The 57671-nt window shown below is 63.6% G+C and carries 48 protein-coding genes and 1 pseudogene (1 of these 49 only partly in view); 23 read left to right on the forward strand and 26 right to left on the reverse strand.

The window, feature by feature from the left end:
* Positions 1–147: 147 nt before the first annotated feature.
* The 4 genes from WH265_RS09805 to WH265_RS09820 all read right to left on the reverse strand — a co-directional run bounded on the left by WH265_RS09805 (position 148) and on the right by WH265_RS09820 (position 3961).
* Entirely contained in the window at positions 148–888 is a 741-nt protein-coding gene (locus WH265_RS09805; protein WP_021026216.1) for a transporter substrate-binding domain-containing protein, read from the reverse strand.
* 44 nt (positions 889–932) lie between these two features.
* Positions 933–1712 (reverse strand): IclR family transcriptional regulator, encoded by a 780-nt coding sequence (locus WH265_RS09810; protein ID WP_339558150.1) that lies wholly within the window; start codon positions 1710–1712, stop codon positions 933–935.
* A gap of 315 nt (positions 1713–2027) precedes the next feature.
* A complete protein-coding gene (locus tag WH265_RS09815) occupies positions 2028–2762 on the reverse strand; it encodes a 16S rRNA (uracil(1498)-N(3))-methyltransferase (protein WP_339558151.1) in 735 nt (244 codons plus the stop codon).
* A 53-nt stretch (positions 2763–2815) separates the two neighbouring features.
* Positions 2816–3961: an aminoglycoside phosphotransferase family protein gene (locus WH265_RS09820; RefSeq protein WP_339558152.1), complete on the reverse strand. Its 1146-nt coding sequence runs from the start codon at positions 3959–3961 to the stop codon at positions 2816–2818.
* 123 nt (positions 3962–4084) lie between these two features.
* Between WH265_RS09820 and WH265_RS09825 the strand changes: the two genes are divergently transcribed.
* The 3 genes from WH265_RS09825 (at position 4085) to rsmA (ending at position 8892) form a co-directional block, all read left to right on the forward strand.
* On the forward strand, positions 4085–6550 hold the full coding sequence (locus WH265_RS09825; protein WP_021026220.1) for an LPS assembly protein LptD: 2466 nt from the start codon (positions 4085–4087) through the stop codon (positions 6548–6550).
* A 14-nt stretch (positions 6551–6564) separates the two neighbouring features.
* Positions 6565–7992, forward strand: a complete 1428-nt coding sequence (locus WH265_RS09830) for a peptidylprolyl isomerase (protein WP_312987992.1) — start codon at positions 6565–6567, stop codon at positions 7990–7992.
* A gap of 120 nt (positions 7993–8112) precedes the next feature.
* Positions 8113–8892, forward strand: a complete 780-nt coding sequence (rsmA, locus tag WH265_RS09835; protein WP_021026222.1) for a 16S rRNA (adenine(1518)-N(6)/adenine(1519)-N(6))-dimethyltransferase RsmA — start codon at positions 8113–8115, stop codon at positions 8890–8892.
* 84 nt (positions 8893–8976) lie between these two features.
* On the opposite strand, the gene WH265_RS09840 is transcribed toward rsmA, so the two are convergent.
* The 3 genes from WH265_RS09840 to WH265_RS09850 all read right to left on the reverse strand — a co-directional run bounded on the left by WH265_RS09840 (position 8977) and on the right by WH265_RS09850 (position 12427).
* Positions 8977–9402, reverse strand: coding sequence for a barstar family protein (locus WH265_RS09840; protein WP_027010748.1), 426 nt, complete (start codon positions 9400–9402; stop codon positions 8977–8979).
* 135 nt (positions 9403–9537) lie between these two features.
* On the reverse strand, positions 9538–9948 hold the full coding sequence (locus WH265_RS09845) for a ribonuclease domain-containing protein (RefSeq protein WP_084635744.1): 411 nt from the start codon (positions 9946–9948) through the stop codon (positions 9538–9540).
* 166 nt (positions 9949–10114) lie between these two features.
* The gene (locus WH265_RS09850) at positions 10115–12427 is read right to left on the reverse strand and encodes an NADP-dependent malic enzyme (RefSeq protein WP_339517019.1); all 2313 of its coding nucleotides are present in this window, start codon (positions 12425–12427) and stop codon (positions 10115–10117) included.
* A 321-nt stretch (positions 12428–12748) separates the two neighbouring features.
* Here WH265_RS09850 and WH265_RS09855 point away from each other — a divergent pair, with 321 nt between their 5' ends.
* The 3 genes from WH265_RS09855 to WH265_RS09865 all read left to right on the forward strand — a co-directional run bounded on the left by WH265_RS09855 (position 12749) and on the right by WH265_RS09865 (position 14432).
* Positions 12749–13381: a hypothetical protein gene (locus WH265_RS09855; RefSeq protein ID WP_021026225.1), complete on the forward strand. Its 633-nt coding sequence runs from the start codon at positions 12749–12751 to the stop codon at positions 13379–13381.
* Positions 13382–13462: 81 nt separating this feature from the next.
* Positions 13463–13834, forward strand: a complete 372-nt coding sequence (locus WH265_RS09860) for a hypothetical protein (RefSeq protein WP_021026226.1) — start codon at positions 13463–13465, stop codon at positions 13832–13834.
* Between the two features lie 61 nt (positions 13835–13895).
* Positions 13896–14432, forward strand: a complete 537-nt coding sequence (locus tag WH265_RS09865) for an ureidoglycolate lyase (protein WP_339558153.1) — start codon at positions 13896–13898, stop codon at positions 14430–14432.
* A gap of 4 nt (positions 14433–14436) precedes the next feature.
* Here WH265_RS09865 and WH265_RS09870 read toward each other — a convergent pair whose 3' ends face one another.
* From WH265_RS09870 to WH265_RS09895, 6 genes are all read right to left on the reverse strand, one after another.
* Positions 14437–15621, reverse strand: a complete 1185-nt coding sequence (locus WH265_RS09870) for an amidase (protein WP_339558154.1) — start codon at positions 15619–15621, stop codon at positions 14437–14439.
* Between the two features lie 55 nt (positions 15622–15676).
* Entirely contained in the window at positions 15677–16693 is a 1017-nt protein-coding gene (locus WH265_RS09875) for an ABC transporter ATP-binding protein (RefSeq protein WP_339558155.1), read from the reverse strand.
* 15 nt (positions 16694–16708) lie between these two features.
* Entirely contained in the window at positions 16709–17758 is a 1050-nt protein-coding gene (locus WH265_RS09880) for an ABC transporter ATP-binding protein (RefSeq protein ID WP_339558156.1), read from the reverse strand.
* A 3-nt stretch (positions 17759–17761) separates the two neighbouring features.
* A complete protein-coding gene (locus WH265_RS09885) occupies positions 17762–18664 on the reverse strand; it encodes an ABC transporter permease (protein WP_116925396.1) in 903 nt (300 codons plus the stop codon).
* Positions 18665–18691: 27 nt separating this feature from the next.
* The gene (locus tag WH265_RS09890; RefSeq protein ID WP_339536744.1) at positions 18692–19642 is read right to left on the reverse strand and encodes an ABC transporter permease; all 951 of its coding nucleotides are present in this window, start codon (positions 19640–19642) and stop codon (positions 18692–18694) included.
* Positions 19643–19768: 126 nt separating this feature from the next.
* A complete protein-coding gene (locus WH265_RS09895; RefSeq protein WP_339558157.1) occupies positions 19769–21439 on the reverse strand; it encodes an ABC transporter substrate-binding protein in 1671 nt (556 codons plus the stop codon).
* Positions 21440–21600: 161 nt separating this feature from the next.
* Between WH265_RS09895 and WH265_RS09900 the strand changes: the two genes are divergently transcribed.
* Entirely contained in the window at positions 21601–22854 is a 1254-nt protein-coding gene (locus WH265_RS09900) for a Zn-dependent hydrolase (RefSeq protein ID WP_339558158.1), read from the forward strand.
* Between the two features lie 62 nt (positions 22855–22916).
* Here the strand turns inward: WH265_RS09900 and WH265_RS09905 are convergent, their stop codons facing one another.
* The 3 genes from WH265_RS09905 to WH265_RS09915 form a co-directional block, all read right to left on the reverse strand.
* Positions 22917–23849 (reverse strand): IclR family transcriptional regulator, encoded by a 933-nt coding sequence (locus WH265_RS09905; protein WP_339558159.1) that lies wholly within the window; start codon positions 23847–23849, stop codon positions 22917–22919.
* An 89-nt stretch (positions 23850–23938) separates the two neighbouring features.
* On the reverse strand, positions 23939–25456 hold the full coding sequence (locus WH265_RS09910) for a CoA-acylating methylmalonate-semialdehyde dehydrogenase (RefSeq protein ID WP_339517011.1): 1518 nt from the start codon (positions 25454–25456) through the stop codon (positions 23939–23941).
* A gap of 242 nt (positions 25457–25698) precedes the next feature.
* Positions 25699–27060 carry an aspartate aminotransferase family protein gene (locus WH265_RS09915; RefSeq protein ID WP_339517010.1) on the reverse strand — a complete coding sequence of 454 codons (1362 nt, stop codon included), beginning with the start codon at positions 27058–27060 and terminating at the stop codon, positions 25699–25701.
* A 306-nt stretch (positions 27061–27366) separates the two neighbouring features.
* Between WH265_RS09915 and WH265_RS09920 the strand changes: the two genes are divergently transcribed.
* Both WH265_RS09920 and WH265_RS09925 read left to right on the forward strand, forming a co-directional pair.
* Positions 27367–28974 (forward strand): alkaline phosphatase D family protein, encoded by a 1608-nt coding sequence (locus WH265_RS09920; RefSeq protein WP_339558160.1) that lies wholly within the window; start codon positions 27367–27369, stop codon positions 28972–28974.
* Between the two features lie 150 nt (positions 28975–29124).
* Positions 29125–29523 (forward strand): VOC family protein, encoded by a 399-nt coding sequence (locus WH265_RS09925; RefSeq protein ID WP_339558161.1) that lies wholly within the window; start codon positions 29125–29127, stop codon positions 29521–29523.
* Between the two features lie 19 nt (positions 29524–29542).
* On the opposite strand, the gene WH265_RS09930 is transcribed toward WH265_RS09925, so the two are convergent.
* The 9 genes and pseudogenes from WH265_RS09930 to WH265_RS24235 all read right to left on the reverse strand — a co-directional run.
* On the reverse strand, positions 29543–30406 hold the full coding sequence (locus WH265_RS09930) for a methylglyoxal synthase (RefSeq protein ID WP_339558162.1): 864 nt from the start codon (positions 30404–30406) through the stop codon (positions 29543–29545).
* Between the two features lie 169 nt (positions 30407–30575).
* Entirely contained in the window at positions 30576–31856 is a 1281-nt protein-coding gene (locus WH265_RS09935; protein WP_339558163.1) for a YeeE/YedE family protein, read from the reverse strand.
* Positions 31857–31947: 91 nt separating this feature from the next.
* A complete protein-coding gene (locus WH265_RS09940; RefSeq protein WP_339558164.1) occupies positions 31948–32904 on the reverse strand; it encodes a sulfurtransferase in 957 nt (318 codons plus the stop codon).
* Between the two features lie 249 nt (positions 32905–33153).
* On the reverse strand, positions 33154–33696 hold the full coding sequence (locus WH265_RS09945; protein WP_339558165.1) for an isochorismatase family protein: 543 nt from the start codon (positions 33694–33696) through the stop codon (positions 33154–33156).
* Between the two features lie 248 nt (positions 33697–33944).
* A complete protein-coding gene (locus WH265_RS09950) occupies positions 33945–36059 on the reverse strand; it encodes a UvrD-helicase domain-containing protein (protein WP_339558166.1) in 2115 nt (704 codons plus the stop codon).
* Between the two features lie 259 nt (positions 36060–36318).
* Entirely contained in the window at positions 36319–39138 is a 2820-nt protein-coding gene (locus tag WH265_RS09955) for a site-specific DNA-methyltransferase (protein ID WP_339558167.1), read from the reverse strand.
* A 1-nt stretch (position 39139) separates the two neighbouring features.
* Complete coding sequence (locus WH265_RS09960; RefSeq protein ID WP_339558168.1) at positions 39140–42229, reverse strand: BPTD_3080 family restriction endonuclease; 3090 nt, start codon at positions 42227–42229, stop codon at positions 39140–39142.
* Between the two features lie 200 nt (positions 42230–42429).
* Positions 42430–42648 carry a LysR substrate-binding domain-containing protein gene (locus tag WH265_RS24230; protein WP_445228507.1) on the reverse strand — a complete coding sequence of 73 codons (219 nt, stop codon included), beginning with the start codon at positions 42646–42648 and terminating at the stop codon, positions 42430–42432.
* Positions 42649–42662: 14 nt separating this feature from the next.
* Positions 42663–42902: pseudogene (locus WH265_RS24235) on the reverse strand (LysR substrate-binding domain-containing protein); the annotation flags it as partial.
* A 161-nt stretch (positions 42903–43063) separates the two neighbouring features.
* On the opposite strand from WH265_RS24235, the gene WH265_RS09965 reads away from it, so the two are divergent.
* The 11 genes from WH265_RS09965 (at position 43064) to WH265_RS10015 (ending at position 53900) form a co-directional block, all read left to right on the forward strand.
* A complete protein-coding gene (locus WH265_RS09965) occupies positions 43064–44236 on the forward strand; it encodes an NADH:flavin oxidoreductase/NADH oxidase (protein WP_339558169.1) in 1173 nt (390 codons plus the stop codon).
* Between the two features lie 48 nt (positions 44237–44284).
* Positions 44285–45271 carry a LysR family transcriptional regulator gene (locus WH265_RS09970; protein ID WP_445228508.1) on the forward strand — a complete coding sequence of 329 codons (987 nt, stop codon included), beginning with the start codon at positions 44285–44287 and terminating at the stop codon, positions 45269–45271.
* Positions 45272–45584: 313 nt separating this feature from the next.
* Complete coding sequence (locus WH265_RS09975; protein WP_339558170.1) at positions 45585–46703, forward strand: LacI family DNA-binding transcriptional regulator; 1119 nt, start codon at positions 45585–45587, stop codon at positions 46701–46703.
* A gap of 118 nt (positions 46704–46821) precedes the next feature.
* Positions 46822–47493, forward strand: coding sequence for an amino acid ABC transporter permease (locus WH265_RS09980; RefSeq protein ID WP_116925379.1), 672 nt, complete (start codon positions 46822–46824; stop codon positions 47491–47493).
* Between the two features lie 16 nt (positions 47494–47509).
* On the forward strand, positions 47510–48151 hold the full coding sequence (locus tag WH265_RS09985; protein WP_116925378.1) for an amino acid ABC transporter permease: 642 nt from the start codon (positions 47510–47512) through the stop codon (positions 48149–48151).
* Between the two features lie 181 nt (positions 48152–48332).
* Positions 48333–49124 carry a transporter substrate-binding domain-containing protein gene (locus tag WH265_RS09990; RefSeq protein ID WP_373604931.1) on the forward strand — a complete coding sequence of 264 codons (792 nt, stop codon included), beginning with the start codon at positions 48333–48335 and terminating at the stop codon, positions 49122–49124.
* A 142-nt stretch (positions 49125–49266) separates the two neighbouring features.
* Positions 49267–50022 carry an amino acid ABC transporter ATP-binding protein gene (locus tag WH265_RS09995; protein WP_021027999.1) on the forward strand — a complete coding sequence of 252 codons (756 nt, stop codon included), beginning with the start codon at positions 49267–49269 and terminating at the stop codon, positions 50020–50022.
* Between the two features lie 191 nt (positions 50023–50213).
* The gene (locus WH265_RS10000) at positions 50214–51026 is read left to right on the forward strand and encodes a sugar phosphate isomerase/epimerase family protein (protein ID WP_339558171.1); all 813 of its coding nucleotides are present in this window, start codon (positions 50214–50216) and stop codon (positions 51024–51026) included.
* Positions 51027–51075: 49 nt separating this feature from the next.
* Complete coding sequence (locus WH265_RS10005) at positions 51076–52026, forward strand: sugar kinase (RefSeq protein ID WP_339558173.1); 951 nt, start codon at positions 51076–51078, stop codon at positions 52024–52026.
* A gap of 23 nt (positions 52027–52049) precedes the next feature.
* Positions 52050–53039, forward strand: coding sequence for a 2-hydroxyacid dehydrogenase (locus tag WH265_RS10010; protein WP_339558174.1), 990 nt, complete (start codon positions 52050–52052; stop codon positions 53037–53039).
* A 114-nt stretch (positions 53040–53153) separates the two neighbouring features.
* The gene (locus WH265_RS10015; protein ID WP_339558175.1) at positions 53154–53900 is read left to right on the forward strand and encodes a siderophore-interacting protein; all 747 of its coding nucleotides are present in this window, start codon (positions 53154–53156) and stop codon (positions 53898–53900) included.
* Positions 53901–53909: 9 nt separating this feature from the next.
* Here the strand turns inward: WH265_RS10015 and WH265_RS10020 are convergent, their stop codons facing one another.
* Positions 53910–54785, reverse strand: coding sequence for a GntR family transcriptional regulator (locus tag WH265_RS10020; RefSeq protein ID WP_339536726.1), 876 nt, complete (start codon positions 54783–54785; stop codon positions 53910–53912).
* Positions 54786–55027: 242 nt separating this feature from the next.
* On the opposite strand from WH265_RS10020, the gene WH265_RS10025 reads away from it, so the two are divergent.
* The 3 genes in view from WH265_RS10025 to WH265_RS10035 are tightly spaced (at most 5 nt apart) and all read left to right on the forward strand, a layout consistent with a single transcriptional unit that may run on beyond the window.
* The gene (locus tag WH265_RS10025) at positions 55028–56179 is read left to right on the forward strand and encodes a C45 family autoproteolytic acyltransferase/hydolase (protein WP_116925372.1); all 1152 of its coding nucleotides are present in this window, start codon (positions 55028–55030) and stop codon (positions 56177–56179) included.
* Positions 56180–56184: 5 nt separating this feature from the next.
* Positions 56185–57129 carry an ABC transporter permease gene (locus WH265_RS10030; RefSeq protein ID WP_339558176.1) on the forward strand — a complete coding sequence of 315 codons (945 nt, stop codon included), beginning with the start codon at positions 56185–56187 and terminating at the stop codon, positions 57127–57129.
* Positions 57126–57671: the 5' portion of an ABC transporter permease gene (locus WH265_RS10035; protein ID WP_021027991.1), read on the forward strand. The gene runs 273 nt beyond the window's last position; 546 of the gene's 819 nt are visible here — the first part of the coding sequence; its start codon is at positions 57126–57128; the stop codon falls past the right edge of the window. The genes WH265_RS10030 and WH265_RS10035 overlap by 4 nt, the downstream gene beginning before the upstream one ends.

Raw genomic sequence — 57671 nt, forward strand, 5'->3', positions numbered from 1 at the left:
AGCCCCCCCCCCCCCCCCCCCCCCCCCCCCCCCCCCCCCCCCCCCCCCCCCCCCCCCCCCCCCCCAAAAAAAAAAAAAAAAAACCCCCACCCCCCCCCCCCCCCCCCCCCCCCCCCCCCCCCCCCCCCGCTGCGGCACCCTTGCCTATTACTTGCTGCTGGGGAACCACTTGTCCACGATGGCCTTGTAGCCACCGTCGGCCTTGAGCTGCTCGAGCGCCTTGTTCACGGCCACCGTCAACTCGGGCGTGTCCTTGCGGATGGCCATGCCGTATTCCTCGGTGGTGATCTGCTCGGCCAGCACCTTCATGCCGCCGCGCGTGCGGTTGTACTGGAACGCAGCGGGCTTGCCGGTCACGGCGGCATCGGCGCGGCCGATATCGACCAGGTTGAACATTTCCTGGTTCTTTTCGACCTCCACGCGCTGCACCTTGGGGAAGTGCTCGGTGAGGTAACCCACCGACTTGGTGCCCACCTGCACCGAGACCTTCTTGCCGTCCAGATCGCTCAGCTTGGTGATGGGGCTGCCTTCCTTGACCATGGCCACCAGGCCACCGGCGTAGTAAGGCTGGGTGAAGTCCACCACCTTCTTGCGCTCATCGGTGATGTAGATGGCCGAGACGGCCATGTCGTAGCGCTTGGCGATCAGACCGGGCACTAGGCCCTTGAAGTCGATGTCGACCCATTCGACCTTCTTGCCCATCTTGGCCGCGACGGCCTCGACGAGTTCGACGTCAAAACCGGTCTTCTTGCCGTTTTCGACAAATTCCATCGGCGGGAAAGTGGCATCGGTGGCCACGCGCAGCACATTGTTCTGGGCAAAGGCAGCGCCTGCACCACAGGCCAGGGCGATCAAAGAGGTCTTCAAGACCAGGCGACGGAAGTTCATGGGAGAGTCCTTTTTCAATTCAAGTACCAAGCAAAATCGCAATGTCATCCAGCCAGACTGCGGGAGATGCGGGCCGCCGCTGCCAAGGTCGCCTGCACCAGCTGGGCTTGCTGGTGCTGCACACGCTGCTGCGGCGCCATCAGGCTGAGCGCAGCGACCGCGCGGCGGCCGCTGGCAAACACCGGCACGCTGCAACCCCAGACACCCGCATCGACCTGGCCTACCGTGGTGATGTAGCCCTGTGTGCGCAGCTCCTGCAGCTCGGCAGCGGCTTCGGCGCGGGCGGGGCTGCCTTCGCCGTAGTGCTGGTTGAGCAGCGCTTCGCGTTGCACGGCAGGCAGGTAGGCCAGCACGCACTTGGCCGACGCCCCGACCTTCAGCGGCACGCTGCTGCCCTTGTCGAAGGAGCAGCGCAGCGACAGCGGGCTTTCCACCATGTCCAGGCACACGGCCTGGCCATTGGCAGCCACCAAGAGGCCTGCGCTCTCCTGGGTCTGCTGCGACAGCTGCACCAGCACAGGGCGGGCCACATGCACCAAATGGGAGCCATCGTCAAAGCCACGCGCCAGCTGCAGGCCCAGCGGCCCGGGCGCATACAGCGCGCCGCTGTCGGCCACAAAGCCAAAGCGCTTGAGGCGCGCGAGCTGCCGGTACAGGCTGCTGCGGGGCAAGCCGGTGCCCTGCATCAGCTCGCTGGCCGACAGCGGCCGCCCGGCGCAGGCCAATACCGCCAACACCTGCAGCACCCGGTCGGCCGCCGACACCTCGGAGCCCGGGGTATCCGCTGCCGCACGCTCGCTGACCAACAACTCTGTAGCATCCATTCGCAATTCCCATTCCTCGGGACTAGTGACAATGAAGATCTTGCAAGATCAATGCCAGAATTGTCGAATTGCTCTCTGTATTGCACCCTAGCGCAAACCCTAGGTCGGAATTGAATCGCCCATTCAATTCCCATTTATTGGGAATTTGAAATGTAAAAATCCCCGGTGTGGTGCGGCGCTTGGCGCGCAGGCCAGCGCCGCCGGGCACATGCAGGGCGGGTGAACGGAAGAGAGGGGGAGTGTTTGGGAGGGCCCGTGGTGGGGGCGCCGCTCCATCAGCGTTGAGTCAGCGCTTCGTCAGCGCACAGGCTGCTGTCAAAGGGCCGCCAGATAGCCCAAAGCCGCGAGCGGCGCGGTCTCAGCGCGCAGCACACGTGGGCCCAGGGTGACGGGCGCAAAGCCGTTGCCGCGCGCCAGCGCTTCTTCGGCGGGCGACAAGCCGCCTTCGGGGCCAGAGAGGAAAACCAGGGGCTGGGTGCCCGCCTGCTGCACGGCCTGGGCCAGCGGCTGGGTGCCGTCTGCCAGCGACAGCACCAGGCGCTGCGCATCAGCCAGGCCGCCGGCCTTGATCCACTGCGCCAGGTCCATCGGCGCATGGATGCGTGGTACCTGGTTGCGGCCGCACTGCTCGCAGGCGCTGGCGGCAATCGCTTGCCAGCGCTCCTGGCGCTTGGTGGCGCGGTCGCCCTTGAGGCGGGTGACCGAGCGCTCGGCCTCCAGCGGGGTGATGCTGGCCACGCCCAGCTCGGTCGCCTTCTCCACCAGCCATTCCATGCGCTCGCCAGCGGTAATGCCGGCCAGCAGGTGCACGGCGCGCGCGGCTTCGCGCTCGATCGCCGTGTGGCCCTCGATCTGCACGGTCACATGGCTGCGGCCCATCTGCACAATGCTGGCGCCATATTCACCTGCGGGGCTACCGGCCTCGCCGTTGAACAGGGTGATGTGGTCACCGGGCTGCATGCGAAACACCTGCACATGGCGCGCAGCCTCAGGCGGCAGATCCAGTGCAGCGCCTACGCGCAACTCAACGGGGCAGTAAAAACGGGGCATGGTGCTGGGTCAAAGTGGATGGCAGGAAAGGGCAGAGATTGAAGCAACGAGGTTCAACCCCGGCCCATCATCCAGCCGCCTTGCTCCTCGATGCCCTCGACCTCATGGATCAGGCGCATCAGCGGCACCAGCTCGCGGTAGCGCGATGCGGTTGAGCGAATGTAGTGCAAAAAGCGCGGTGCATCGGCCAGGTAGCGCGGCTTGCCGTCGCGCAGGGTCAGGCGGGCAAAGATGCCGGCCACCTTCAGGTGGCGCTGGATGCCCATCCATTCGACTGCGCGGTAGAAGTCACCAAAATCCGCACCAAAGCCCGAGGGGCTGTCAGCGCCCAGCAGGCCGGCCTTGCGCGCTTTCTCCCAGTAGCGGATGGTGATGTCCACCACAAAATCCTCTTCCCAGCTGATGAAGGCATCGCGCATCAGGCTGGCAATGTCATAGGTGATGGGGCCGTAGAGCGCATCCTGGAAATCGAGCACGCCCAGCGGCGCGCCGGCAGTGGGCGGCACCATCAGGTTGCGCATCATGAAGTCGCGGTGCACAAACACGCGGGGCACCGACAGGTTCTGCGCCACGATGGCGTCAAAGGCGTTTTGGAGCACGGCCTGCTGCTTGTCGTTCAGCTGCACCTGGCGGTGCTGGGCGATGTACCAGTCAGGGAACAGCTGCAGCTCGCGGCGCAGCACGGCCTCGTCATAGACAGGCAGCACGCCTTCGCGCGATGCCTTTTGCCAGTCCACCAAGATATCGACCGCCTGCATATACCACTGGTAGGCGGCCTGCGAATCGGGCGGCTGGAGCTTTTCGATCACCGTCTGCGTGCCCAAGTCGGACAGCAGCATGAAGCCGTGGGCGGCATCCCAGTCCAGCACCTGGGGGGCATTCAGGCCGGCCTCGGCCAGCAGCGCTTGCACCTGTACAAAGGGTTCGCTGTTTTCCTTGTCCGGCGGCGCATCCATGATGATGCGCGTGCCGCCCTGCAGGTCGTCCACCCGCAAATAGCGGCGAAAGCTCGCATCGGCAGACGCCAGGCGAACGCTCTCGGGCCGCAGACCATGGCGGGCCGCTACCGCTGCCAGCCAGGGGGCAAACTGCGCGGCGCGGGTGGCATCGGCCCACACGACGGGGGTAACGCCCTGTAAAGATTGCTTGGCGCTGTCAGGCTGGGGTGCTACAGAAGATGCAGCAATAGGGTCAGACATGGGGGAAATAGATTGGCTCATGGATAATGCAGATTCTACAAAGCCCTGCCGCCCGGCTGGGCCCCAGATCCAGATCCGTGTGCATGTATGCACCGCAGATGCACAGGCCAGTGGCTATTTCCCATGGATATTCACGCTTTCACCGATGTGGCGCCAGCCTCGCCCCGCCCTGCAGGCGCCGCCGCAGGGCTGCGCGCGCGCGCAAACACCAACACATCGCCCCGCACCTTGTCCCGCACCCCCCTTAGCTTCTCCCCCACCACCATCGCCCGGCTGTGCATGGCCATGCTCTGGGCCTCGCCCGCGCTGGTACTGGCCCAGGCGCCCGCTGGCAACGACGACGCCGGCCTGGTGCTGCGCACCAGCCCCCGCCTGCAAGAGAGCCTGAGCTCCGAGCAGCGCGGCAAGATGCCGGTCTACCTCGAGGGCGACGAGCTCACCGGCCAGACGGCGGACATGACCACCGTCACCGGCAATGCCAGCCTGCGCCGCGCCGACACGATGATCCGCGCCGACCGCCTGCGCTTTTACGAGCCCAGCAACACGGCCTATGCCGATGGCAATGTGCACATCAACCGCGCCGGCAGCGTGTTTGACGGCACCGAGCTGCAGATGCAGCTCGATTCGAACGAGGGTTTCTTCAAGGACGCCAACTACCGCCTGCTGCCCAACAACGGCTATGGCGTGGCCTCGCGCGTGGATTTCATCGACCGCGAGCGCTCGGTCGTGCATGACGGCACCTACACCACCTGCCAGCGCGACGACGAGGCCAGCTGGCAGCCGGACTGGATCATCCGTGCTGAAAAAATCAGCATTGACAACCTCGAAGAGGTCGGTGTGGCCGAGAACGGCGTGCTTGAATTCAAGGGCGTGCCGATCATCCCCATCCCCAAGATGAGCTTTCCGCTGTCGGAAAAGCGCAAATCGGGCCTGCTGCCGCCCACCATGTCGCTCGACAGTGACAGCGGCTTCACCTACGCCCAGCCCTACTACTGGAACATTGCGCCCAACCGCGACGCCACCATCACGCCAACGGCCATGGTCAAGCGCGGCCTGGCGCTGGGCGGCGAGTTCCGCTACCTGGAGCCCACCTACAGCGGCACCCTGGCGGGCCTGTACATGCCCGGCGACCGCCTGCGCGACCGCGACCGCTGGTCCTGGCTGTGGATGCACAACGGCAGCTTGGATACGCCCATTGGCGGCCTGGGGCTGAACATCAACGCCAAGCGCGTGAGCGATTCGGACTACTGGCGCGACTTCCAGGGCAACAGCTACAAGCTCAACGAGCGCCTGCTCAACAGCGAAGCGTCGGCCAGCTGGTCGCGCGATGACCACAGCCTGCTGCTGCGCGCGCAGAAGTGGCAGACCCTGCAGGACCCGCTCTCGCCGATCGTGCCGCCGTATGACCGCATGCCCCAGCTGCAGTACCGCTACACGCCGCAGAACCTGCCGCTGGGCCTGGAAGGCTCGATCGAGGCCGATGCCACGCGCTTCCGTGCCGACACCAGCCTGCTCAACCAGCCCAATGCCGACCGCGGCTATATCCAGGCAGAGCTCAGCCGCCCCTTCATTGCGCCGCAGGGCTACATCACGCCCAAGCTGATGCTCAACACCCGGCACTACAACTTTGACAACTCGGGCCTGGCCACCGTCAGCAGCGCCAGCATCACCGTGCCCACCGTCAGCCTCGACAGCGGCCTGACCTTTGAGCGCTCGACGCGCCTGTTTGGCCGCAACCTGATCCAGACGCTGGAGCCGCGCGCCTTCTACACCTACACGCCCTACCGCGACCAGAGCATGATTCCGGTCTACGACACGGCGCCGTATGACTTCAGCTTTGCGACCATCTTCAGCTCGAACTCGTTCAGCGGCTATGACCGCATTGCCGACAACAACATGCTGACCGTGGGCGCCACCACGCGCTTTCTCGATGCCGAGACCGGCGCCGAGGCGGCGCGCTTTGGCATCGCCCAGCGCCTGCGCTTCTCGGACCAGCAGGTCGTCATGCCCAATGCCAGCTCGGTCAACGAGCGCTGGTCGGACATCATGCTGGGCGCGGGCATCAACTGGACGCCCAAGTGGGGCTTTGACACCACGGTGCAGTTCAACCCGGACAGCGGCCGCTCGGTGCGCTCGACCATGCAGGCGCGCTACAAGCCCGGCGACTACAAGACGCTGGCGCTGGCCTACCGCTACCAGGCACAGAACAGCGAGCAGATGGACCTGGGCTGGCAGTGGCCGGTCAATGAGATCTTTGGCTCCGGGGGCAAAAAAGCCAAGGGCGAAGGCCGCTGGTACACTGTGGGCCGCCTGAACTACAGCATGCGCGACAAGAAACTGGTGGATTCGGTCATTGGCTTGGAATACAGCGGCTGCTGCTGGAGCAGCCGTGTGGTGCTGCAGCGTTTGCAGAACTCGCTGGTACAGGCGAACACCAAGCTGCTGTTCCAGATGGAATTCACTGGCCTGACCAAACTCACCCTGGGCGCTGACCCGCTGGCCAGCATGCGCGAAAACGTGCCCGGCTACCAGTCTCTGCCCAGCGGCAACGGCTCTGCAGCGCCCAGCCGTTTCAGCAATTACGATTGAAGCATTCCCTGACCATGAAACAACGCATTCTCTCTTTGAGCGTGGCCTGCAGCCTGGCTTTGCTCGCTGGTGCCAGCGCAGCGCAAGGCTTCAAGGCTAGCAACGACAACGCATCCGCCGGCATGCGGGCCCCGGGCGCCGGCATCGGCACGCCAACGGCCGTGCCGTCGGTGGCGATCCCCGCTGCCTCGCTGGCCCAGCGCAGCAGCAATGCCCCGCGCTCTGCGGACTTCATCGTCGCGGTCGTCAATTCCGAGCCGGTCACCAATGTCGAAGTGCAGCAGCAGTACGACCGCCTGCGTGCCCAGGCCGAGGCCAACAACATCCCCGCCGAGACGGCGCGCCGCCAGGCGCTGGAGATGCTGATCGGCCAGAAGATCCAGCTGCAGATGGCTGCCGAGCGCAACATCCAGGTGGACAACTTTGCCGTGCAGCAGGCCGAAGAGTCGGTCGCGCGCCAGAACAGCATGACCATGCCCGAGCTGCGCCGCCGCCTGGCCAGCGAAGGCATTCCAGAGGAGCAGTTCCGCGCCGATCTGAAAAAGCAGCTGGTGATCCAGAAGCTGCGCGAGGCCGAGGTCGATTCCAAGGTGCGCGTGAGCGACCTCGACATCGACCAGTACCTGCGCGAGCAAAAGGCCAAGGCCGGCATGGCCAGTGCCGCCACCCAGCTCAACCTGGGCCACATCCTGATCACCGTGCCGGAAAACGCCAGCGAAGACCAGGTCAAGCAGCTGCAGGCCAAGGCCCAGCAGGCAGCCGACAAGATCCGCGCCGGTGAAGACTTTGGTGCCGCCGTGGCCGAGTTCTCCGATGTGCCCGACGGCAAGGGCGGCGGCGCCATGGGCCTGCGCCCGGCCGACCGCTACCCCGAGCTGTTCGTCAGGGCGACGCAGTCCACGCCGCAGGGCGCCATTGCCGGCCCGGTGCGCTCGCCTGCGGGCTTCCACATCCTGAAGGTGCTGGAGAAGACGAGCGGTGAGGTGCCGGCCATCGTCACCCAAAGCCATGCCCGCCACATTCTGCTGCGCCCCGGCCCCCAGCTGAGCGAAGCCCAGGCGGTGGAGCGCCTCGAAGACTACCGCCGCCGTGTGCTGGCCAAGCAGGACACGTTTGAAGACCTGGCCAAGCGCTACTCGGAAGACGGCAGCGCCAAGGAAGGCGGCGATCTGGGCTGGGCCAGCCCACGCAAGTTCGTGCCGGAGTTCGAAGAAGCGCTCAACGCGCTGCAGCCCGGCGAGATCAGCCAGCCCATTGCCAGCCGCTTCGGTATCCACCTGATCCAGCTGCTCGAGCGCCGCGAGGCCAAGCTCAACCAGCGCGAGCAGCGTGACATGGTGCGCTCCATCGTGCGCGAGAACAAGCTCGAGCAGGCCTTCAGCACCTGGGCGCAGGAAGCCCGTGCGCGGGCCTATGTCGAATACCGCGACCCGCCCCAGTAACAGCCCAGCCGCCTGAGGCGCGCGATGACCCTGCCCGGCGCTGTGGCGCTGCGGCGGTGTCATCATCGGCCCCAAGCCTGCCAACCCAAGAGCGGTGCTTTCGCACCGCTTTGTCATTGCATGAAACATATTCCCCGCAAGCGCTTTGGCCAGAACTTTCTGACCGATCGCGCCGTCATCGACGCGATTGTCGACGCCATCCACCCACTGCCCGGCCAGACGGTGGTGGAGATCGGCCCCGGTCTGATGGCGTTGACCCAGCCGCTGGTCGAGCGCCTGGGCAAGCTCAGCGTCATTGAGCTGGACCGCGATCTGGCCCTGCGCCTGCGCACGCACCCGCAGCTCGATGTGGTCGAGTCCGATGTGCTGAAGGTCGATTTCCGCGCCCTCGCCCAGCGCCTGGGCGTGGCCAAGCTGCGCGTGGCCGGCAACCTGCCCTACAACATCTCCAGCCCCATCCTGTTTCACCTGCTCGACCAGGTCGATGTGGTCGAAGACCAGCACTTCATGCTGCAAAAAGAGGTGATCGACCGCATGGTGGCCGCACCCGCCACCTCGGACTACGGCCGCCTCACCGTCATGCTGCAGTGGCGCTATGCGATGGAGAACGTGCTCTTTGTGCCGCCCGAGAGCTTTGACCCGCCCCCCAAGGTCGACAGCGCCGTCGTGCGCATGGTCCCGCGCGCCGAGCCCGCCCAGCTCGATGCCAAGCTGCTCGAAGACCTGGTGCGCGTGGCCTTCAGCCAGCGCCGCAAGATCTTGCGCAACACCTTGGGCAAATGGCTGGAGGAAAAAGGCTACAGCGGCAACTTCGATCTGCAGCGCCGCGCCGAAGAAGTGCCGGTGGCCGAATACGAACAGGCCGCTGCCAGCCTCTCGGCAGCTCCCAAGGCGGCCTGAGCGGTCAGGGATTGAAGCGGCCCATCCCACAAGCAAAACGCCCGGCGCAAGCCGGGCGTGTTTTTTTTGTGATCAGCAAGCCGATCAGAGGAAAGAGTAAAAGCAGCGAAAAGGCACCTTGCGCTCGGCCCAGTACTCGGCCGCATCGCGAAACACATCGAGCAGCTGCTCGCGCGCTTCGCGGTCAAACTTCATCGCAGTCGGGATCTGGTCCAGCACCACGACAAAACCGGGCTGCGGGCCACTCTTGTGCAAAGGGTCGGTCAGGCAGTCGAACAGCGCATCGAAGTTCTTGCCGTAGTGCGACGGAAAATAAAACTGCATGCCAATCAACTCGAGCACATCGGCCTTGGACAGGGCGTGCGCCAGATTGGCGTACAAAAAGTGCTGCCCCAGGTTCTGGGCTGCGTCGCGCAGGTCCTCCAACCGGTAGGCCCGAATGGCCTGCACGATGTTGGGACGCACGAAACGCAGCGATGTATCTTGTACCTGACGAAGTGGAGTGTCCATCTCCGTTGCTCTTTCCATTAGCATTTTTTAAAAACCACACCCCATCCCTGGGGCTCATTGGGCATTGTTGACTTAGCACATCACTCTGCGCAAGACATCTCTTGCGGAAAAGCGACATAGGAGGAATCTGACTGGCTAATTCACAATACGCCGAAAGCTGCTGTAGTGATCCTGGGTGTAGTAGCAAGTATCGGGCATTGTGGCGACCTGACCGCCACAAATAATGCGACGCGCCCCGCGATCGCGGGAACCGGGTGTCTTGACGGTGTATTCCCGGTAGTAACCACGCGGGTGCCTGGGCAGTATGCGCTCACGGTTACCAAATACCGAGCCGTCCTTGTCATAGGGAAAGGGGCCGCCTTCGTAGATCAATGCATAGGTTTTGCGGCCTTGCGGCGGCAATTCGGCCACCGCCACGACCGGCCCATCGAATGCGGAAGGCCCGCTGCCACGGGCCTGGACCCCTGGCGGCAGCGCAGCCATGACCACAGCGAGCACGCCAGCCTTCACAGACGAGCGGGCCAGAAAACCCCATGCTTTGAGCATCAACAACACCTTTCAGAACCGCGGACTTCACCGCAAGTTCAGCCAGTCAGTGTGACGGATTGCCCCCCAAAATGCAAGAAGCCTGCCCAAAATTTGAGCAGGCTTCTCAGTATTTTACAGCGGCAGGTGTGGCAGATTCAAGCCAACTGCACTGAAAACATCTTTATCAGCGCGCAAAATTCGCGTCCGCAACAGCAACGGCCGTCATGTTGACAATGCGGCGCACCGTGGCGCTGGGGGTCAAAATATGCACCGGTTGGGCGGCACCCAGCAGGATCGGGCCAATGGCGATATTGCCGCCCGCTGCCGTTTTAAGCAGGTTGTAGCTGATATTGGCCGCATCGATGTTGGGCAGCACCAGCAGATTGGCGTTACCGACCAGGGGGCTCTCAGGCATGATGCTGGCGCGCTGCTTCTGGTCCAGGGCCACATCGCCGTGCATCTCGCCGTCCACTTCGAGCCAGGGCGCCTGGATGCGCAGCAGCTCCAGGGTCTGGCGCATCTTGACGGCGCTGGGCTGGTTGCTGGAGCCAAAGTTCGAGTGCGACAGCAGCGCGGCCTTGGGCTTGATACCAAAGCGCATCATCTCCTCGGCCGCCATGATCGTGATCTCGGCGAGCTGCTCGGCCGTCGGGTCGTAGTTCACATGGGTGTCGACCAGGAAGACCTGGCGCTCAGGCAGCAGCAGGCCGTTCATGCAGGCGTAGGTGGCGGTGCCGGCGCGCTTGCCAATCACCTGGTCGATGTAGTGCAGGTGGATGGCGGTGTTGTTCCAGGTGCCGCAGATCAGGCCATCGACCTCGCCCTTGTGCAGCAGCATGCAGCCGATCAGGGTCAGGCGGCGGCGCATTTCGATCTTGGCGATCGGCACTGTCACGCCCTTGCGCTCGGCCATGCGGTGGTAGGACTGCCAGAAATCGCGGTAGCGGTCGTCATGCTCGACGTTGACCACATCGTAGTCCGTGCCTTCCTTGAGGCGCAGGCCGAACTTCTCGATGCGCTGGGCAATGATAGCGGGGCGGCCGATCAAGGTGGGGCGCGCCACGCGCTCGTCGACCACGATCTGGGCCGCACGCAGAATGCGCTCTTCCTCGCCTTCGGCGTAGGCAATGCGCTTTTTCGCCGCGCGCTTGGCCGCCATGAAGATGGGCTTCATCGCGGTGCCGGAGGCGTAGACAAAGGTCTGCAGGTGCTCGCGGTAGGCATCCATGTCCTGGATCGGACGCTCGGCCACGCCGCATTCCGCTGCCGCCTGCGCCACGGCCGGCGCAATCTTCATCATCAGGCGCGGGTCAAACGGCTTGGGGATCAGGTACTCGGGGCCGAAGGACAGGTCCTGGCCGGCATAGGCATTGGCGACCTCTTCGGTCTGCTCGGCCTGGGCCAGGTCGGCAATCGCGTGCACCGTGGCGATTTCCATCTCGGTGGTGATCGTCGTCGCGCCGCAATCGAGCGCCCCCCGGAAGATATAGGGGAAGCACAGCACGTTGTTGACCTGGTTCGGGTAGTCCGAACGACCGGTCGCCATGATGATGTCGTCGCGCACCGCCTTGGCGTCTTCGGGCGAGATCTCGGGGTTGGGGTTGGCCAGCGCGAAGATGATGGGGCGCGCTGCCATGCGCTGCACCATGTCGGGCTTGAGCACACCGCCTGCCGACAGGCCCAGGAACACATCGGCGCCGTCAATCACCTGGGACAAGGTGCGTTTGTCGGTTTCTTGCGCGAAAAGCTCCTTATCTTCGTCCATCAGCTCGGTACGGCCTTTGTAGACCACGCCGACGATGTCGGTCACCATCACGTTTTCGCGCTTCAGACCAATCTCCAGCAGCAGGTTCAGGCAGGCCAGCGCCGCAGCGCCCGCGCCCGATGCCACGAGCTTGACCTCTTCAATCTTCTTGCCTGCGACCTTGAGTGCATTGACCATGGCCGCGGCCACGGTGATCGCGGTGCCGTGCTGGTCGTCGTGGAAGACCGGGATCTTCATGCGCTTGCGCAGTTCACGCTCTACATAGAAGCACTCGGGCGCCTTGATGTCTTCCAGATTCACGGCGCCAAAGGTCGGCTCCAGCGCGGCGATCACTTCCACCAGCTTCTGGGGGTCTTTTTCGTTGATTTCGATGTCAAACACATCGACACCGGCAAACTTTTTGAACAGAACGCCCTTGCCCTCCATCACCGGCTTGGAGGCCAGCGCGCCAATATCGCCCAGGCCCAGCACGGCCGTGCCGTTGGAGATTACCGCCACCAGGTTGCCACGGCTGGTGTACTTGAAGGCAGCTGCCGGGTCCTTGACGATCTCTTCGCAAGGCGCGGCCACGCCGGGCGAATAGGCCAGCGCCAGGTCATGCTGGTTGGCCATGGGCTTGGTCGCGGCAATCGCCACCTTGCCGGGGCGGGGAAACTGGTGGTACTCCAGTGCGGACTGGCGCAGCAGCGCACGCTTGTCCACCGCAGTGGGGGTTGAATTCTTCTCAGTCATGGCGGTCTCCGGCATCACGCAGCATTCACTACGAAAAACAGCTGGAACATGCTGCCATCTGCATGCATGTCTCAACAGTATGTCCAAGGGCCCAGAACGATTGGCCCACGGCCAAAAGCTGTGGATCGTATACAAGGCACTCACCATTCTAGGCGCAGGCTAAAAATCAAGTATTCCAGTCGCCGACTAGAACTATGAAAAAGATGTATAGCTTTTTCCAGTTTGTGCATACATTGCGTAAAGCCCGCCCCTCTTGGTGGAAGCCAAGGTCTACAATGACAAACGTTTGCGCTTTATAGGCTGTGCAAGGCCTCATTTGTCATGGATTTAATGCTGCTGGTCGTTCTCATCCTGGGCGTGAGCTATGTGCTGCGCGCCAAGGCCCAAAAGCAGCGCATCGCCTTGCTGGCCCAATATTTGCGTAATTACGACATCGAAAAGCTGATGGAGCGCCTGGTCAGCAGCTATATGCGGGCGCTGGACGAGAAAGACAGCAACCGCCAGCAGCAAATCTGGGAGCTGCAGGCATCGGTGGAAAACAGCCTGGCCAGCCAGTTCAGCAGCTTTGCCGACACGCTGGCCAAGGCGCCCGAGCCGGCCAATGGCGCCACGTTCAAGATCAGCACCCAGGCGTTTTACTTCCCCTTCTCGCAGCTGATCGACAAGCTCCAGGGCGGCAGCAAATCCTTTGACCTGCGCACCGCCATCCGCCTGCATGCCGATGGCATTGCCCGCGTCGTGGCCAACACCGCCGGCCGCAGCCCCAAGGACCGCGCCTTTACGCTGCTGGCCGAGATGTATCTGATGCAGCACACCTGCCACTGGTACTGCAAATCCAAGGCCGTGGCCTCGGCGCGCATGCAGCTGCGCAACCAGACCACCTATGAGCAGGTCATCCAGAGCGTGTCGCCCGAGACGCGCCACGCCTACCTGGCGCTGCTGGGCGCGCGCTGATTGCCGTGATTGGCTGACATCTGGGCGCCCGGCCTGCGGCGACAATGGCTGGGTTACCAGTACCACTACAGGGAAAAGCCCATGCCAGCCATTCCAACCCGACTTGCCGCCCTGGCAGCCGTCGTTGCCACTGCCAGCCTGCTGAGCGCCTGTGACGAACGCCCCGGGCCGATGAAACCCATCTCCGGCACGGTAGCGGCATCGCGCCAGCCCTTGCCCGACAAGCCGCTGTTCAACGCGCCCATCATCGACAGCCACTCGGTCCTGCCCCATGCCAAGGCCGACAAACACGATCCCCTGCCCCCTGCCGTGCCGCTAGCCTCTGCCGATGACCCCAAGGCTTCCAACGGCGGCACCACGGCCGAAGGCGGCAGCGTGAACCCCTCGGCCGGCATGGGCGCGGTCATCACCGACAGCAAGGGCGCGCAGCACGAAGCCGATGGCAAGCCTTGACCGGGCTGCGGCGCGGGTGCCGTATCGCCAATCAGGCACCGTCCTTGCTAGCTAGCTGGCCATGACGACCCCCAACACCCACCCCGCGGCGCTGGCTCTGGAGGCGCGGCCTCTGACTGCGCACAACTTCTCGGCCTTTGGCACCGTGATTGGCCTGGCCGACCCCAGCCTGCCCAGCCAGTTCATCAACCAGGGCAATGCGCTGCGCTATGACCTGCTGCCCGATCTGCAGCTGACGGCGCAAGGCGGCTGGCCGATGCTGGCGCTCTTTCGCGCGCAGGCGCGGCAGTTTCCGCTGGACGTTACCGAGGTCGAATGCCATGCACTGGGCAGCCAGAGCTTTGTGCCACTGGGCACCCAGCGCTTTGTTGTGGTCGTGGCCGCTGCCGGCCGGGCCCCCCAAGCGGAGGATCTGCAGGCCTTTGTGACCGATGGCCGCCAGGGCATCGTGCTCGCACCCGGCACCTGGCACCATGCCTTGCTCGCCGTCGAGGGCGGTGATTTCGCCGTCATCGAGCGGCGCGCAGATGCGCTGGATTGCCGCTGCGAAGCGATCAGCGCGCCGCTGCAGGTTAGCCTGCCCGCTGATCTCGCTTAGTCACTTACACCGCAGCTGCCAGTTGCTGCGCAATCGCGATCAAACTGCGGTCCGTGCCTGCCGGGCCCAGCAGCGAGATGCCCAAGGGCGCGCCGTCGCGGCTGGCCAGCGGCAGCGAGATCTGCGGAAAGCCCGCCAAGCCCGCCAGGCACAGCATCTGCACGGCCTGGTTGCGGTAGGCCTCCAGCGATGCCTCATCGGCGCTGCGAAGCGGCGCAATATCGGGCATGGTCGGCATCACCAGCACGCCATCGCTGCCCAACAGATCAGCCAAATGCTGGCGGAAGCGCGCACGGAACTGCTCGGCCTCCTGCACCTGCGCATCCGTCACCTTGCTCGACCAGTCAAAGCGCTCCTTCACGCCCGGGCCCAGCACCGGTGCATAGCGGCTGATAAAGGCGCCATCGGTCATCCAGGCTTCGCGCCCCTGGATATAGCGAAAACTCCAGTACATCGCGTCAAAGGAATCGAGCACCGCTTTGCAATCCTGCGCGCTGCCCAGCAGCTGCGTGATCTGCTGCAGCGCCCCATCCCAGGCCGGGCGCACAGCGCTGTCCACCAGGCCCCAGACATCGCTGGGCATCAGCAGGCGTGGGCGGGCCGGCAGCGGCGTCGTGTCGGGCGCCAGCAGCACATCGGCCACGCGGGCAAAGGTATGGGCATCGCGGGCAAACCAGCCGCAGGTGTCAAAACTGTGGCACAGCGCCAGGGCTGACTCCAGGCTCACCCGGCCATGCGTGGGCCGTATGCCATACAGGCCGCAGTGGCTGGCCGGCGCACGCACCGAGCCGCCCGTGTCCGTGCCCAGCGCAAAGTCGCACAGCCGGCTCGATACCGCCGATGCCGAGCCCGACGACGAACCACCGGTGATGCGCGCGGGCGCGTTGCCGTTGATCGGCGCGCCAAAGTGGGCGTTGTTGCCATTCATCGAGAAGGCCAGCTCATCGGTCACCGTCTTGCCCGCCAGCGCCGCGCCCGCATCCAGCAGCTTTTGCACCGTGGGCGCCGTCTGCGTCTTGATGCCGGACAGGGCCAGCAGCAGCGGGTTGCCGCCCCCCGTGGGATAGCCGGCAATGTCGAACAAGTCCTTCACCCCAAAGTACAGGCCGCTGAGCGGGCCGGTGGCCGCATGGCGCACAGGCACATCGGGGTAGGGAACAAAGGCGTGGGCAGGGTCGTGCAAGGGCATGGTGGGTTCAGTCCTGGGCAAAAAAGATAGAAACGCAGGGGCGTTAAAACGCGCTCTAAGCAGCGGCTAGCACGTTGGGGGCAAAGGCAGCCGCCGTTGCAGTGTGCACGCAGCGCGCCATATGGCCAGGCGCCAGCGTGACGGGCTCCGGCACCGCTTGCAGGCAGGCGGCCGTGGCCAGCTTGCAGCGCGGCGCAAAGGCGCAGCCCGGTGGGATGGCGGTCAGATCGGGCGGCGCGCCAGCAATGGTCTGCAGCGGCTGGCCGCGCTCCATCGCGCCATGGGATCGGCTTTGCAGCAAGGCCATGGTGTAGGGGTGGCGCGGGCTGCGGATCAGCTGCTCGGCCGTGCCCTCTTCCACAATGCGGCCCGCATACATCACCGCAATGCGGTCGGCCACTTCCACCGCCGCGCCAATGTCGTGGGTCACAAACACAATGCCCAGGCCCAGCTCACGCTGCAGCTCGCGCAGCAGCAGCAGGATCTGGATCTGCACCGTGGCATCCAACGCGGTGGTGGGTTCATCGGCCAGCAGCACCTGCGGGTTGCAGGCCAGGGCCAGCGCAATCATGGCCCGCTGGCGCATGCCGCCCGACATCTCATGCGGGTAGGCCTTGAGGCGCTGCTCGGGGCTGGGAATGCGCACCCGCTCAAACAGCGCCAGCGCGCGCTGCTGCGCCTCGCTGTGGCTCACGCGCTCGTGCCGGCGTATCGCTTCGACAATCTGCGCGCCCACCGGGTAGACCGGGTCCAGCGCCAGCAAGGGGTCCTGAAAAATCATCGCGCAGGTCTTGCCGCGAAAGTCGTTGAGCGCGCCGCCGCGCAGCGCCAGCACATCCTGGCCCGCGACCCGGATCTGGCCTTTCATCGTGGTCTTGCGCTCGGGGTGCAGGCGCAGCAGGCTGCGCAGGGTCACGCTCTTGCCCGATCCCGATTCGCCAATCAGCGCCACCGCTTCGCCCTTGGCGACCGACAGGCTCACGCCACTGACTGCCTGGACCACTTTCTTGCCGCTGGCAAACTGCACATTCAGGTCCTGGATCTGGACCAGGGGAAGAGAGGCTGTGTTCATCGTGGTGCTCCGGGTTCAGGCGGCCAGCGCAGCAGCGGCGGCCAGGGGATGGCCACTGCCGGGCTCATGCACCAGGCAGCGCGCGGCATGGTGCAGCTGCACCGGGGTAACGGCCGGCGCGGCCTGGGCGCAGACCGGCGCCGCCTGCGGGCAGCGCGGGTGAAAGCGGCAGCCCGTGGGCGGGTTGATGGGGTTGGGCGGGTCACCGGCCAGCGGGGCCACCAGGGTGCGGTTGCTCGGGTCCATCGACGGCACCGACGACAGCAAGGCCTTGGTGTAGGGGTGGGCCGGCGCGGCAAACAGCGCATCCGAGGGGCCAATCTCGGCCACCTGGCCCAGGTACATCACCATCACCCGGTCGCTGATGTAGTGCACCACGCCCAGGTCATGGCTGATGAAGACATAGGTCAGGCCAAACTCGCGCTTCAGATCGGCCAGCAGGTTCAGCACCTGGGCCTCGACCGATTTGTCGAGCGCAGAGACGGCTTCATCCAGGATCACCATGCGCGGCTGCAAGGCCAGCGCGCGCGCAATGTTGATGCGCTGGCGCTGACCGCCCGAGAGCTCATGCGGGTAGCGCTCGGCAAAGCGGGCCGGCGCCAGGCCCACCCGGTCCATCAGGTGGTGGGCGCGGGCCACCGACTCCTTGCGCGAGACGCCATGCACCTGCGGGCCAAAGGCGATCGAGTCCTCGATCGTCAGGCGCGGGTTGAGCGAGGCATAGCTGTCCTGGAACACCATCTGCACCTGGCGGCGAAACTCCTTGAGGCTCAGGTCGCGCGATCCCACCGTGCGGCCGTCAAACACCAGCTCGCCGGCGGTCGGGTCCATCAGGTGCATCAACAGGCGCGCCGTGGTCGACTTGCCGCAACCGGACTCGCCCACCACGCCCAGGGTCTCGCCCTTGAGCACCTCGAAATCGACGCCATCGACAGCGCGCACCAGCTTGCCTTGCTTGAGCGGGAAATGCTTGGTCAAACCGCGCACCGTCAGCAGCGGCTGGGCCGGGCCACCCACATCGGCGGCCAGGGTGGCGGCCGGGGCTAAAGAAGAAGGCTGGAGCATGGCTTACCCCTTGTTGTCCATGGCCGTGCGCAGGCCATCGGAGAGCAGATTGAAGGAGATGGAGGTGATGAAGATCATCAGCCCCGGCAAGGCCGCCACCCAGGGCTGGGTGTAGATCGCCGTGCGCAAGGTGTTGAGCATCAGGCCCCATTCGGGCTCGGGCGGCTTCACACCCAGGCCCAGAAACGACAGGCCCGAGGCCAGGATCATCGACACCGCAATCAGGCTGGTGGCGTAGACAAAGATGGGGCCCAGCACATTGCCCAGCACATGCACCCGCACGATGGTGAAGGCGCTGGCCCCGGTGGCACGCGCGGCCTCCACATAGTCGCGGTTGCGGGCCTGGGCCGTCACGCTCTCGGCCACGCGGGCGATCTGCGGGATGAAAACAATCGTCAGCGACACCAGCGAGTTGAAGATGCCCGCGCCCAGTGCACCCGACAGCGCAATGGCCAGCAGCACCGAGGGGAAGGCGTAGAACACATCGATGGTGCGCATGATCACCGTGTTGGTGCGGCCACCGGCGTAGCCGGCCACAATGCCGATGCCCGTGCCGATCACAAAGGCCAGCAGCACCGGGGTGATGCCCATGAACAGCGACAGGCGCGCGCCCATCATCAGGCGCGAGAGCATGTCGCGGCCCAGCTCATCACTGCCCAGCGGCAGGCCCGCGGTGCCAATAGGCTTGAGCCGCTTGAGCATCGAGGCCAGGTAGGGGTCGGACGGCGTGATCCAGGGCGCCAGCGCCGCCACCACAATCAGCAGCACAATGACGGCGGCCGCGCCCATGGCCACCGGGTCGCGCAGCAGGCGCTGCAGCACCGAGGACCAATAGCCGCGTGAGCGCTGGGCCGGCAGCGGCTGCACCTGGGCCGCTGCTGCATCGGGAAGGGAAAGACTGGTCATGGGGACGGAACCTCCAGAAATCTGCGCTCAGCGGGCGATGCGGGGATCGAGCAGGGTCTGCACCACATCGATGATGAGGTTGAGCAGCACAAAGAAAACGGCCAGCACCAGGATGGAGCCCTGCAGCAGCGGCAGATCGCGCTGGAAGATGGCCTGGTTGAGCAAAAAGCCGGTGCCTGGCCAGGAGAACACGGTCTCGATCAGGATGGAGCCGCCCAGCAGGTAGCCCAGCTGCAGGCCCATCACCGCCAGCGCCGTGGGCGCTGCATTTTTGAGCACATGGCGGAAGATGCCCAGATGGCCCAGGCCCTTGGCCTTGAGGCCGAGGATGAACTCCTGGTCCAGCAGCTCAGCTACCAGCGCCCGCACGGTGCGCGCAATGATGCCCATGGGGATCACCGACATCGTGATGGCCGGCAGGACCATGAACTGCACATGCGCCCAGTCCCAGGCCCAGTCGCCCGAGCCACCTGGCCCCGCGCCCGTCGCTGGCAGCCACATCAGCTGCGACGAGAAGACGATCACCATCACCATGCCCAGCCAGTAGTGCGGCACGCTGACGCCCAGCATCGACAGCATCGAGCAGCTGCGGTCCACCCAGGAGTTGCGGAAATACCCCGCCACAAAACCAAACAGGCTGCCCAGCACAAAGCCGATCAAGGTCGCCACCACGGCCAGGCGCAAGGTGTTGACCACGGCGGCCATCACCTCGGTGGTCACCGGCCGGCTGGTGGCAATCGACTGGCCCAGATCGCCCTGCAGCGCGCGCCAGACCCAGCGCAGAAACTGCTCGGGCAGCGGCCGGTTAAAGCCGTAGAGCTCGCGCATCTGGGCCTGCAGCTCGGCTGATGCATCGGCGGGCAAGACCGACACCAGAGGGTCGCCGGGCGCGATATGCACCAGGGCAAAGCACAGCAGGGCCACGCCCAGCATGATGGGCAGGGTGTAGACAATGCGTCTGAACAGGTAGGCAAGCATGGCGGATCAGAGGTTCGTGGGGGAGAAGCGGACCATGCGGGGTCGCACTGGCGGTTTGGGCCATCGGCCTGCGCCCGGCATGCAGCGGTGTCTCAGCACCGGTCTGCATGCCCGGGGACGCCCGGCTTACTTCATCGTCATCGTCGCGATATCGATGAACCAGCTTTGCGGCTGCACCACATGGCCGACCTTGGCCGACATGGCGCGTGGGCCCACATCGTGTGCCACAAAGAGGAAGGGCGACTCATCGACCACCAGGGTGTGCAGCTCGGCCAGGGCCTTGTCGCGCTCCTTGGCATCAAAGGTGGTGCGGGCCTTGTCCACCACCGCATCGACCTGCTTGTTGCTGTAGAAGCCCCAGTTGTTGGACAGCGGCGGGAAGGACTTGGTGCTGACAAAGCGCACCATCGCAAAGAAGGGGTCCATGGTGGCCGCCGTCACATTGGTGGCGCTGGCCTTGTTGGCACCCGGGTCCTTGGCGCCCAGGCGCCAGCCGGAGAACAGCGTGTTCCACTCCACCACATCAAACTCGACATCAAAGAAGCATTCCTTGAGGTTCTGCTGGATGAACTCGTTCATCGGCAACGGTTGCATCTGGCCCGAGCCCGAGGCGGAGGTCTGGATCTTCACCTTGATCGGCTTGCTGGCGCTGAAACCGGCCTGCGTCATCAGCGCCTGGGCGGCCTTCACGTCGTACTTGATCTGGAAGCTGGGGCTACCGCGCCAGGGGTGGCCGGGCTCGAAGATGCCGGTGGCCGGCTCCATCTGGCCATTCAAGAGCTGCTTCATGCTGGCGCGGTCCACGCAGAGGTTGGCGGCATGGCGCACGCGCTTGTCCAGCCAGGGCGAGCCTTCAACAAAGGAAAACTGCCAAGGCCAGATGTGCGGCTGCAGGTTGGAATACACCTTGAAGCCGCGTGCCTTGATGGCATCGAGCGCATCGGGCGCCGGTGCCTCGATCCAGTCCACCTGGCCGCTCATCAGCGCAGCGGTGCGCGAGTTGGCCTCGGGCAGCGGCAGCAGCACCACCTTGTCGATGGTCGGCGTGCGCTTGGGGTCCCAGTAGCTGGCATTCTTCACCATCTCAAAGCGCTCACGCGGCACCAGGCGTGCGCCCTTGAAGGGGCCGGTGCCCGATGGGTCGGCGGCAAACGCCGTCCAGGCGGCCTTGCTGCGCTCGGCCTTGCCGCTGACGGAGGCCGGCACTGCAGCCAGCTTCTTGGCCCAGTGCGCGGGCGAGGCCATGAACAGATTGCTCAAGTTGATCGGCAGGAAGGAATCGGGCTCAGTGGTGGTCAGCTCGACGGTCAGGTCATCGATCTTCTTGGCGGACTTGAGCGTAGGCATGCGCGATGCGGTCACGCCCACCTGGGCCGGGTCAAACTGCTCGGCCTCCTTGTCCAGCACCTTGTTCACGTTCCAGACCACGGCATCGGCCGTGAAGGCGCTGCCATCGTGGAACTTCACGCCGGGGCGCAGCTTGAACAGCCACTTGGTCTTGTCCTTGGCATCCACCTCCCAGGACAGCGCCAGGCCCGGCACCAGCTCGCTGGGCTTGTCGGCCTTGCTCAGGTCCCACTGGGTCAGCGCGTCATACATCGGGATGCCGGTAAAACGGTTGCCCTCAAAACCCTGGTCGGGCTGGCCCGAGGTGCGCGGGATATCGCCCGCAGTCATTGCAATGCGCAGCACCTTTTCCTGGGCCATGGCAGCACCAGCGCCCAGCGCCAGGGTGACAGCCAGAGCCAGGCTTTTGAGCGCGGGACGGGAGACGGAGAAACCGGAAGACGCTTGCATCACAGGACCTTTCCAAGGAGTGGGGGATGACAAGTCCAAAGCAATCTGCGTGCCACATCACGCATATCGATAATCGATACAAGTGTTTGATTCATCGATATTTTTGGCATGCTTTATGCGAACGCTCTGCGCATTGATCGCCTCAACCCAGGAGTACCCGCATGACCCCCATAGACAGCCTGCGCATTGATGAAAACCGCCTCTGGCAATCGCTGATGGATCTCGCCCAGATAGGGGCCACGCCCAAGGGCGGTGTCTGCCGCATTGCCTTGACCGACGAGGACAAGGCCGGCCGTGACCAGGTCGTGCAATGGTTCCGCGACGCAGGCCTGCAGGTGCGCGTGGACGAAGTGGGCAATGTGTTTGGCCGCCGCCCCGGCACCGATCCGCAGGCACGCGCCGTGGCCACCGGCAGCCATATCGACACCCAGCCCACCGGCGGCAAGTTCGATGGCAACTACGGCGTGCTCGCCGGCCTGGAGGTGGTGCGTACGCTCAACAGCCATGGCATCCAGACCCGCGCGCCGCTGGAAGTGGCCTTCTGGATGAACGAGGAAGGCACGCGCTTCACGCCGGTGATGATGGGCTCTGGTGCATTTGCGGGAATTTTTGGTGCAGACCACATCCGCTCGCAACAAGATGGTGCAGGCATTACCGTGGGCGCTGAGCTGGCCCGCATCGGCTACCTGGGCGATGTGGCCTGCGGCGATGTGCCCGGGGGTGCCTTTGGCGCTTACTTTGAAGCGCATATCGAACAGGGCCCAGTGCTGGAAGCCTATGACAAGCCGATTGGCATCGTCAGCGGCGCGCTGGGCCAGCAGTGGTATGACGTGACCGTCACCGGCATGGACGCCCATGCCGGCCCCACACCGATGGACCTGCGCCATGACGCGATGCTCGCCGCCGCCCGCATGGTCGATGCCGTCAACCGCATTGCGCTGGACCAGGCACCGCACGGGCGCGGCACCGTCGGCCATCTGCAGGTGCTGCCCAACTCCCGCAATGTGATCCCCGGCCAGGTGAAGTTCAGCGTCGACTTTCGCAACCTTTCACAGACCGGGCTGGATGCGATGGACGCCGCCATGCGCGCCGAGTTTGCGCGGCTGGCCGCCCAGTGCCAATGCCAGGTGGAGATCACGCAGGTGGTGCGCTTTGCGCCCTGCATCTTCCACCCCGACTGCGTGGCCAGCGTGCGCGGCGCGGCCGATACCTTGGGCTACGACCACATGGAGGTCGTCAGCGGCGCCGGGCATGACGCCGTCTATGTGCACAGCGTGGCACCCACCGCGATGATCTTTGTGCCCTGCAAGGATGGCATTAGCCACAACGAGATCGAGGACGCCAAATCCGAGCACCTGGCCGCTGGCTGCAATGTGCTGCTGCATGCGATGCTGGCGCATGCCGGTGTAGCCTGATACGGCGCAGAAAGGCCATCAAAGCGGTAGAAGAACGTGGAGCGCTCGGGCTCCGCGTTTTTTTAGTCAGCCGGCAATAGCTGCGACACTGCCCGCGCACATTCAATCACCAGCGGCGCCAGCGCCTGCTGGGCATCGGCCATGTTCCAGCGACTGGTGGGGGGCGCCAGGTGGATGGCGCCCACCACCACGCCGCGTGCATTGAACACCGGCGCGGCAATGCCCATGTCGCCCAAAAACAGCTCTTCGCAGTTGGTGGCATAGCCCGTTTGCTGGCACTGCGCCAGGCGCTCCATGACGGCATCCACCGTCGTCAAGGTGGCGCGGGTGCGCGCGGGCATCGGGGCCTGTTGCAGCAGCGCGCGCGCCTCTGGCGCAGGCAGCTGGCTCAGGTAGGCGCGGCCGCAGCTGCTGGCATACAGCGGCACCTGGGTGCCCACCGGTGTCAGCACGGGGATGTGCTGGGTCGTCAGCACCTGGGCCAGGTAGACCATGTGCGTGCCCGCCGGCTCGGACAGGGTCGCCGTCTCGCCGCTTTGCCGCGCCAGCTGCGCCAGATAGGTGTGGGCGGCGCTGATCATCGGGTGCGCCTCCAGGTAGTTGAAGCCCAGCTCCACCACACGCGGCAGCAGCACAAAGCGCCGCGTGCTCGGGTGCTTGCCGATATAGCCCAGCGCCTGCAAGGTATGCACCGAGCGCTGGGCCGAAGCCTTGGTCATGCCTGCGGCCTGCGCAATCTCGGCCAGCGTCATGCTGCGGTGCGCGGCGTTGAAGGCACACAGCACCTGCAGGCCCTTGGCCAGCGAGAGGTTGAACAGGCTGTCGGATGGGAGATCGGACGTGGGCACCGGCGTGGGATTCGGTGCGGGCACAGCCGCAGACAAAGCCGCCACCGGTGGGTATGCCGGTGGCGTGCTGGGGGAGGTGCTGCGGGCTGCGGCTTCAGCTGAAGCGGCGGTGTCCGGCGATCGGCGGTGGGCGGTGCTGGTGCGCATGGTGCAAAGGCTGGGGGCAATGCCTCAGCCTTCGCAAGAAACGCACCAACTTGCAGCCTGGCCCTTCGCGGGGCGGCTGCATCCAGGTCTTAGCGGCTGCTGGGGAAGCTGAACACCGCGCCATCGCGCACACCGGCGCTGGGCCAGCGCTGGGTGATGGTCTTGCGCTTGGTGTAGAAGCGCACAGCATCAGGCCCGTAGGCGTGCAGGTCACCAAACAGGCTGCGCTTCCAGCCGCCGAACGAGTGGTAGGCGACGGGAACGGGCAGCGGCACATTGATGCCGACCATGCCCACCAGAATATGGTCGCTGAAGTAGCGGGCTGCTTCGCCATCGCGGGTGAAGATGCAGGTGCCGTTGCCGTACTCGTGCGCGTTGATCAGGTCCATCGCCTCCTGCAAGGTCTTGACGCGCACAATGCCCAGCACCGGGCCAAAGATCTCCTCCTGGTAGATCTTCATGCCGGGGCGCACGTTGTCGAAGAGGCACGGGCCCAGGAAGTAGCCTTCCTCGTGACCTGCCACCTGCAGGCTGCGGCCGTCGATCAGCAGCTTGGCGCCCTCTTGCACACCGCTGTCCACATAGGCCTTGACCTTCTCGAAATGCGGCTTGGTGATCAGCGGCCCCATGTCATTGCCGTTGTCGGTGCCCGGGCCCACCTTCATCTTGGCGATCTCGGCGCTGAGGCCCGCAATCATCTGCTCGGCCACCTCGTCGCCCACGGCCACCACCAGCGGCACGGCCATGCAGCGCTCGCCGCAGCTGCCGTAAGCGGCGCCCATCATCGCGGTCACCGCGTTGCTGATGTCGGCATCGGGCATCACCACCGCATGGTTCTTGGCACCGCCCAGCGCCTGCACGCGCTTGCCGCTCTTGCAGCCTTCGCCGTAGATGTACTCGGCAATCGGGGTCGATCCGACAAAGCTCACCGCCTTGACGCGCGGATCATGCAGCAGGGTGTCGACCGCTTCCTTGTCGCCATTGACGACGTTGAGCACGCCCGGTGGCAGGCCGGCTTCTTGCGCCAGCTGGGCAATGTACAGCGCGCTGGTCGGGTCGCGCTCGGAGGGCTTGAGCACAAAGGTATTGCCGCAGGCCACGGCCATGGGCCACATCCACAAAGGCACCATCGCGGGGAAGTTGAAGGGCGTGATGCCCGCCGTCACACCCAGCGCCTGGAACTCGCTCCAGCTGTCGATATTGGGGCCTACATTGCGGCTGTGCTCACCCTTGAGCAGCTCGGGCGCGTAGCTGGCGAACTCGACGTTCTCGATACCGCGTTGCAGCTCGCCATGCGCATCGGCCAGCACCTTGCCATGCTCGGCGGTGATCATCGCGGCGATCTTGTCGGCGTTCTGCTCCAGCAGCACCTTGAGCTGGCCCATGATGCGCGCGCGCTTGAGCGGCGGCGTATTGCGCCAGGCGGGGAAGGCCTTTTCGCCAGAGGCAATCGCGGCCTCCACCGTGGCCTTGCTGGCCAGCTCCACGCTCACCGTCGATTGGCCCGTTGCCGGGTTGAACACCGGCTGCGTGCGGCCGCCATCGTGCACGATCTTGCCGTCGATCAAATGGCCTACCGTGGCCGTCACATTCTTGTCGTGGTTCATGTCAGTCTCTCTTGGATGCAATTCAAAAACAGCACCGGCGCCACGAGGGGCCCTTTGCAAAACTCCCTGCCTTGGTCTGAACACGGACTCGGGCGATCCGCTGCGTTGTCTTCCTTGTCAATAGCTCGCTATTGACTGCGAAAGACGCCTTGCGTCTCATCCCGATCCGCGTCCATCCCATTGGGCGAGGGTTCTGCAAAGGGCCCCATAGGACGCCAGATAGCAAATAGCTCTTACACGTGTCAGTTGGTCTCAGCCAGCGCGTCACCCAGCGCATTGATCAGGCGGTCGATCTCGGCCTTTTCGCTGATAAAGGGCGGCGCCAGCTGGATGGTGTCGCCACCATAGCGCACGTAGAAGCCTTTTTCCCAGCACTTCATCGCGATCTCATAGGGGCGCTTGGCCGGCTCGCCGGGCAGCGCGGCAATCGTAAAGCCAGCAGCCAGGCCGTAGTTGCGGATGTCGGCGATGTGCTTGGCGCCCTTCAAGCTGTGCACCGCGTTTTCAAAGTACGGCGCCAGCGCCTTGACGCGGCCGGGCATGTCTTCTTTTTCCAGAATGTCCATAACCGCCACGCCAGCCGCGCAGGCCACCGGGTGGGCCGAGTAGGTGTAGCCGTGGGCAAACTCCAGCATGTACTCGGGGCCGCCTGCGGCCATGAAGGTGTCGTAGATGTCCTTGGTGACCACGCAGCCGCCCAGCGGCTGGGCGCCATTGGTCACCTGCTTGGCAAAGTTCATGATGTCGGGCACGACGCCAAAGGCTTCGGCGCCGGTCCAGGCACCGCAGCGGCCAAAGCCGGTGATGACTTCATCAAAAATCAGCAGAATGCCGTTTTGCGTGCAGATCTCGCGGATGCGCTCCAGGTAGCCCTTGGGCGGGATCACCACGCCAGCCGAGCCCGAGAACGGCTCGACGATCACCGCCGCGATATTGCTCGCGTCATGCAGCGCGATCACATCGAGCAGCTTGTCGGCCAGCGCGCGGCCGCCTTCATCGGACATGCCCTTCTGGAAGGTGCCGGCCGGTGGCTGGGTGTGGGGCAGGTGGTCGGCCACAATGCCCTGGCCAAACATCTTGCGGTTGCCGGCAATGCCGCCCACCGAGATGCCGCCGTAGTTCACGCCGTGGTAGCCTTTCTCGCGGCCCACCAGCACCGTCTTGCCGGCCTGGCCCTTCAAGCGCCAGTAGGCGCGCACCATCTTGAGCGAGGTGTCGGCCGCTTCCGAGCCGGAGCCGGTGAAGAACACATGGTCCAGGCCCGCAGGCGTGTGTTCCTTGATCTTGTTGGCCAGCGCAAACGAGGCCGGGTGGCCAAACTGGAAAGCCGGTGCGTAGTCGAGCTGCAGCGCCGCCTTGCCAATCGCCTCGGCCACTTCCTTGCGGCCATGGCCAATGCCCGAGCACCACAGGCCCGAGAGGCCGTCAAAAATCTTGCGGCCATCGGCATCGGTGTAGTAGGCGCCCTGGCCGCTGACGATCATGCGCGGCTTGGCCTTGAAGTTGCGGTTGCCGGTAAAGGGCATCCAGTGTGCGTCCAGCCAGGCCGCATCGGTGCGCAGCTGCGTGCTGCCCGTCGTATCGTCAATCTGCACAAAGCTCATGTCTGCTCCTTGAATCCGCTTAGCGGCTACCGGTGTTGATACGCCATTGTGGGGTGCGAGGATGCTTATTCAAAGAATGAGATATCAAAGCTCACTTGCTGAATTCCGCAAGTAATACCGTTCACACAAGCCCGCAAAATGCAGCCAGCCGTCGCTGCATCTGCTGCTGTCCAGCATAGAAAATGCTACTAATAATATAGCTTTAATCGTTGAAGCAGAAAGCGTTAACACGCTGTTTCATGCTTCATCCCGGTGTCACAGGCCCTGGCTATCGTGGCGTTTTTTGCTGCCACCGGTACCGCCACCATGACCTCCCACGACCCTTCCGCCCGCCGCCGCTTTCTGCTCTCTTCCAGCGCCATTGCCGGCACGGGCCTGCTGCCCGGCATCCTGCGCGCGCAAACGGCCCCCGCGGCCATCACCCAGGATGCCGCGCGGCCGATGCTGCTGTCGGGCCTGCAAAGCGGGGATGTGCTGGCCCACAGCGCCATCGTCTGGGCGCGGGCCAGCCGCGAGGCGCGCATGCGCGTGGAATGGTCCACCACCAGTAGCTTTGCCCAAAGCACGCTGGTGCGCGGGCCCGACCTGCTGCCCGATAGCGATGGCACCGGCCGCATCGATCTGCAGGGCCTGCCCGCCGGGCAGGACATCTTCTACCGCGTGCTGCTCGATGACCTGGCCAGCAGCAACACCCGCAGCCCGGCGGTGCTGGGGCATTTCCGCACCCCGCTGGCCAGCCAGGGCCCTGCCACCCGCCCCTTTCGCCTGGTGTGGAGCGGCGATACCGTGGGCCAGGGCTTTGGCATCAACGAGGGCATCGGCGGCATGCGCATCTATGACGAGATGCGCAAGGCCAACCCCGATGTGTTTTTGCACAGCGGCGACACCATCTATGCCGATGGCCCCATCGCCGAGACCGTCGCGCTGCCCGATGGCAGCACCTGGAAGAACCTGGTCACGCCCCAGGTCGCCAAGGTGGCCGAGACGCTGGACGAGTACCGGGGCCGCTACCGCTACAACCTGATGGACCGCCATGTGCGCGCGCTGGGCAGCGAGGTGGCGCAGATCTGGCAGTGGGACGACCATGAGGTCACCAACAACTACTCGGACAGCAAGAGCGTGGCCAACGACAAGCGCTATACCGAAAAGAATGTGCAGCTGCTCACGGCCCGGGGCCGCCGCGCCTTTATGGAATACGCGCCCATGCGCCCCTTTGGTGCGGCCGAGCAGCAGCGCGTCTACCGCCACCTGCCCCAAGGCCCGCTGGCCGATATCTTTGTGCTGGACATGCGCAGCTACCGTGGCCCCAACAGCCACAACATGCAGGCCGCCGAAAGCGCCGAGACCGACTTTCTGGGCCGCCCCCAGCTCGACTGGCTGCTGGCCGGCCTCAAGGCCAGCACCGCCACCTGGAAGCTGATTGCCGCCGACATGCCCATCGGCCTGTTTGTGCCCGACGGCAAGGACGCCCAAGGCCGCGACCAATGGGAGGCCATTGCCAATGGCGAGCACGGCGTGCCCAAGGGGCGCGAGCTGGAGATGGCACGCCTGTTGAAGGGCATCAAGGATGCAGGCATCGACAACGTGGTCTGGCTCACCGCCGATGTGCACTACACCGCCGCCCACCACTACAGCCCCGAGCGCGCGCAGTTCAAGGATTTCGCACCGTTCTGGGAATTTGTCTCCGGCCCCCTCAATGCCGGCGGCTTTGGACCCAACGAGGCCGACCAGACCTTTGGCCTCGATGTTGTCTTTCACAAGGCGCCGCCCAAGGCCAACTCCGCCCCCAGCGAGGGCTACCAGTTCTTTGGCCAGCTCGATATTGACCACCAAAGCCGGGCACTGACCGTGGTGCTGAAGGACCTCAACGGCGCCGCGCTCTACACCAAGACGCTGGCGCCGCAGCAGGCCTGAGCCACGGGCCACGCGCCATAACGGTCAGCCGCAGACGCCATGGGGCGCTGCGGCTCTTTGGCATGGGCCACCGCTTGCAACGCGCAGCACAGAGCACCGCCCAGCTTGGGCGCATACTGCCCCCTGGAGTCCACCTTTGGAGCAAGCCCCATGCCTACCACCACCGCTCTGGTCGATGCCCTGGACCACCTGGTGCTCACCGTGCACAGCATTCCGCGCAGCATTGCCTTTTACGAGCGGGTGCTGGGCATGGAGGCCCAGGAGTTCAAGCCTGGCCGCCATGCGCTGCACTTTGGCCGGCAAAAGATCAACCTGCATGAGATCGGCCATGTCGTCGACCCGAACGTGAAGCATGCAACCCCTGGCTCTGCCGATGTCTGCTTTCTGACCCGCATGCCCTTGGCCGATGTCATCGCCCACCTGCAGCGCGAGCAGGTCGCCATCGTGCAGGGGCCGGTGCGGGCCACCGGTGCGCAGGCCACGCTGCAGTCGCTGTATTTCTACGACCCCGATGAGAACCTGATCGAGGTCGCCAACGAGGTGCAGTGACTGAAGAGGTAGGGCTTGGTTAGCGCTTGACCGCCGCATCGCACCAGCGCTGGGCCACCGCTGGCGAGGTCATGCACACCACCTCCTGGGTGACGGTCGTCACCGCCCGCTCCAGCAGCTGGATATCGGCCTCATGCTGGCGGGCCACATGCGGGTCTTCAAAGAAGATCGCGCGCTGGCAGCGGCGCTCCAGCACCAGGTCGGCGATTTGCGCATCGCCCCCGAGTGGGCCGCTGTTGAAGCGGTCCACCCAGGGCTTGTCCGCCGGCCAGCCCTTGCTCCAGGCCAGCTCGTTGAGCTTTTGGCCAGTGGTGCCGGTACCCACGCGGCGGCGGTAGCGCGAGAGCAGCGCAAAATTGCGCTCGCAAAAGTCCAGCATCGCCGGCTTCATCGCATCGTGGGCGATCAGCGCCAGGGTCTGGTTGCCATAGTCGTGCAGGCGGTCGGCCTGGCGGTCGGGCGCCAGTCCGGCGTGGATGCGCTCCATCTCCACCCAGTCGCGCGCGCTGGCTGCCGTCGAGATAAAGGGTTTGCCGTGGATCACGCACTGGCGCTTCAAGGCCAGCGCCTCGGGGAAGATCGAGGACGGGTCCACTGGGTCGATCAGGTAGATAGCGCCGTCGAGCACGCGGTTGTCGCCCGGCATGCCCACCACCTCGGCCACCAGCTTCATCAGCCCGCCTTCGCGGCCATAGGGGTAGCGCACCATGCCCTTGTAGCCTTTGAGCATTTCTGCCGCTGCAATCGCGTCATAGGTGCGGCCCACCGCATGGAACCCGATGTTCAGCTCCCGAATCCCCTGCTCGCAGGCGCGCAAAAAGCTGAACAGTGCAGCATCCTCGTTCTGGTGGTGCAAACGGTTGGCGGCAAGGCCTAAAAGCATGGTCGATCCCGTGGGTGTGGCAAGCGACTGGAAATATAGCGCCAAAACCACAGCTCGGGTGTGACAGCCGACTGGCGCAGGGGCTCAATGCACTACCAAATCCATAGCACCAAGCCCCCGGGTCACAGCCAAGCAACCGCCTTTTACCTGGCATGAGCACCCTGCCCCATCAAGCCCGGCTCGCCCACCAGGTCTGCAGCCGAAACCCCAGCCACAGCACCAGCAGCATGGCCGCACCAAACACCCAGCCGCTCAGCGCACCCGCCATGCCGCCCGACAGCAAGGTGCCCACGGTGCAACCAATACCGGTCATGGCGCCCCAGCCCAGCAGCACGCCGCCCAGCAAACCCCGGCCCGCATCGCGCCCGGTGGGCAGGCGCGGACGGAACTGGCCACTGGCAAAAGCGGCGATAAACGCGCCGGCCAGCAAGCCCAGCAGCACCAGCGCATTGGGCGTGGCCCAGGTGGCTGCCGGCAAGGTAGCGCAGCCGGCAAAGCCATCGAGGCCATTGAGCCGCTCAGGCACCCAGCCCTGGCCTTGCAACGCGCCGCGCACCTGGCTGCCGAGCAAGGCCGTCACGCCCAGCGGCCGCATGCGCACAATGGCGGCGGTGGCGATCAGGCCGACCAGCAGGCCGCCCAAGGCATAGTTCCAGCGCCCTTGCCACAGGCTGCGCCACAGCGCAGTCACGCTGCGCGGCGCAGCCGTTGCGGGTACTGCAGGCAGCGGCAAACTGCGCTGGCGCTGCTGCACATGGCGCTGCCACACCCAAGCGGCCCAAGCCGCCAGCACGCCCAGCTGCAATAGCAGCGCGCCGCCATAGCCCAGGTGCTGCGGCAGCCAGACGACGGGCGCATCGGCCACCGCCAGGCTGTAGAGCGGGTTCCAGGTCTGAAAGCCCAAGGCAAAACCCAGCGCCGTGCCCAGCAGCGCAAACGGCGATGCGGCCGAGCCCTCCGCCAGCCGGTACCAGTGCGCGCTGATGCAGGAGCCCGACACCAGCATGCCCGCCCCAAACGCCAGGCCCGCCAGCACCAGCACCCAGCTCACCGGGCCAATGTGCATATCCGGCGGCAACTGCCCCCCCTGCGGGTGGGGCACCCAGCTGCTTTGCACCACGGTCATGCCCACCACGCCCACGGCCAGCGCCAGAATGATCGCCAAAATCCCGCGCGGGTCATCGCGTTGCAGCCAATCGCGCGCATGGCAGTAAAAGCAAAAGCGCGAGCGCTGCAGCACCACGCCCAGCGCCAGCCCAATGGCCAGCGCAAACACCAGGGTGCGCCCGCCATCGCGCTGCAGCAAGGCCTGCTGCAAGAGCCATAGCGCCAGCAGCAGCACCACGGCTGCCACCGGCTGCCAATAAGCGCTCGCAGCGCTGGCAGCCCCGGCCGCGCGCTGCCCGGCAGCAGTGCCCGCAACTCCCAAACTCCCACTGGAATCAGTCATGGCATTACATCCAAAAAAATGCCCGCGCAAGGCGGGCAGTGAACACAGGACCGAGCCCATGCGGAGACATTCAATACACCAAAGAATCGGCTTACTTGGCTGCCCAGATCGTGCCGGCCGGGTTGTTGATCGGCACACCGACGCTGTTGCCGTATTCGGTCCAGGAGCCGTCATAGTTCTTCACCTGGTAGCCCAGGATCTTGCTCAGCGCAAACCAGGTATGGCTGCTGCGCTCGCCAATGCGGCAGTAGGTGATGATGGGCTTGCTGCCGTCGATGCCGGCATCGGCATAGAGCTTTTGCAGATCGGCCCGCGATTTGAAGGTGCCGTCCTCATTGACCGCCTTGCCCCAGGGCACATTCACTGCGCCAGGGATATGGCCCGCGCGGATCGACAGCTCGGGCACGCCGGCAGGTGCAAACACCTTGCCCTGGTATTCGTCGGCCGAGCGGATATCCACCAGCTGCGTGGCGCCCTTGCCTTCCACCGCCGCCAGCGCATCGCCCAGGCGGGCGCGCAAATCGGTGTTGACCTGGCCCACACGGTAGGTGGTGGCGGCGTAGTCCGGCGCGCGGTTGTTCAGCGCACGGTTCTCGGCCTCCCACTTCTTGCGGCCGCCATCGAGCAGCTTCACGTTCTTGACGCCATACACATCAAACACCCAGGCGCCCCAGGCCGCAAACCAGTTGTTGGTATCGCCGTAGAGCACCACGGTGGTGTTGTCGCTCACGCCGCCCTTGGACAGCAATTGCTCAAACGCCTCCTTGCTGACAATGTCGCGGCGCACCTTGTCATTGAGGTCGTTGTGCCAGGAGAAATTGACCGCACCCGGAATATGCGCCCGCTCATACAACCCCGGGTTCACGCTGACCTCGATCACCCGCACATCGGGCCGCTGCAGGTTGGCCGCCAGCCATTCGGTGCTGACCAGCGCGCCCGCAGGCACCGCCTGCGGCGTATTGGCAAAGGCAGGGCTCGCGCCCCAAACGGCTGCCGCGATGGTGCCGGCAATCAAAACGCGCCAAGGCGCTGCTGTGCGGATAGTCATGCTGTGTCGTCCTTCAGGTCATGGGAGAAAAGGCTGCCATCACGGCAGGGCCTGCTTGCACTGTGCCGGTTGCAAGCAGCTACTCCAACTGAGGAATGCGCAGATGCATATGTGATCTGCGCGCTTGACAGGGGCCAAGCATGAACGACATCGGTGCAGCGCCAGCCTGAACTGGGCTGGGCTGCTTCCACTTTGGGAGCTAGAACGCCTCCCTAACCCCTTGGGCTAACCCCAGCCAAGCCGGGTTTCTCAAGCCTGGCTGACCGAATCCGCCCACTGCTGCGCCGTCTGCAGCCGCGCACGCGGCCCAAAGCTGCTGGTGCTGCTAAGGGTGATGTTGTGGTGCGCAATCACCTGCTGCGGCGTGACGGCGGCATTGCCGCAAGTGGTGTGCGCATCCTCCAACAGCACAACAGGGTAGCCATGGCGCAACGCGGCGCGCGTGGTCACATCCACGCAGTACTCCGTGTGCATGCCCCCAATCACCAGCTCCTGCACGCCCAGGTTTTGCAGCATGGGCAATAGGTCGGTCTTCCAGAATGCATCGCCGGTGGTTTTGTCCAGGGTCAGGTCGGTGCTCTCCACCTGCAGGCCATCGGCCAGCTGCCATCCGGGCGTGCCGGCTTCCAGGCCAGGCTCGGCGTGGCGCACCCAGATGATGGACGTTTTGGCTTGGCGCGCGGCGGTGGTGACCTGGTTAATGCGGGCAATCAGGGTGGGACAGTCCCAGGCGGCGTTGGTGCCGGTGCAGAGGGATTGTTGGATGTCTATGAGGAGGAGGGCTGTGGGCATAAGGGATCTGTCGCTCGGGGACCAAGTCTTGCACAGAAATTTTGATGAGGATATGGAGCTTGAAAAGGTGGTTACCTTAGAAATACATTTAAATTTTTCTTGCTGAAATTACGAATTGAGCAAAAAGCGTGCAAGCACAGCAGCGAGGTACTACCGCAACTCTAGAATAGGTGTTGGTTGTTAGCATCTTCGCTGGATTCATACCATCGGCTAACGCAAGAAAACCGTAGCCATGAGCGTAGATCTCCTTATCCCCGAAGATCCTCCAGGAACTCCGATACAGGGCTGACACCCGCCACCAGAAGCCGATCCCGCGCCCGTGTGCAGGCCACATACAAGAGGTTGCGTTCGGTGTTGTAGATCTCTTCAATGTCGGCGTCGTCCGTGACTGCCTCGACGCGTTCCTGCAATGGAATCACCTCGTCGTCGCAGGCCATCACAACCACCGCACGGAACTCCAAACCTTTTGCCAAGTGCATGGTGCAGACACTGGCTTGTCCATTTGTTGTCTCCACATGCTCGTCCAGTACGCTGAACGGAATGTCTGCCGCTGTGACGGCGGCCACCGCGCGTAAGATTTGAGGCTCTGACCTAACAAAGACGCCCAACTCGTGTGGGGCCAGTCCTTCTTTCACCCGCTCAATAAGCCATGCAGTAACTGCTTTACACTCAGCCACCTCGGACTTGAATGAGCGAATGTCGGGAGCTGGCCCATTGAAGACTGACACAGTACCGCGACGGTCTTCGGTGTTACCGTCGACGTCTGAAACATCAGGCCCCAACAATTGATCCGCTTGGACTCGAATTTGGTGAGAGGTCCGGTAATTGATGTTCAGCGTGCGTGATCGCCCACGAACATCCACACCCAATGATTTCCAAGAAAATGGTTGCTGGAAAATGCGTTGCCCCAGATCACCGGCGAAGAACAAGCTGTTAGGTCGGACTTTTCCATTGCTTGTGCTTGCAGCCGCCAGAAACTTGAGCTGCGCAATACTCACGTCCTGCGATTCATCGACCACCACAAAGTCAAAGGGTTGATGCGGCAGCGTCGCAGCTCTCTCTGCCAGGCGACTGAACATTTCTGCATGAGTGATCAGTTCTGCTTGTTTCAACGTATCTTGCGTTCGCTCGAAAACAGCCCACAGGGCGACACGCTGAGACTCAGAAAGCCGAGTCTTTCGCCCTAGTCGCTTCACATCCCTGTAGGCCTCCCAGGTCTTCAGCTGCCAAGCATCTACAAGATCATTCCACTCACCGAGCAGGAAACGTAGGCCGAACTTCAAAGTCGGGTCGACCTTTGCCGAGTCAAGCAACATCCGAATGATCTGAGTTTGAGATGCAAGTTTCGGCTTACCCCATTGCGCTGCATACAAGCGCGCGCCAATGGCCGACATGGACTGGACTTCAAGCCTCTCGGCAAGCCTCGGTTGATTGCTAATCAGGTTTTGCAGCTTGGTGGCCAGCGCACTGGCCAAGGTTTCGGAAAACGTTGCCAGCAGTACCCGGCTGTCTTGGTTGTGGCGAGCCAAGTGAACCGCGCGATGCAATGCCACAATGGTCTTGCCGGTACCGGCCGAGCCGGAGATACGCGCTGGTCCGGTGTAGTCGCGCTCTACCCAATGCCGCTGTGCAGGGTGAAGGAAGACAGTCCATTTCTCCCACGGGAAGTCGAGCGCACGCTCCAACTCTTCGACATCCTTCATTACCCGGAATCGGCGTTGCGCATCCGGGTGGCTGAATGGATCGGCACCTGGTTGGATCGCCACAACTGGCTTCGGCATGCCGCCTGTTGCTAACTCCAGCAGGGCCTCGGCAGCCTCGGCAGGAAGATGGTCAGCCAGCACCAGCAGGCTGTCTTCATCCACCTCGCGAACGTCAGCCAGCCATTCGGGCGGAACGCCGTAGCTCAACAGCTCTGTATCAGAGACTCCTCCGAACAATGCCTTTGGCTCGCGAAGAGGCTTTGATGCGCTCGATTTGCCACCATAAGGAACTGCAACCACTTCGCCAATGCGAACTACGATTTCTTCATAGCGTTCTCGAATCTCGACCCACTGTGCAGCCCCTGTCGTGGGATGCACTTCCAACTTTCGACGCTCGGCCCATTTATAGGCCTTGTCATGGTGATCGACATAGCAGAGTAGGAAACTGGTGGCAGTTTTGTGTACGATCAGGCGAATGTCGCTGCTGACCCTGACCGACCAGAAATTCTTGTCTTTCGATTGCTCAATCCTGTGCAGGCTCATGCTCGGATGAGCAGGGTTCAACTGCAAGTCAAACGCTGTAGTCTTCACAGCCTTCTGCTCATCCCCTGTAAGTTTCGCGAGGCTGTCGGTAAAAGTATCGGCGATCCGGAAATCCACAGAATTTCTCCTTAAGTCAGACGCTTTTGGGGATGGACCCTGACGTCCATGACGTGCCCATGAATAGGATGATGTTCGCGTCTGCACCAAGGTCCGAAGGCGGGTCTTCGTTTTCGAAGATGATCACTTGGACAGTTCTCCCATTGTCTGTCGCAGAAGATGCATCTCCGCTGTATAGGCGGAATGGGCAAGCCAGCAGCCACCACGTCTGCTAACGCAGAAGCACCAGTTGCGGGCGCTATCAATCGGCTGTACGAAATCATGCGATCTTGAATACCTTCATCACTTCATCGCCCAGATGATTGATCACCTTCACAGCAATGCGGCCGGATTTTGGTCTATCGAATGGGCGCGACGTGTCGCTGTTTAGGGTCGCCCAGGCTTCTTCATTGATCTCGGCCTTCAGCGTTGTCTTGAGAGCCTTGTAAGGGTCATTAGCACCTAGGAAGTAGGCATGGCGCACGAAGAAGCTTTCTTCGTTGTAGTCGGTGTCAATGAACCAGCAAGCGATGCCGTCGGCGCCATCACTGCGCACCTCACCGGTGTTGGGATGGAACACATCCACGCCGTTGACTTTGACGCAAACCTGGCCCTCGGCGGCATCGAGAATGTCAATGTCAGGTTCGCCGAAGATCACGAACAGGTTGCCCTTACCGGTGTTCTTGAGGTCTTCAGCCATGTGCAGGTCGGCGTTCATGCGAGCCTTCAGCACAGGGATACGGCCCAGTTTCTCGAACTCTGACGAGTGCGCGTCATAGTTGAACGCGCAAGCAATCAATACGTCGAAGCCAGCGTCTCCAGCCTCGCGCGCGGCGGAAACAAGGTCAGGTCGAGACACCGTGCCGAACTCCGGTCCTATGAAGATCGCTGCTCGCTTCTCGCCCGTGTTGTCTTCATACAAACCTTCGCCGCAAACTAGATCACCGGGCCACGGCACCAGCGAAGTAAAGGCGATCTTGTCTTCCTTGTGGGCCTGCTGCACGCCAGCGTTCTTGAGGTTTTCAAGAATGATCTGAACGAAGCTGCGCACGGCGTTGTATTCGGCCTGCTGCTCGGCCACCTTCGGGTCGTTGGGGTCGATCAACTCGTCGTTTTCATCGACACCAAGCACGCGGTGCGGTGACAGGCTTTCAACCGTGAACGGTCCGGCTACGCGGACCTTTTTCCTGTCCTCGTACGGCTTGTCGTAGAGGAACTCGAACTCTGCCTTGGCGGCTATGGATGTATCGATCTCCTGCTGACGGGCGATGCGCTGCTTCCACCAATCGGAGTGCAGCGTTTTGGCCTCGTCCGGCCACTTCGCATCCGCTTCACGTGGTACTTCCCATTCAGGCCAAGCCTTGCTCAATGCCTGGTTGAGCTGATCGCGCAGCGGCTCCAACAGCAACTGATGCTTGTCAAAGATGACGTCAATCTCGGCATTGTTGGCAATGGACTTCAGCGTAATGTGCGGCATCCGCTCGTAGACGAAGCCCTGGCGCACATTGCCCTGTGTAGGCGCGCTCGACGGGGCGCTGCGCGTGACCTCGGCTTCCTTGATTTGCCCGTCTCGGCTGTCGGCCAGTAGGTAATAGGGGTAGCGGGCGCCCATAATACGGGCACGCGCCAAGGCCAGCGCCACACGTGAAGTGTCGATGGTAATCCAGCGACGCCCCCATTGTTCAGCAGAGTGAGCGGTTGTACCTGAGCCACATGTAGGATCAACAACAAGGTCGCCCGGGTCAGTACACATCAAAAGACAGCGTTGTACTACCTTGGTGTCGGTCTGAACGACGTAAACCCGCGCATCGCCTACAAATCCGCCCCCGGCCGTATCAAGCCACACATTATTTCGCTTTTGGGTGACGTAGTCTTTCCAGAAACGAGCAAAGCGGAGTGTGTTGCCCTTTCGTATCAGTCGGTTTGCCCGCGCGAGGCGGTTCATGTTGCGCTGAGTAGTCGTCCAATGCCGATTCTTCGGTACCGTATAGCTGGTACCTTCAAATTCATATGAGTAGCCCAATGAATCAACCCAACCGTCTGAGTTAAGGGGATTGCGTGCAATCGGCTCACCCAGCTTCGTTACCATGGTTGGATCGTCGAAATCTAGGTCGCGGACGAGCGCCCTATCAAACGGTCCTCGCTCGACAGTGTCAAAGAATGCGATATCAGCCTCGGAAAATTCCTTGACATCCGGAACCGAGCGGAACTTCAGTACTGACTTGCGTTTCGCGAACCACACTATGTGATCGAAGTTTGACTGCAAGTAGTTGGTGTCGAACGCCCCTGATTTTTTGAAGGCAATTACGGCGACAGCGTTTTCCTCGCCAAAAACCTCGTCCATCAAAGCTCGGACACGATGCACATTTTCCTCGCCAATCTGCACGAATATCGATCCGCTATCGTTCAGGAGGTCGCGAGCAACCGTTAACCGATCCCGAAGATAGGTCAAGTATGAATGGATGCCATTCCGCCATGTATCTCGAAACGCTTTTACCTGCTCTGGTTCGCGCGTGATGTGCCCCGCGTTGCCATCCTTCACATCACGGCTGGTCGTGCTCCACTGGAAATTGCTATTGAATTTGATGCCATAGGGCGGGTCGAAGTAGATGCACTGCACCTTACCGCGCAGCCCTTCGCGCTCTGCCAGCGAAGCCATCACTGCCAAGCTATCACCCAATATCATGCGGTTGGCCCAATGCGCGTCATGGGCGTAGAACTCGGTTTTGGCGTCCTCATTGGGTAGGCCGTTGAAGTCAGCAAACATGTCGACCTGCGGTGCCTCGGTGCCTTGCGCACGTTCGGTCTGCCTCTTCAGATCGTCGATCAAAACCTTGGGGTGCACCTTCTCCTGGATGTATAGCGGCGGCGCATGCACCACGAGGTCTGACCAATCCTGCTCGTCCTTCCCGCGCCAAAGCAGCTGCGGGTCCAGATCGCGGTTGCGACCTTCGCGTTCACGCGGATACGCCACACGCACCGGGCTCTGCTGCTCCTTCTTCATGACCGACTGATACTCGGCCGTTGGGATGTTCTTGCGGGTGGCGTCTTCGTGCTTCAACGTTTCAACGCTCAGCGGGGTGTTCTTCTTGGTAGCCATCTCAGAGTGCGCCCTCGGGTACTGATTCGGTGGCCGGGACAACGGCGTCGATCATCTTGTTGAATTCGGCTTCGACCTTCTTGGCGAAGTCATGCTGCATTTGGTACACGTCGACGAACTCGACAAAGGCCCAACGGCCGTAAGCGCCCAGGTTGTTGACGCCAGGCACCCAGTAGGTGTCCATGGTCAGTTTCTTGTCTTTGGCATCTTCGCCACGGTAGCCCTTGATCTCAACAATGAGTTTCAAAAGGTTGTCAGGACCGTGGCCGTCGTCGATCTGCACAATGAAGTCGGGCCGGTACTTGCGCGTCTCCGAGCCGTAGCGGTACGGCACCTCCAGGCCCAGGTTGTGGTTTTTGACGTAGGCCACCACGCGCGGGTGTCGTTCAACCACACGGCAGAACTCTGCCTCCCAGTCGCTATCAAGAATCACCCAGTTCACATGGCACTTGGGTGGCGGGCCGTTGGTCTCCCAGCGTTCAGTCTTCGAGGTGTTGAAGTTGACGAATCGGGTGGTGCCGGTGGCGTTGTACGGGTCCAGGACCGCCTTGATGGGTCGCATATTGCCTTGCTCGGCCTTGGTGATGGCCGCAGTTATGCGGTTGCAGGCCTCGTCGGCCAGCTCCTGGTACATCAGCTGTGCGGGGTAGGTGTCGCCCTTGCAGGTCAGACAGGTGTCCAGCCATTCCTTGGTGATGCGCTTGAGCTGGCCGAACAAGTGCAGCTTGGGTTCGTCACCGGGGTCGCGCCAATGGTTTATCAACAGACGCTTAGTGAGGTGCATCAGCAAAGTGGAGTGCCGCATGTCAGCCAAATGGTCCAGGCTGAGGTCAACAGTTTCACCGATGATGCCGGCATTCTGTGTAATCGATGGGCCGACCAAGTCAGGCGTTAGCACCAGCACAGAATCTGTGGTGAACTCAGCCATTAGACGCTCATCGGGCAACTCGACCCGGTAGCCCTGCACGCGAGGGAATTGAATCTCTAACGCGGCGCGGTCTTGCTGTGCCCGGACCTGCACTGTCTCACGTGGCGGCTGGGGCTTGGAGATCACCGGCTTGGCAGTGAAGTCAAACGGGATGCCGAGCACGTCGGCATATTCGACGTTGAACAGGCCTTCCTCGTTCAGATCGTAGGACTGACGGCGGAGGGCGCGGCCAATCACCTGCTCGCAAAGCAGTTGCGTGCCAAAGGCACGAACGCCCAGCACGTGAGTGACAGTGTTGGCATCCCAGCCTTCGGTAAGCATAGACACAGAGACGACGCAGCGAATCGAGTCACCCAATCGGCCCGCCTTGCCCACGGTGTTCATCACTTCGCGCAGCAGGCGAGCGTCATCAAAGTCTTTGCCGGAACGAAGTTCATCGGCCAAGGCACCGCCACGCTCGAATACTTCTTGCTTGAACTGTTCGATCTCTGGTCCTGCGGCGGCACGGAAGCTTTCGTCCAGTGCGTCACCAGACTCCAGCTGTTCGCTGTCGATCAGCAGCGTTCGAGGACGGCCGAAGGGGTTGCCGTATTCGTCGGTGTTGCGGAACAGTTCAAGCCGCCCAGCGACGGGCTTGGAGCTGCCATCCTCGTTCTCACGGTTGAAGCCGGAGATGAAGTCGTAGACCAGTTTGGACGTGGACGTGTTGTTGCATACCACGATGAAGCAAGGCGGCACCTTGATGCCAGCGGCTTGCCACAAGTCGAAGGTCTTCTTGTAATGACCATACAGGGCCTCAAGCGCCGTTTGCAGCTCAACCGGCAGACTCAAAGGGTCAAGTGACTTCGCAGCGCCTCGCCCCTTCTTGGGCATGCGGGTGCGGATGTGCTCCCACAGGTTGCGGAACTTCGGCATCTCGCCCCCGGGGATGTTGTCCGCCACAGGCACACGAGGCAGCTTGACGATGCCGCACTCGATGGCGTCCATCAGCGAAAAGTCGCTCATGGTCCAGGGGAACAAGGCGCCTTCAACGTAACCGGACCCAGCGAGGAAGAACGGTGTAGCCGACAGGTCAACCACCTTGGCGACGCCCAACTTGCGGTTGACGGCCTCCAAGCCAGTGATCCACATGCGCGCGGCTTCGTTGTTCTCGTCGGCTTCTTTCTTCTCGTCACCCTTCAGCGCCTCCAGTTCGGCGTCAGGCTTTTCGCGGTAGCAGTGGTGGGCCTCGTCATTGATGACCAGCACATTGGTCATGCCCATCAAGTCAGGCATGACACGTTGGAGCATCTGGCCCTCCGTTTCGAGGGTGTTCAGTTCATTGCCGCCACGGCCTTGCAGCAAGAGACGCCCACCTTTGGACAGCTCAATGCGCTCACGTAGTTTAAAGGCGTGGTAGTTGGTGATGACGATCTTGGCCCGGTTCAGATCGTCCAGCATGTCGCTGGGCACCAACTCGCGGCTGGCGTAATAACTTTCAGGGTCGTTGGGCTGCAGGACCCGCAAGCGGTCTTTGATGGTTAGGCCTGGTGCAACGACCAGAAAGCCGCGCGTGAACTTCTTGCTACCAGGACGGCGCACAGCATTGACGGTCTGCCAGGCGATGATCATCGCCATCACTGTAGTCTTGCCTGCGCCGGTCGCAAGCTTCAGGGCCAACCGCATCAACTCGGGGTTGGCGTCGTTGCTTGCATTAGCAAGGTGGTCCAAGAAGACCTGCCCAAGCTTGCCCATCTGCGGCGCCACCTCGGTCAACCAGATTACTGTCTCGACGGCCTCCACTTGGCAGAAGAATGGGCGGATGTTGTTGAATGAGTGATGTCGCCAGTGTTGCAGCAGACGCGCAGTTTCGGGAGTGACCCGCCAGTCAGTTGGGTTCTTGAGTGCACGCCACTTGTCCACTTCTTGCCGTACCGAGTTGATGACAGCCGTATGGTCGTATGCCTGCTTCTGAGTGGACAGTTCACCATTAAACAAAAAAACATCTTGTTTAGCCGTGCTCTTTTGCTTCTTGGCTTTGGGGATTGGAGTTATGAACTCAGCAAGGCGACGCGAATCCTCAACCCGCTGCGTAGGTTGCCCGGTTCCATCAAGCTCCCAATGCCGGCTGGGATACTCGTAAGGTGAGTTGAGAATTGGTTTATCAAAAAACTGGTTCGACATGTAATTCCCACATACTATTTCCCAATCTTCACCACCCTGATAGCGACGAGAAAAACTTACTAAATTAATAGAATTATCCATTATGCAGGGCGGCTGATTTGGGCCACTAAGTCTGAATTCAGAATTTTTTCAATCGGATTCGATTGCCAAGAAGTGCTCACCGTAAGGACTATCGACAAGGCGCATTGACGGCAAAGCCGTCAGACCCTCCAGCCGGTGAACCTTCCCCCCCAACACCCCCGCATAGCCTCCACAAACACCCGCACCTTAGGCAGCACCTGCCGCCGCGCCGGGTACACCGCCCATACCGCCAGCTCCTTGGGCTGTGCATCCTCCAGCGCAATGGCGACCAGGCGGCCTGACTGCAGATATTCCGCCGTGTAACAGCTCGACAGCAGCGCAATGCCGGCGCCGGCCATGCAGCGTCGTGGATGCCTTCGATGCAGTTGACGGTGAGGCGGCCGGCTACGCGCAGGGTGCGCTCCTGTTGGTCGGTTTGGAAGGTCCAGGGTTGCAGTTCGGTGGTGGTGACGCACTGGTGCTGGGCCAGATCGCTCAGTACGCGGGGCTCGGGGTGTTGGGCCAAGTATCTGGGGGTGGCGCAGAGCATGCGGCGTTTGCTGTCCAGCGCGGTGGCAACCAGGCTGGAGTCGCGCGACTTGTCGATGCCCATGTCCCCAACGGGTCAACCCTCGGCTATCCCCCACCGCACCCAGGTTTGAATATAGGACTACGCTGTACCTCGTTCCTGCAACCTGTCGATGCAGCCGCGCTGCGCATGCTCTGCCGCTGCGCGCATCACTTGCGGCGCATTGACCCAACAGACACCCACCCATGCAAAGAACCACCGACCCTTCGCTGACCACGCCAACCCCCGCCAGCAACCCCGCCCCCTCGCAGCTGTTCCAGCCCCTCACCCTGTCCCAGCTCACCCTCCCCAACCGCATCGTCATCGCCCCGATGTGCCAGTACTCGGCGCAAGAGGGCAATGCCAATGACTGGCATTTGATGCACTACGGCAGCCTGGCGGTATCGGGCGCGGGCATGCTGGTGCTGGAGGCCACGGCGGTGTCGGCGGTGGGGCGCATTACCGATAAGGACCTGGGCATCTATTCCGCTGACAACCAGCAGGCGCTGGGGCGGCTGATGGGGTCGCTGCGCAAGCTCTCGGCGATTCCGGTCGCTATCCAGCTGGCCCATGCGGGCCGCAAGGCGTCCAGCCACCTGCCTTGGGAAGGCGCTGCGCAGATTGCGCCCGATGCGCCCCGGGGCTGGGTGGCGCAGGCGCCTTCAGCCATTGCCCATGGGGCGGGCGAGGTGCCGCCGGCCGAGATGACCCTTGCCGAGCTGGCAGAGGTGAAGGATGCGTTTGTGGCAGCGGCCAAGGCGGCCGATGCGCTGGGCATCGATGGCATCGAGATCCACATGGCCCATGGCTATTTGCTGCATGAGTTCCTCTCGCCCCTGTCCAACACCCGCAGCGACGCCTACGGCGGCAGCCTGGAGAACCGCCTGCGCTACCCGCTGGAGGTGTTTGCCGCTGTGCGCGCGGCCGTGCCTGCTGCCAAGCCGGTGTGGGTGCGTATCTCGGCTTCGGATTGGGCGTCGGGCGGCTGGGATATCGATGGTTCGATCGCCCTGGCGCAGGGGCTGAAGGCGCTGGGTTGCAGCGCCATCCATGTGTCCTCGGGGGGGCTGTCGACCGCCCAGCAGATCCCCGTGCAGCCGGGCTACCAGGTGGGCTTTGCCGAGGCCATCAAACAGGCCACGGGCCTGACCACCATTGCCGTCGGTTTGGTGACCGAGCCTGCGCAGGCTGAGCACATTGTGGCCTCGGGCCAGGCCGATGCCGTCGCCATTGGCCGCGCTGCCTTGTACGACCCGCGCTGGCCCTGGCATGCGGCCGCCAGCCTGGGCGCGCAGGTGGATGCACCACGCCAGTACTGGCGCAGCCAGCCGCGGGAGTTCAGCAAGCTCTTCCGTGGCGCAGCGGTAGGCGTGCGCTAAACACGTTCTGTAAACACCGAGGGCGGCGGCCGCCAAAGCCGCTAAGCTATGCGGATGCCCGCTCGCCCTCCTGCTTTTGCTCCCCCGCCCTCTCCGCCCGCAGCCGATCGCCGCGCCCGCGCGGTGTTGGGCCAGCTCAGCGATATGGATTTGCGGCTGCTGCAGGTCTTCAAGAGCGTGGTGGAGTGCGGGGGCATGTCGGCGGCCGAGCTGGAACTCAATATCGGCACATCGACCTTGAGCCGCCACATGAAGGACCTGGAGACCCGCCTGGGCATGGTGCTGTGCCGGCGCGGGCGCGCGGGCTTTGCGCTGACGCCGGAAGGCCACCAGGTCTACGAGGCCACCTTGCAGCTGCTCGGCGGCGTCGATCTGTTCCGCAGCCGCATTGACGATATCCACGCCCGCATGGGCGGCAATCTGGAGATCGCCATCTTCGACAAGACGGTGAGCAACCCGCAGGCCCAGATCCACCGCGCGATTGCACAGTTCCACGGCCAGGCGCCGGATGTGAACCTGCAGCTGCATGTCAGCTCGATCAATGCCATTGAGCGCGGCCTGATGGATGGGCGCTTTCATGTGGGCATCATCCCGGCGCACCGCAGCTCGGCCAGCCTGGTCTACCGCGATCTGTTTGCCGAGAACATGCAGCTGTACTGCGCCGCCGGCCATGACCTGTGGGAGCAGGCGCATGAAGACCTGGACTGGGAGCAGCTGCGCAGCTACCCCTTTGCCGGCCTGGGCTACCACTCGCCCAATATGGAGCTGAGCCACAGCGTGCGCCTGCCGCGTGCGGCCACCGGGTTTGACCAGGAGTCGATTGCCACCTTGATTTTGTCCGGGTGTTTTTTGGGATTTCTGCCGGACCACTATGCCGCCAGTTTTGAAAACCAAGGTTTGATGCGGGCTGTGCGGCCAGAACGCTTCCAATACCGCTGCCAATTCGTGGCCATGTGGCGCTTATCGCCCGCGCCGAGCCGCGTGGCGCAGGCCTTCATCGACTGCCTTCTCAACGCCCACACAGCACTTGACTAAGTTGCTATGAAATTAACTTATCCACAGAAACCGGCTTCCCGGTGTGCATTTCTTCTCTAGAGGGAGATTGCAGGGAGTTTCTCGCGCAACGACGGCAACATTGCACAAAATTATCCACAGGCGCCAAGTCGGAGAATCCTGACAAGTACAGCGATCCGACCGGCCGCTGTAGCGGGCCCGGACAACGCACCCGCATCCTGCGCCCGCCACCGCGCCTGCGCGACTGCCCCTGCCGCACCACGGACATGCCAGCGCCGGGCCTGGGCGGTTCGGCGCTACCATCGCTACCGTAACGACCACCCTGGATTGCCCCGTGCCCAAGCCTGCGCCCCCTGCCACTCCCCAGCGCCCCAGCCCGCCCGGCGCAGCCAAGCCTGCCGCCGCCAAGGCCCGGGCCACGATTGCCGATGTGGCGCTGGCGGCCCAGGTCTCCAAGGCCACGGTCTCGCGCTACCTCAATGGCCGCACCGACATCCTCACCCCCGACATGGCCAAGCGCGTGCAGGAGGCCATTGCCAGCCTGCAGTACCGGCCCAGCCCGATGGCGCAGGCGCTCAAGCATGGCCGCACGCGCCTCATCGGCCTGGCGGTGGCCGATGTGACCAACCCCTTCTCGGTGGCGGTGCTGCAGGGCGCAGAAAAGGCCTGCCAGGCCGCTGGCTACCTGCTGGTGCTGTTCAACCTGGGCAATGAGGCCGGGCGCGAGCGCGATGCCATGCATGCGCTGTCGGCCTACCAGCTCGACGGCATGATCCTCAACCGCGTGGACACCAGCGCCCAGCTCTGGCAGGACGCACAGCTGCACGGCAAGCCCATCGTGCTGGTGGACCGCTTCCAGGAAGGCATGGACGCCGATTTTGTGACCGTGGACAACCCCGGCGTGATCCAGATCGCGATGGACCACCTGCAGCAGCAAGGCTTTGACGAAGTGCTGCTGGTGACCGAGCCGATTGCCGATGTCAGCTCGCGCACCGCACGCCAGCAAGCCTTTGCCCGCTACCTGCAAGGCCAAGGCAGCACCGGGCGCGGCAAGCCGGCGGCCATGCAGGGCAGCGTGTGGGAAAGCACCCCGCACAACACCAGCGCCTTACAGCAGCACCTGCAGCGATGGCGCGATCAGGCGCAGCAAGCGGGCCGCCACCCCGCCGTGCTGGCCGGCAATGCCGTGGCCAGCCTGCGCGTGGCCACCGCCGTGCATGCGCTGGGCTGGGTGCCCGGGCGGGAGCTGGGCATCATCGGCGTGGACGAGACCGACTGGGCTGCGCTGGTGGGCCCGGGCCTGAGCACCGTGGCCCAGCCCACCGATGCGCTGGGCCAGGCGGCAGCTACGTGCCTCATCGAGCGCATCCAGGGCCTGCAAAGCCCCGCCCGCACAGTCGAGTTACCAGGCACCATCATTGTGCGCGGCTCGACAAAATCCCCAAACCATTGATTCACAACCACTAAAAACAGCGTTACGCACCAAACTAGGGCAAACCCTAGTAATCGTTCCGTAACCTTGCGCTAAACTGCGGCGCTACTGAAACCGGTTTCAAAAGCGCCGCATCGCCATGAACTACACGTTCCAATTCGACCAGGTCCTGGCAGCCTGGCCGCAGCTATTGCAAGGCACCTGGGTGACCATCCAGCTGTCTTTTCTTGCCATGGTCATCGGCCTGGCCGTCGCCATCGTCTGCGCCTGGGGCAAGACCTCGGGCCCTGCGCCGCTGCGCTTTGTCATCAATGCCTACATTGAGCTGATCCGCAACACGCCCTTTTTGGTGCAGTTGTTTTTCTTCTTCTTTGCGCTGCCGGCCATCGGCCTGCGCTGGTCGCCCCAAACCGCCGCGCTGGTGGCCATGGTGGTCAACCTGGGCGCCTATGCGACCGAGATCATACGCGCCGGTATCGAATCCATCCCCAAGGGCCAGATCGAGGCCGGCCTGGCGCTGGATCTAAAGCGTTGGGAAATCTTCCGCTTTGTGATCCTCAAGCCCGCGCTCAAGACCATCTACCCGGCGCTGACCAGCCAGTTCATCCTGCTGATGCTCAGCTCGGCCGTGGTGTCGGTGATCTCGGCCGACGACCTGACCTCGGTGGCCGCCAACATCCAGTCCGAGACCTTCCGCAGCTTTGAGGTCTACATCGTCGTGGCTGCCATCTACCTGCTGCTGTCGCTGGCCTTCAACCTGCTGTTCAAGCTCATCTACCAGATGGCCTTGAACTACCCAGACCGTCGCTGAACTCGGAGAACAAGAAATGCGTACTTTTGGTTGGCCCGAGTTGTGGTTCATCGTGGAAGCGGCCAAGTGGACCGTGGCCCTGTCCCTGATCGCCTTTATCGGCGGCGCCCTGGTGGGCCTGGTGATTGCGCTGTCGCGCACCTCCGAGAACGGCTTGGCACGCGGCATTGCCACCGCCTTTACCCAGATTTTTCAGGGCACGCCGCTGCTGCTGCAGCTGTTCCTGGTGTTCTTTGGCGCGCCCATTCTGGGCTTTGAGATCAACCCCTGGGTGGCAGCCGCTGCTGCGCTGATTCTGAACAGCGGCGCGTTCCTCGGTGAGATCTGGCGCGGCTGTATCCAGGCGGTGCCACGCGGCCAGTGGGAAGCAGCCGAGGCCTTGTCGCTATCCTACTTCTGGCGCATGCGCGCCGTTGTGTTGCCCCAGGCGATGAAGATTGCCGTGGCCCCCACCGTGGGCTACCTGGTGCAGATCATCAAGGGCACGTCGCTGGCCGCCATCATCGGCTTTACCGAGATCACGCGCGCCGGCCAGATCATCAACAACGCCACCTTCCAGCCGATGCTGGTGTTCGGTGTCGTCGGTGCCGTTTACTTCATCCTGTGCTGGCCGCTGTCCCTCTGGGCGGGCCGCCTTGAGAAGCGCCAAGCCAGATGAACACCCCCCTGAGTCGCTTACGCGCCTTCCCCCCAGGGGGACGACGCCCTTGCTGCGGGGCGGCCCTTGCTCGGCGTCCCGCCGATGGGCCCTGCTGCAACGACGCCAGTGCTTCTTACGTTTGGCCTGTTTAATCCCTTTCCCTTCTTGCTGCGTTATTAAACCCTTAGGAGACATGAGCATGCAGATTTCCCGCCGCACTTTCACCTCCGCTGCTGCCGCCCTGGCTGCCAGCGCCCTGTTGCCCCTGACCGCATCGGCCCAGTCGCTGGCCGATCTGAAGAAAAAGGGCAAGATTACGATCGGCATGCTGGTGGACTTCCCGCCCTACGGCATCCTGAACGGCAGCAACCAGCCTGACGGCTACGACGCCGACGTGGCCAAGCTGCTGGCCAAGGAATGGGGCGTGACCGCCGAGATCGTGCCCGTGACGGGCCCCAACCGCATCCCCTTCCTGCTGACCAACAAGGTCGACATGCTGATCGCCTCGCTGGCCATCACGCCCGAGCGCGCCAAGCAGGTGCTGTTCTCCAAGCCTTACTCGGCCGCATCGATCGTGCTGTACGGCGCCACCAAGACGGCCATCAAGGGCCCGGAAAATCTCAAGGGCCTGCGCGTGGGCGTGGCACGTGCCTCCACCCAGGACGTGGCCGTCACCAAGGCTGCACCAGAAGGCACGCAAATCCGCCGCTTTGACGACGACGCATCGGCCATGCAGGCGCTGCTGTCTGGCCAGGTCGATGCCATCGGCTGCTCGGTGACCGTGGCTGCCCAGATCGCCAAGCGCGCGCCTGCCGGCCAGTTCGAGAACAAGTTCCAGCTGCTGCAGCAGAACATGGCCGTCGCGCTGCGCCCCGGCCAGGACGAAGTGGCAGAAGCCGTGAACGCCTTTATCGCCAAGAACACCGCCAATGGTGAGCTGAACAAGCTGTACCAAAAGTGGTTGGGCGCCGACCTGCCGAAGCTGGACTAACCCTAGAACGGGCTACCCCCTGAGGCGCTGCGCGCCTTCCCCCTGGAAGGGGGACGACAGCACCGCTGCGGGGCGGCCCTTGCTGGCTGTCTCTTAGCTCGGGCATGCCAGTGTTGCAATCATCTTAAAAAACGACTGCTTTATGACGACCCCCTCGCAAGCACCCATCATTCGCCTCCAAGGCGTCGAGAAATGGTATGGCAACTTCCAGGTGCTGACCGATATCAACCTCGACGTGCGTGCCGGCGAGCGTATCGTCATCTGCGGGCCTTCGGGCTCGGGCAAGTCCACGATGATCCGCTGCATCAACCGGCTCGAAGCCATCCAGAAGGGCCAGATCACCGTGGACGGCACGGACCTGACGGGTGACAGCAAGGCGATCGACACCATCCGCAAGGAAGTGGGCATGGTGTTCCAGCAGTTCAACCTGTTCCCGCACCTGACGATTGTCGAGAACTGCATGCTGGCGCCAATGCGCTCGCGCGGCCTGAGCAAGGCCGAGGCGCAGGAGCGCGCGATGCACTACCTGACGCGGGTGCGCATTCCGGACCAGGCGGACAAGTACCCCAGCCAGCTGTCGGGCGGCCAGCAGCAGCGCGTAGCGATTGCCCGCGCGCTGTGCATGGCCCCCAAGATCATGCTGTTTGACGAGCCCACCTCGGCCCTCGACCCCGAGATGGTCAAGGAAGTGCTGGACACCATGATCGGCCTCGCCGAAGACGGCATGACCATGCTCTGCGTGACCCATGAAATGGGCTTTGCCCGCAGCGTGGCCGACCGCGTGATCTTCATGGCCGACGGCAAGATCATCGAGCAAGGCCCACCGGCTGCGTTCTTTGACAACCCGCAGCACCCCAAGACCCAGCAGTTCCTGGGCCAGATCCTGAGTAATCACTAACACCCCCTGAGGCGCTTCGCGCCGTCCCTGAGCTGCGGGGCGGTGCGGCCGGCGAGGCCCTTGCTCGGTGTGCGCCGATGGGCCGCGCCAGTTTTTGAGAACGTGCGAAGTTACTGCAGATTGTTTGCTCACTTATCAATAGCTGTCAACGCTTGGTATACGGGCGTAAGCGGCCAAAAAATACGAAAACCATGGCCTTGTCTTTGCAAAACGCGGGCTCGCCCGCGCTGATCTCCCTCACCTCGTTTGGCAATGCCGAAGTGCGCCGCCACGGCCAGCTCTACTTTGCCCAGCTCTCGCACCGCGCAGGTGCCAATGGCTATGAAGTGCGCGAAGAGCTGCTGCTGAACCCCGCCGAAGAGCTGCCCGCGCTGGCCGCCTATGGCCGCGCGCACCAGCTGGACCTGGTCTACTCCTGCCCCCAGCCGCTGTTTGCGATGGACGGCAGCCTGAACACCGCCGCCGTGCAACACGCGATTGCCGCCACCCATAGCTTGGGCGCCACCTGGCTCAAGATGTCGATCGGCGGCTTTGCCAGCCAATCGGTCGCGCATTCGGCCCAGGGCTTTGCGGCGCTCAAGAGCGCCATCGATGGCGCGGGCCTCACCTTGCTGATCGAGAACGACCAGACCACGGCCGCCGGCACCATGCAGGCACTGCAGCGCTTTTTTGCCGCTGCCGATGCCGCCGGCCTGAACTTGCCGATGACCTTTGACATGGGCAACTGGCACTACCTGGGCGAATGCGCGCTGCAAGCAGCGCAGCTGTTTGGCAGCCGCGTGGCCTATGTGCATGCCAAGGGCGTGCAACGCCTGCCCGCCAAATGGGTGGCCGTGCCGCTGGCCGAATCGGCAGCGGCCTGGCGCGCCATTTTGCGCGCGCTGCCCAGCGACGCGCCCCGCGCCATCGAGTACCCGCTGATCGGCGACGACCTGGTCGCCGTCACCCAGCAGGAGCTGGCCGTGCTGCGCGACGCCACGGCACTGCAGGCCAAGGCCTCCTGATCAGCTCCCAACAAACCAACAGCCAACAGCACCCAAGAGAGACACGGCCATGACCACCAAGACCTTTGATGTCGCCACCTTTGGCGAAGCGATGATGCTGCTGATTGCCGACCGCGCCGGCCCGCTGGAGAACGCCGAGTTCTTTACCAAGCGCATTGCAGGCGCCGAGATCAATGTGGCCACCGGCATGGCACGCCTGGGCTTCAACACCCACTGGGCCAGCCGCCTGGGTGCCGATTCGATGGCGCGCTACCTGATCAACCAGATGAAGAGCGAAGGCGTGCACTGCGAACATGTGGTGCTGAACCCGGCGCAAAAGACCGGCTTCCAGATCAAGGGCCGCAGCGATGATGGCAGCGACCCGCAGGTGGAATACCACCGCAAGGGCTCGGCCGCCAGCCTGATGACCCCCGCCGACATCGACGAGCCCTGGCTGGCCTCGGCCCGCCACCTGCACGCCACCGGCGTGTTTGCCGCGATCTCGCAGACCAGCCTGGCCACTGCCCAGCGCACACTGCAAATTGCCCGCGCTGCTGGCAGCACCATCTCCTTCGATCCCAACCTGCGCCCCACTCTGTGGCAGGACGAGGCCACGATGCGCCGCGAGATCAATGCGCTGGCTGCGGGCGCGGACTGGGTCTTTCCCGGCCTGGCCGAAGGTGAGCTGCTGACCGGCCACAAGACACCCCAAGCAGTGGCCCGTTTCTACCGCGACCAGGGCGCAAGCCTGGTCGTCGTCAAGCTCGGCGAAGAAGGTGCCTACTACGATGACGCCCAGGCCGGCACCGGCTATGTGGCCGGCTGCCCGGTCGAGAAGGTGGTGGACACCGTGGGCGCCGGCGACGCCTTTGCCGTGGGCGTTATCAGCGGCCTGCTCGACGGCCGCTCGGTGGCCGATGCCGTCAAGCGCGGCTGCTGGATTGGCGCGCTGCAGGTGCAGGTGCTGGGCGACTCCGAAGGCTTGCCGACCCGCGAGGCTTTGACCGCCGCTGGCTATTGATTTCAACGCATCCAGGAGCAGCCATGAGCAGCACCCGCCACCAGATTTTGGTTTTTCGTGAACTGCCCGAGGACCAACTGGCCCGCCTGCAAGCCGCGCATGACGTGACCGTGGCCAACCCGCGTGTGGCCGCGCAGCGCGATGCGTTTTTTGCAGCGCTGCCCCTGGCCCAGGCGCTGATCGGGTCGAGCTACCCGATCACCGATGCGCTGCTCGATGAAGCTCCGCAGCTGCGGGTGATCTCCAGCATCTCGGTGGGCGTGGACAACTACCCGCTGGCATCGCTGCGCGAGCGCGGCATTGCGCTGTGCCACACGCCTGGCGTGCTGACGGAGACGACGGCCGACACCATCTTTGCGCTGCTGATGGCCACCAGCCGCCGCATTCCGGAGCTGGCAATGTATGTGCGCTCGGGCCAGTGGCAGCGCAATATTGGCGAAGACCTGTTCGGCTGGGATGTGCATGGCAAGACCGTGGGCATTCTGGGCATGGGCCGCATCGGCATGGCACTGGCACGGCGCGCGGCGCTGGGCTTTGGCATGCGCGTGCTCTACAACAACCGCAGCGTCGTGCCCGAGAGCGAGCTGGGCGCCCTCGCCGGCCAGGTGCATTATGTGGCGCGCGATGCGCTGCTGCGCGAGGCAGATTTTGTCGTCTCCGTCGTGCCATCGACCCCCGAAACCAAGCACCTGCTGGGCGCCGACGCCTTTGCGATGATGAAGCCCAGCGCCATCGTCATCAACGGCTCGCGCGGCGCGATCGTCGACGAGGCTGCGTTGCTGCATGCGCTCGACACCGACCAGATCCGCGCCGCCGGCCTGGATGTGTTTGCCACCGAGCCGCTGCCAATCGAATCGCCCCTGCGCACCCATGCCAAGGTGGTGGCGCTGCCGCATATCGGATCGGCCACGCACGAGACCCGCCACGCGATGGCCGAGATGGCGACCAGCAACCTGCTGCAGGTGCTGGCGGGTGAGAAACCAGCGGGTGGGTTTGATCTGAGCCAGGCCTGAGCTGAGGGAGACGGGCCAAGCGCAGGAGCGCCCGCATAATGGCCGCTCGGCATTCTGGTGTCTAGCACGGCGCCAGCGGCCACCCACTTTCTCGTCTTGTCTCCTGACTGCGGCATGCCTTCGACTCTCCAGGTTCTCTCCCTCGCCTCCCCATCCGCTGGCTACCGCCGCATCCGCTTTGCCGGCGCGCAGCTGGCGCCCTTTTGCCAGCACGACAACATCCACTGCCGCCTGGTTTTTCCATCGCCGCAACGCGACGGCGCCAGCAGCACACGCGTCTACACCGTCCGCGCCTTCGATGCCGATGCGCAATGGCTGGAAATTGATTTTTTGCTGCATGCCGATGCCGGCCCGGGTGCCTGCTGGGCCCAGCAGGCGCAGGTCGGCGACTGTGTCGAAATTCTCAAGCCCGGCGGCCGCACGGCCCGCATGGCCGACTGGATGGTGCTGGCCGGTGACGACAGCGCGCTGCCCGCGCTGGCCCGCATTGCAGAACAGCTGCCCGCCAGCACACGCGGCCATGTGGTTTGCGAAATAGCGGACCCGCAGGACGCGATCGATATCCGCCTGCCAGCCGGCATGCAGTGGCATTGGCTGTACCGCGCAGGCGCAGCTGCAGCCAGCGGCCAGCAGCTGCAGCGGTCCGTCCAAGCGTTGGATTGGACCGCCGCACAAGCCACCGAAGGCGCGAGCCGCTTTTTGTGGGTAGGCGCCGAATTTGCCACCGCGCAGGCGCTGCGCGCCTGGGCCGTAGACAGCCTGGGGCTGGGCAAGCAGGAGCAGCTGATCGTGGCCTACTGGCGCCGGGGCATGAGCGAGAACGAGCTGCGCGCGCCCAAGCCCGAGCTGGAAAAAACCTAGGCCCTGTTTTTAGATTTCCGCCGAGCGCGAAATATGCCGGCGCAGCAGCGCCGCGGCATAGTCGGCATCGCCTTCCTTGAGCGCCTTCAGAATGCCCAGGTGGTCGGTGCAGGCCTGGCGGATATGCTGCTCACTCAGGTGGCTGAAATGCGCAAACTCCGAGATCTTGCGCAGCGAGTTCTGCCGGCGCACCGACTCGATCAAAAAGCGGTTGCGCGACCAGGACACCAGGGTTTCATGAAAATTCGCATTGGCCTTGAACCACACATCCTGGCGCAACTGCTCGACCGGCATCTGCAAGATATCTGACTGCTCGCGGAACAGCTGCTGCAGCTGTTCGGGGTCGGGCGCAAAGCCGGCCATCTTCAGCGCGCCGCACTCGACGATCAAGCGAAAGTCATAGCTCTCATGCACGGCCTGGGGGTTGTCCAGGCTCTCGGTAAAGCGCCAGCCGTGGCCGGGCAGGCGCTCGGTCAGGCCCTCGGCGGCAAAGCGCATCAGCACGCGGCGCACGGCGCCCCGGGTCACGCCAAACAGCTCCACCAGCTGCGCCTCGGAGACTTCGCCGGCCAGCTGGCCGCTGGCGCGGTGGTTCATGATCTGGCTGTACAGCGCCTCGGCTTCAGAAGGGGGCACCAGCTGCTCCAGCGCATCATCGCCATCGGGCACGCGTTCGACCCGAAAACCCCGGCCCGGGTGGTAGGCCACCAGGCCCTGGGCGGTCAGCAGCATCAGCGCCTGGCGCACCGGCGTGCGCGAGACCTTGAGCTCATTGGCCAGGTGCAGGTCGGAGATGCGGTCGCCCACGCGCCAGCGGCCACCATGCATCAGCGCCGTCAGCTGGCGCGCGACGTCGATCTGCAAAGAACTCAGCGATTGCTTCAAACCGATTCTCCCCTGGGTAGTGCTGCTGCGGCCCGCGCCTGCGCAATCCGGTGGCAATGGCGGCGGCGCGCAGCATCTTGTTTTTGCCGGCCAGCCCCGAGCATACGCGCCAGGCTTCCCGTCTTGGCAGCATCCTTCATCGTAGTTTCCCTAAGTTTTGTTTGATTCTATAAAAAACAAATTGACAGTCAATGACCAGGAAATTAATGTATTAAAAGTTCACAAAACACAAAAGGAAAAAGATGTCGCCGTTTCCACTCGTCACGCTGTCTGGCGCCCCCCAAGCCCGAGGGCGCCAGTATGGCGCGGCGCTCAAAGACCGCATTGCCCGCAGCGCAGCCCTGTACGGCGGCGCGCTGGAGAAGTACGGCATCAGTGCCGCACACAAGGCCGCGCTGATCGCCGAGTACGCCCAGAAGATCGCCGCCTTTGACGAGAACTACCTCGAAGAAATGCGCGGCATTGCCGAGGGCTCGGGCGTCGCGCTGGACGACATCGTGATGATCAACGCCCGCACCGAAGTGGTGGCTCTGGCGCGCGCCCAGTCCACCAAGCCGGTCGATGACGAGCTGGACGACGGCTGCACCGGCGCCATGCTGCTGCCCGAGCGCAGCGCCTCGGGCAACCTGATCCATGGCCAGAACTGGGACTGGCGCGCCGAATGCGCCGAGACCGGCGTGGTGCTGCGCGTGCGCCAGGACCATGGCCCCGACTACCTGACCTTTGTCGAAGCCGGCGGCCTGGCCCGCAGCGGCCTCAACGCCGCAGGCATCTCGATCACCGCCAACTACCTCGAGTGCGAGCGCGACTACACCAAGCTGGGCATTCCGCTGGGCCTGATCCGCCGCAAGGTGCTGGAGCAGGAACACTTTGCGCTGGCCGCCAAGGCCGTGGCCACCACGCCCAAGTCCTGCTCCAACAACATCATGGTGGCATCGGCCGCGGGCTTTGGCATTGACTTTGAATGCGCGCCTGACGAGGCCTTTCCGCTCTACCCTGAGGACGGCATGATCGTGCACGCCAACCACTGGGTCAGCCCCGTGGCGCTGGCCAAGCTGCGCGACACCGGCATCCCCCATGTGCCCGAGAGCTTTTACCGCGACTGGCGGGTGCGCAAGATCCTGCAGGAGCAAGGCCGCCTGCTGACGCGCGAATCGCTGAAGAAGGCGCTGTTTGACGACTTCCTCTCGCCCTACGCGGTCTGCCGCCCACCGCGCCCCGCCGATGGCGGCAACCTGACCGCCACCGTCGCGATGATCGTCATGGAGCCGGCGCTGGGCATCATGGAGATTGCACCGCTGCCGGCCATCAACCGCCAGTTCACCACCTACCGCCTGCATGGCGATGGCGCGGCTGAACCGTCTGCCGCCGCCGCTGCGGCGCTGGAGCACTGAGCGCCATGTGGAAATTCGCTGCCACCCGCATCGGCATGGCGATTCCGACCTTGGTGATCGTGGCACTGGCCGTCTTCATTCTGGTGCGCCTGATCCCCGGTGACCCGGCAGCGCTGATGCTGGGTGATTCGGCCGATGCCGCATCGCTGGCGGCCCTGCGCGAGCAGCTGGGCCTCAACGCCAGCCTGCCCACGCAGTTCCTGGTCTGGTCCGGCCATGTGCTGCAGGGCGACCTGGGCCAGTCCATCTCCAACCGCCAACCCGTCGCCGCGCTGATCTGGGAGCGCTTTGCCGTCAGCGCCCAGATCGTGCTGCCTGCCGTGCTGCTGGCCACGCTGGTCGCCGTGCCGCTGGGCATGTTGGCCGCCTGGCGCCAGGGCCGCATCACCGACCTGGCCCTGGTCGCCACCGCCACCTTGCTGCTGTCGCTGCCCGCGTTCTGGATGGGGCTGCTGCTGTTGATGTTCTTTGCGCTCAAGCTGGGCTGGTTTCCGGTGGTCGGCTTTGTCGCCTTTGGCGAGAACCCGCAGCAGGCGCTGCTCTACCTGGTGCTGCCGATCACCACCTTGCTGCTCCATGAGATCGGCGTGATCCTGCGCATGACCCGCGCCTCCACGCTGGAGGTGCTGCACCTGGACTACATCACCCATGCCCGCGCCAAGGGCCTGAGCGAGATGACGGTGATGCTGCGCCATGCCTTCAAAAGTTCCTTTGGCCCGACCTGGACCCTGCTGGGCCTGATCCTGGGCAACCTGCTCGCCGGCGTGGCGGTGATTGAGACCGTGTTCACCATTCCGGGCCTCGGCCGTCTGCTGGTCGATGCGATCTTTGCCCGCGACTACCCGCTGATCCAGGGCTGCCTGCTCTTCATCGCCAGCATCTATGTCCTGGTGAACCTCTTTGTGGACCTGCTCTACCCCATCTTTGACCCCAGGGTGGCCGCATCATGAACCGCCGCTCCCTCTCCTTCTGGCTGGGCGCTGGCCTGGTCTCCGTGGTGGTCGTCGTGGCCTTGCTGGCCACGTTCTGGACGCCGTATGACCCGCTCAAGCTCGACTTCAAGACCCGCCTGGCAGCGCCCGGCTGGCAGCACTGGATGGGCACCGACGAGCTGGGCCGCGATGTACTCAGCCGCCTGATGCGCGGCACCGCTACCAGCATCCGCATCAGCCTGAGCACCGTGTTTCTGGCCACCTTCTTTGGTGTGCTGATCGGCGCGCTCAGCGGCTACCTGCGCGGCTGGCCCGACCGCATTCTGATGGCCATCAACGATGCGCTGCTGGCCTTCCCGGGCCTGTTGATGGCGCTGGGCCTGCTGGCGGTGTTTGGCGCCAGCACCACCGGCATCATCATCGCACTGGCACTGGCCTATGCGTCATCGGTGGTGCGGGTGGTGCGCGGCACCGTGCTGGGCCTGCGCGAGCGTGATTTTGTGCGCGCCTCGCGCGTCATGGGCAACTCCGAAACCTACACCCTGCTGCGCCATGTGCTG

This window comes from Comamonas sp. MYb396 (assembly GCF_037479555.1).
Classification (GTDB): Bacteria; Pseudomonadota; Gammaproteobacteria; order Burkholderiales; family Burkholderiaceae_C; genus Comamonas.

Coding starts and splice junctions, on each gene's coding strand:
- WH265_RS09945 (WP_339558165.1), bottom strand. CDS start 33,696: ATGCCCACAGCCCTCCTCCTCATAGACATCCAACAATCCCTCTGCACC.
- WH265_RS09815 (WP_339558151.1), bottom strand. CDS start 2,762: ATGCCCCGTTTTTACTGCCCCGTTGAGTTGCGCGTAGGCGCTGCACTG.
- WH265_RS09885 (WP_116925396.1), bottom strand. CDS start 18,664: ATGACCAGTCTTTCCCTTCCCGATGCAGCAGCGGCCCAGGTGCAGCCG.
- WH265_RS09940 (WP_339558164.1), bottom strand. CDS start 32,904: ATGACTATCCGCACAGCAGCGCCTTGGCGCGTTTTGATTGCCGGCACC.
- WH265_RS09840 (WP_027010748.1), bottom strand. CDS start 9,402: ATGGACACTCCACTTCGTCAGGTACAAGATACATCGCTGCGTTTCGTG.
- WH265_RS09915 (WP_339517010.1), bottom strand. CDS start 27,060: ATGAGCTTTGTGCAGATTGACGATACGACGGGCAGCACGCAGCTGCGC.
- WH265_RS10005 (WP_339558173.1), top strand. CDS start 51,076: ATGACCACCAAGACCTTTGATGTCGCCACCTTTGGCGAAGCGATGATG.
- WH265_RS09830 (WP_312987992.1), top strand. CDS start 6,565: ATGAAACAACGCATTCTCTCTTTGAGCGTGGCCTGCAGCCTGGCTTTG.
- WH265_RS09850 (WP_339517019.1), bottom strand. CDS start 12,427: ATGACTGAGAAGAATTCAACCCCCACTGCGGTGGACAAGCGTGCGCTG.
- WH265_RS09995 (WP_021027999.1), top strand. CDS start 49,267: ATGACGACCCCCTCGCAAGCACCCATCATTCGCCTCCAAGGCGTCGAG.
- WH265_RS24230 (WP_445228507.1), bottom strand. CDS start 42,648: ATGGCCGGCGCCGGCATTGCGCTGCTGTCGAGCTGTTACACGGCGGAA.
- WH265_RS10010 (WP_339558174.1), top strand. CDS start 52,050: ATGAGCAGCACCCGCCACCAGATTTTGGTTTTTCGTGAACTGCCCGAG.
- WH265_RS09890 (WP_339536744.1), bottom strand. CDS start 19,642: ATGCTTGCCTACCTGTTCAGACGCATTGTCTACACCCTGCCCATCATG.
- WH265_RS10030 (WP_339558176.1), top strand. CDS start 56,185: ATGTGGAAATTCGCTGCCACCCGCATCGGCATGGCGATTCCGACCTTG.
- WH265_RS10000 (WP_339558171.1), top strand. CDS start 50,214: ATGGCCTTGTCTTTGCAAAACGCGGGCTCGCCCGCGCTGATCTCCCTC.
- WH265_RS09925 (WP_339558161.1), top strand. CDS start 29,125: ATGCCTACCACCACCGCTCTGGTCGATGCCCTGGACCACCTGGTGCTC.
- WH265_RS09805 (WP_021026216.1), bottom strand. CDS start 888: ATGAACTTCCGTCGCCTGGTCTTGAAGACCTCTTTGATCGCCCTGGCC.
- WH265_RS09930 (WP_339558162.1), bottom strand. CDS start 30,406: ATGCTTTTAGGCCTTGCCGCCAACCGTTTGCACCACCAGAACGAGGAT.
- WH265_RS09920 (WP_339558160.1), top strand. CDS start 27,367: ATGACCTCCCACGACCCTTCCGCCCGCCGCCGCTTTCTGCTCTCTTCC.
- WH265_RS09895 (WP_339558157.1), bottom strand. CDS start 21,439: ATGCAAGCGTCTTCCGGTTTCTCCGTCTCCCGTCCCGCGCTCAAAAGC.
- WH265_RS09990 (WP_373604931.1), top strand. CDS start 48,333: ATGCAGATTTCCCGCCGCACTTTCACCTCCGCTGCTGCCGCCCTGGCT.
- WH265_RS09905 (WP_339558159.1), bottom strand. CDS start 23,849: ATGCGCACCAGCACCGCCCACCGCCGATCGCCGGACACCGCCGCTTCA.
- WH265_RS09985 (WP_116925378.1), top strand. CDS start 47,510: ATGCGTACTTTTGGTTGGCCCGAGTTGTGGTTCATCGTGGAAGCGGCC.
- WH265_RS09960 (WP_339558168.1), bottom strand. CDS start 42,229: ATGTCGAACCAGTTTTTTGATAAACCAATTCTCAACTCACCTTACGAG.
- WH265_RS09810 (WP_339558150.1), bottom strand. CDS start 1,712: ATGGATGCTACAGAGTTGTTGGTCAGCGAGCGTGCGGCAGCGGATACC.
- WH265_RS09820 (WP_339558152.1), bottom strand. CDS start 3,961: ATGTCTGACCCTATTGCTGCATCTTCTGTAGCACCCCAGCCTGACAGC.
- WH265_RS09910 (WP_339517011.1), bottom strand. CDS start 25,456: ATGAACCACGACAAGAATGTGACGGCCACGGTAGGCCATTTGATCGAC.
- WH265_RS09970 (WP_445228508.1), top strand. CDS start 44,285: ATGCGGATGCCCGCTCGCCCTCCTGCTTTTGCTCCCCCGCCCTCTCCG.
- WH265_RS09875 (WP_339558155.1), bottom strand. CDS start 16,693: ATGAACACAGCCTCTCTTCCCCTGGTCCAGATCCAGGACCTGAATGTG.
- WH265_RS09965 (WP_339558169.1), top strand. CDS start 43,064: ATGCAAAGAACCACCGACCCTTCGCTGACCACGCCAACCCCCGCCAGC.
- WH265_RS09980 (WP_116925379.1), top strand. CDS start 46,822: ATGAACTACACGTTCCAATTCGACCAGGTCCTGGCAGCCTGGCCGCAG.
- WH265_RS09855 (WP_021026225.1), top strand. CDS start 12,749: ATGGATTTAATGCTGCTGGTCGTTCTCATCCTGGGCGTGAGCTATGTG.
- WH265_RS10025 (WP_116925372.1), top strand. CDS start 55,028: ATGTCGCCGTTTCCACTCGTCACGCTGTCTGGCGCCCCCCAAGCCCGA.
- rsmA (WP_021026222.1), top strand. CDS start 8,113: ATGAAACATATTCCCCGCAAGCGCTTTGGCCAGAACTTTCTGACCGAT.
- WH265_RS09860 (WP_021026226.1), top strand. CDS start 13,463: ATGCCAGCCATTCCAACCCGACTTGCCGCCCTGGCAGCCGTCGTTGCC.
- WH265_RS09880 (WP_339558156.1), bottom strand. CDS start 17,758: ATGCTCCAGCCTTCTTCTTTAGCCCCGGCCGCCACCCTGGCCGCCGAT.
- WH265_RS10015 (WP_339558175.1), top strand. CDS start 53,154: ATGCCTTCGACTCTCCAGGTTCTCTCCCTCGCCTCCCCATCCGCTGGC.
- WH265_RS09955 (WP_339558167.1), bottom strand. CDS start 39,138: ATGGCTACCAAGAAGAACACCCCGCTGAGCGTTGAAACGTTGAAGCAC.
- WH265_RS09900 (WP_339558158.1), top strand. CDS start 21,601: ATGACCCCCATAGACAGCCTGCGCATTGATGAAAACCGCCTCTGGCAA.
- WH265_RS09865 (WP_339558153.1), top strand. CDS start 13,896: ATGACGACCCCCAACACCCACCCCGCGGCGCTGGCTCTGGAGGCGCGG.
- WH265_RS09845 (WP_084635744.1), bottom strand. CDS start 9,948: ATGCTCAAAGCATGGGGTTTTCTGGCCCGCTCGTCTGTGAAGGCTGGC.
- WH265_RS09870 (WP_339558154.1), bottom strand. CDS start 15,621: ATGCCCTTGCACGACCCTGCCCACGCCTTTGTTCCCTACCCCGATGTG.
- WH265_RS09935 (WP_339558163.1), bottom strand. CDS start 31,856: ATGACTGATTCCAGTGGGAGTTTGGGAGTTGCGGGCACTGCTGCCGGG.
- WH265_RS09825 (WP_021026220.1), top strand. CDS start 4,085: ATGGATATTCACGCTTTCACCGATGTGGCGCCAGCCTCGCCCCGCCCT.